53 protein-coding genes, 1 tRNA gene and 1 other annotated feature (1 of these 55 only partly in view) are annotated in these 57,671 nt (G+C 51.3%); of the genes, 43 read left to right on the top strand and 11 right to left on the bottom strand.

Annotated elements, in window-relative coordinates; genetic code table 11:
* The 12 genes from moeB to arr all read left to right on the top strand — a co-directional run.
* Positions 1–551, top strand: the 3' portion of a protein-coding gene (gene moeB, locus HMPREF1141_RS16525; protein ID WP_009066528.1) for a molybdopterin-synthase adenylyltransferase MoeB. The gene continues 253 nt to the left of window position 1, outside the view; the window shows 551 of its 804 coding nt (coding positions 254–804); the start codon falls outside the window, past its left edge; it ends in the stop codon at positions 549–551.
* The gene (locus HMPREF1141_RS16520; RefSeq protein ID WP_009066753.1) at positions 548–961 is read left to right on the top strand and encodes a M67 family metallopeptidase; all 414 of its coding nucleotides are present in this window, start codon (positions 548–550) and stop codon (positions 959–961) included. Before moeB ends, HMPREF1141_RS16520 begins: the two co-directional genes overlap by 4 nt.
* A 350-nt stretch (positions 962–1,311) precedes the next feature.
* Positions 1,312–2,190: a MurR/RpiR family transcriptional regulator gene (locus tag HMPREF1141_RS16515; protein WP_009066547.1), complete on the top strand. Its 879-nt coding sequence runs from the start codon at positions 1,312–1,314 to the stop codon at positions 2,188–2,190.
* Between the two features lie 21 nt (positions 2,191–2,211).
* On the top strand, positions 2,212–3,747 hold the full coding sequence (locus tag HMPREF1141_RS16510) for an ABC transporter substrate-binding protein (protein ID WP_009066655.1): 1,536 nt from the start codon (positions 2,212–2,214) through the stop codon (positions 3,745–3,747).
* Between the two features lie 115 nt (positions 3,748–3,862).
* A complete protein-coding gene (locus HMPREF1141_RS16505; protein ID WP_009066512.1) occupies positions 3,863–4,780 on the top strand; it encodes an ABC transporter permease in 918 nt (305 codons plus the stop codon).
* Positions 4,781–4,808: 28 nt separating this feature from the next.
* Complete coding sequence (locus tag HMPREF1141_RS16500) at positions 4,809–5,633, top strand: ABC transporter permease (protein ID WP_009066685.1); 825 nt, start codon at positions 4,809–4,811, stop codon at positions 5,631–5,633.
* Between the two features lie 15 nt (positions 5,634–5,648).
* Positions 5,649–6,620 (top strand): ABC transporter ATP-binding protein, encoded by a 972-nt coding sequence (locus HMPREF1141_RS16495; protein WP_009066525.1) that lies wholly within the window; start codon positions 5,649–5,651, stop codon positions 6,618–6,620.
* A gap of 14 nt (positions 6,621–6,634) precedes the next feature.
* Positions 6,635–7,651 (top strand): oligopeptide/dipeptide ABC transporter ATP-binding protein, encoded by a 1,017-nt coding sequence (locus HMPREF1141_RS16490; protein ID WP_009066744.1) that lies wholly within the window; start codon positions 6,635–6,637, stop codon positions 7,649–7,651.
* Between the two features lie 29 nt (positions 7,652–7,680).
* Positions 7,681–8,676, top strand: coding sequence for a uroporphyrinogen decarboxylase family protein (locus HMPREF1141_RS16485; protein ID WP_009066536.1), 996 nt, complete (start codon positions 7,681–7,683; stop codon positions 8,674–8,676).
* Between the two features lie 45 nt (positions 8,677–8,721).
* On the top strand, positions 8,722–9,783 hold the full coding sequence (locus HMPREF1141_RS16480; protein WP_009066728.1) for a C45 family peptidase: 1,062 nt from the start codon (positions 8,722–8,724) through the stop codon (positions 9,781–9,783).
* A gap of 22 nt (positions 9,784–9,805) precedes the next feature.
* Complete coding sequence (locus tag HMPREF1141_RS16475; protein WP_009066550.1) at positions 9,806–10,987, top strand: Xaa-Pro peptidase family protein; 1,182 nt, start codon at positions 9,806–9,808, stop codon at positions 10,985–10,987.
* 339 nt (positions 10,988–11,326) lie between these two features.
* Positions 11,327–11,779 carry an NAD(+)--rifampin ADP-ribosyltransferase gene (arr, locus tag HMPREF1141_RS16470; protein WP_035317388.1) on the top strand — a complete coding sequence of 151 codons (453 nt, stop codon included), beginning with the start codon at positions 11,327–11,329 and terminating at the stop codon, positions 11,777–11,779.
* Between the two features lie 377 nt (positions 11,780–12,156).
* On the opposite strand, the gene HMPREF1141_RS16465 is transcribed toward arr, so the two are convergent.
* Positions 12,157–12,957 carry a class I SAM-dependent methyltransferase gene (locus HMPREF1141_RS16465; protein WP_009066560.1) on the bottom strand — a complete coding sequence of 267 codons (801 nt, stop codon included), beginning with the start codon at positions 12,955–12,957 and terminating at the stop codon, positions 12,157–12,159.
* Positions 12,958–13,588: 631 nt separating this feature from the next.
* On the opposite strand from HMPREF1141_RS16465, the gene HMPREF1141_RS16460 reads away from it, so the two are divergent.
* Both HMPREF1141_RS16460 and HMPREF1141_RS16455 read left to right on the top strand, forming a co-directional pair.
* Positions 13,589–13,921, top strand: a complete 333-nt coding sequence (locus HMPREF1141_RS16460) for a helix-turn-helix transcriptional regulator (RefSeq protein WP_035317386.1) — start codon at positions 13,589–13,591, stop codon at positions 13,919–13,921.
* Positions 13,918–14,547 (top strand): DUF2812 domain-containing protein, encoded by a 630-nt coding sequence (locus HMPREF1141_RS16455; RefSeq protein WP_009066714.1) that lies wholly within the window; start codon positions 13,918–13,920, stop codon positions 14,545–14,547. The genes HMPREF1141_RS16460 and HMPREF1141_RS16455 overlap by 4 nt, the downstream gene beginning before the upstream one ends.
* 316 nt (positions 14,548–14,863) lie before the next feature.
* Here HMPREF1141_RS16455 and hcp read toward each other — a convergent pair whose 3' ends face one another.
* Entirely contained in the window at positions 14,864–16,423 is a 1,560-nt protein-coding gene (gene hcp, locus HMPREF1141_RS16450) for a hydroxylamine reductase (RefSeq protein WP_009066506.1), read from the bottom strand.
* A gap of 523 nt (positions 16,424–16,946) precedes the next feature.
* On the opposite strand from hcp, the gene HMPREF1141_RS16445 reads away from it, so the two are divergent.
* The 4 genes from HMPREF1141_RS16445 to HMPREF1141_RS16430 all read left to right on the top strand — a co-directional run bounded on the left by HMPREF1141_RS16445 (position 16,947) and on the right by HMPREF1141_RS16430 (position 21,816).
* Positions 16,947–18,095, top strand: a complete 1,149-nt coding sequence (locus HMPREF1141_RS16445; protein WP_009066520.1) for a GGDEF domain-containing protein — start codon at positions 16,947–16,949, stop codon at positions 18,093–18,095.
* A gap of 501 nt (positions 18,096–18,596) precedes the next feature.
* Complete coding sequence (locus tag HMPREF1141_RS16440; RefSeq protein WP_009066698.1) at positions 18,597–19,943, top strand: extracellular solute-binding protein; 1,347 nt, start codon at positions 18,597–18,599, stop codon at positions 19,941–19,943.
* Between the two features lie 206 nt (positions 19,944–20,149).
* A complete protein-coding gene (locus HMPREF1141_RS16435; protein WP_242824624.1) occupies positions 20,150–20,980 on the top strand; it encodes a sugar ABC transporter permease in 831 nt (276 codons plus the stop codon).
* On the top strand, positions 20,977–21,816 hold the full coding sequence (locus tag HMPREF1141_RS16430; protein ID WP_009066757.1) for a carbohydrate ABC transporter permease: 840 nt from the start codon (positions 20,977–20,979) through the stop codon (positions 21,814–21,816). Before HMPREF1141_RS16435 ends, HMPREF1141_RS16430 begins: the two co-directional genes overlap by 4 nt.
* Positions 21,817–21,953: 137 nt before the next feature.
* Here HMPREF1141_RS16430 and HMPREF1141_RS16425 read toward each other — a convergent pair whose 3' ends face one another.
* On the bottom strand, positions 21,954–23,048 hold the full coding sequence (locus HMPREF1141_RS16425) for a LacI family DNA-binding transcriptional regulator (protein WP_009066572.1): 1,095 nt from the start codon (positions 23,046–23,048) through the stop codon (positions 21,954–21,956).
* 319 nt (positions 23,049–23,367) lie between these two features.
* On the opposite strand from HMPREF1141_RS16425, the gene HMPREF1141_RS16420 reads away from it, so the two are divergent.
* From HMPREF1141_RS16420 to HMPREF1141_RS16370, 10 genes are all read left to right on the top strand, one after another.
* Positions 23,368–24,486, top strand: a complete 1,119-nt coding sequence (locus HMPREF1141_RS16420) for an enolase C-terminal domain-like protein (RefSeq protein WP_009066742.1) — start codon at positions 23,368–23,370, stop codon at positions 24,484–24,486.
* Between the two features lie 154 nt (positions 24,487–24,640).
* Positions 24,641–25,411 (top strand): glucose 1-dehydrogenase, encoded by a 771-nt coding sequence (locus tag HMPREF1141_RS16415; protein WP_009066639.1) that lies wholly within the window; start codon positions 24,641–24,643, stop codon positions 25,409–25,411.
* Between the two features lie 131 nt (positions 25,412–25,542).
* Positions 25,543–26,208 (top strand): RraA family protein, encoded by a 666-nt coding sequence (locus HMPREF1141_RS16410; RefSeq protein ID WP_035317359.1) that lies wholly within the window; start codon positions 25,543–25,545, stop codon positions 26,206–26,208.
* A 14-nt stretch (positions 26,209–26,222) separates the two neighbouring features.
* Positions 26,223–26,555: a UxaA family hydrolase gene (locus HMPREF1141_RS16405; protein WP_009066713.1), complete on the top strand. Its 333-nt coding sequence runs from the start codon at positions 26,223–26,225 to the stop codon at positions 26,553–26,555.
* A gap of 121 nt (positions 26,556–26,676) precedes the next feature.
* Positions 26,677–27,894, top strand: coding sequence for a UxaA family hydrolase (locus HMPREF1141_RS16400; protein WP_009066558.1), 1,218 nt, complete (start codon positions 26,677–26,679; stop codon positions 27,892–27,894).
* Positions 27,895–28,289: 395 nt separating this feature from the next.
* Complete coding sequence (locus HMPREF1141_RS16390) at positions 28,290–29,633, top strand: sugar ABC transporter substrate-binding protein (protein ID WP_009066653.1); 1,344 nt, start codon at positions 28,290–28,292, stop codon at positions 29,631–29,633.
* A gap of 36 nt (positions 29,634–29,669) precedes the next feature.
* Positions 29,670–31,451 (top strand): sensor histidine kinase, encoded by a 1,782-nt coding sequence (locus tag HMPREF1141_RS16385; RefSeq protein ID WP_009066511.1) that lies wholly within the window; start codon positions 29,670–29,672, stop codon positions 31,449–31,451.
* Between the two features lie 6 nt (positions 31,452–31,457).
* The gene (locus HMPREF1141_RS16380; RefSeq protein ID WP_009066774.1) at positions 31,458–32,735 is read left to right on the top strand and encodes a response regulator; all 1,278 of its coding nucleotides are present in this window, start codon (positions 31,458–31,460) and stop codon (positions 32,733–32,735) included.
* Positions 32,736–32,858: 123 nt separating this feature from the next.
* Positions 32,859–33,215: a helix-turn-helix domain-containing protein gene (locus tag HMPREF1141_RS16375; RefSeq protein ID WP_035317354.1), complete on the top strand. Its 357-nt coding sequence runs from the start codon at positions 32,859–32,861 to the stop codon at positions 33,213–33,215.
* A gap of 78 nt (positions 33,216–33,293) precedes the next feature.
* A complete protein-coding gene (locus HMPREF1141_RS16370) occupies positions 33,294–33,716 on the top strand; it encodes a pyridoxamine 5'-phosphate oxidase family protein (protein ID WP_009066689.1) in 423 nt (140 codons plus the stop codon).
* Between the two features lie 24 nt (positions 33,717–33,740).
* Here the strand turns inward: HMPREF1141_RS16370 and HMPREF1141_RS16365 are convergent, their stop codons facing one another.
* Entirely contained in the window at positions 33,741–35,228 is a 1,488-nt protein-coding gene (locus tag HMPREF1141_RS16365; protein ID WP_009066570.1) for an MDR family MFS transporter, read from the bottom strand.
* 180 nt (positions 35,229–35,408) lie between these two features.
* On the opposite strand from HMPREF1141_RS16365, the gene HMPREF1141_RS16360 reads away from it, so the two are divergent.
* From HMPREF1141_RS16360 to HMPREF1141_RS17820, 4 genes are all read left to right on the top strand, one after another.
* A complete protein-coding gene (locus HMPREF1141_RS16360; RefSeq protein WP_009066568.1) occupies positions 35,409–36,020 on the top strand; it encodes a TetR/AcrR family transcriptional regulator in 612 nt (203 codons plus the stop codon).
* Between the two features lie 570 nt (positions 36,021–36,590).
* On the top strand, positions 36,591–37,946 hold the full coding sequence (locus HMPREF1141_RS16355; protein WP_009066749.1) for an ammonium transporter: 1,356 nt from the start codon (positions 36,591–36,593) through the stop codon (positions 37,944–37,946).
* Positions 37,947–38,510: 564 nt separating this feature from the next.
* Positions 38,511–38,720: a heavy metal-associated domain-containing protein gene (locus tag HMPREF1141_RS16350; protein ID WP_009066735.1), complete on the top strand. Its 210-nt coding sequence runs from the start codon at positions 38,511–38,513 to the stop codon at positions 38,718–38,720.
* A 9-nt stretch (positions 38,721–38,729) separates the two neighbouring features.
* Positions 38,730–38,888: a CPC_1213 family protein gene (locus HMPREF1141_RS17820; RefSeq protein WP_009066625.1), complete on the top strand. Its 159-nt coding sequence runs from the start codon at positions 38,730–38,732 to the stop codon at positions 38,886–38,888.
* Positions 38,889–38,938: 50 nt separating this feature from the next.
* Here the strand turns inward: HMPREF1141_RS17820 and HMPREF1141_RS16345 are convergent, their stop codons facing one another.
* The 3 genes from HMPREF1141_RS16345 to pheS form a co-directional block, all read right to left on the bottom strand.
* Entirely contained in the window at positions 38,939–39,184 is a 246-nt protein-coding gene (locus HMPREF1141_RS16345; protein WP_009066768.1) for an IreB family regulatory phosphoprotein, read from the bottom strand.
* A 97-nt stretch (positions 39,185–39,281) separates the two neighbouring features.
* Positions 39,282–41,660 (bottom strand): phenylalanine--tRNA ligase subunit beta, encoded by a 2,379-nt coding sequence (gene pheT, locus HMPREF1141_RS16340; RefSeq protein WP_009066739.1) that lies wholly within the window; start codon positions 41,658–41,660, stop codon positions 39,282–39,284.
* A 14-nt stretch (positions 41,661–41,674) separates the two neighbouring features.
* A complete protein-coding gene (pheS, locus tag HMPREF1141_RS16335) occupies positions 41,675–42,694 on the bottom strand; it encodes a phenylalanine--tRNA ligase subunit alpha (protein WP_009066587.1) in 1,020 nt (339 codons plus the stop codon).
* Positions 42,695–42,865: 171 nt separating this feature from the next.
* Positions 42,866–43,093 (bottom strand) — a binding site (T-box leader).
* Positions 43,094–43,391: 298 nt separating this feature from the next.
* On the opposite strand from pheS, the gene HMPREF1141_RS16330 reads away from it, so the two are divergent.
* The 8 genes from HMPREF1141_RS16330 (at position 43,392) to HMPREF1141_RS16295 (ending at position 49,069) form a co-directional block, all read left to right on the top strand.
* Positions 43,392–43,865, top strand: a complete 474-nt coding sequence (locus HMPREF1141_RS16330; protein ID WP_035317383.1) for a MarR family transcriptional regulator — start codon at positions 43,392–43,394, stop codon at positions 43,863–43,865.
* A gap of 48 nt (positions 43,866–43,913) precedes the next feature.
* A complete protein-coding gene (locus tag HMPREF1141_RS16325) occupies positions 43,914–44,180 on the top strand; it encodes a hypothetical protein (RefSeq protein WP_009066504.1) in 267 nt (88 codons plus the stop codon).
* 63 nt (positions 44,181–44,243) lie between these two features.
* The gene (locus HMPREF1141_RS16320; RefSeq protein WP_051044328.1) at positions 44,244–44,678 is read left to right on the top strand and encodes a metal-dependent transcriptional regulator; all 435 of its coding nucleotides are present in this window, start codon (positions 44,244–44,246) and stop codon (positions 44,676–44,678) included.
* Positions 44,679–44,964: 286 nt separating this feature from the next.
* A complete protein-coding gene (locus tag HMPREF1141_RS16315; RefSeq protein ID WP_009066643.1) occupies positions 44,965–46,563 on the top strand; it encodes an ABC-F family ATP-binding cassette domain-containing protein in 1,599 nt (532 codons plus the stop codon).
* Between the two features lie 26 nt (positions 46,564–46,589).
* Positions 46,590–47,078 carry a YbaK/EbsC family protein gene (locus HMPREF1141_RS16310; protein ID WP_009066733.1) on the top strand — a complete coding sequence of 163 codons (489 nt, stop codon included), beginning with the start codon at positions 46,590–46,592 and terminating at the stop codon, positions 47,076–47,078.
* 6 nt (positions 47,079–47,084) lie between these two features.
* A complete protein-coding gene (locus tag HMPREF1141_RS16305; protein WP_009066612.1) occupies positions 47,085–47,612 on the top strand; it encodes a CDP-alcohol phosphatidyltransferase family protein in 528 nt (175 codons plus the stop codon).
* Between the two features lie 271 nt (positions 47,613–47,883).
* The gene (locus tag HMPREF1141_RS16300; protein WP_009066603.1) at positions 47,884–48,468 is read left to right on the top strand and encodes a TetR/AcrR family transcriptional regulator; all 585 of its coding nucleotides are present in this window, start codon (positions 47,884–47,886) and stop codon (positions 48,466–48,468) included.
* A gap of 46 nt (positions 48,469–48,514) precedes the next feature.
* Positions 48,515–49,069, top strand: coding sequence for a CDP-alcohol phosphatidyltransferase family protein (locus tag HMPREF1141_RS16295; RefSeq protein WP_051044327.1), 555 nt, complete (start codon positions 48,515–48,517; stop codon positions 49,067–49,069).
* Between the two features lie 93 nt (positions 49,070–49,162).
* Here HMPREF1141_RS16295 and uxaC read toward each other — a convergent pair whose 3' ends face one another.
* Together uxaC and HMPREF1141_RS16285 are read right to left on the bottom strand one after the other, a co-directional pair.
* Positions 49,163–50,572 (bottom strand): glucuronate isomerase, encoded by a 1,410-nt coding sequence (uxaC, locus tag HMPREF1141_RS16290; RefSeq protein WP_009066704.1) that lies wholly within the window; start codon positions 50,570–50,572, stop codon positions 49,163–49,165.
* 121 nt (positions 50,573–50,693) lie between these two features.
* Entirely contained in the window at positions 50,694–51,686 is a 993-nt protein-coding gene (locus tag HMPREF1141_RS16285) for a LacI family DNA-binding transcriptional regulator (RefSeq protein ID WP_035317351.1), read from the bottom strand.
* A 280-nt stretch (positions 51,687–51,966) separates the two neighbouring features.
* Between HMPREF1141_RS16285 and HMPREF1141_RS16280 the strand changes: the two genes are divergently transcribed.
* The 3 genes from HMPREF1141_RS16280 to HMPREF1141_RS16270 all read left to right on the top strand — a co-directional run bounded on the left by HMPREF1141_RS16280 (position 51,967) and on the right by HMPREF1141_RS16270 (position 56,025).
* Positions 51,967–53,442 (top strand): tagaturonate reductase, encoded by a 1,476-nt coding sequence (locus HMPREF1141_RS16280; protein ID WP_009066715.1) that lies wholly within the window; start codon positions 51,967–51,969, stop codon positions 53,440–53,442.
* Positions 53,443–53,457: 15 nt separating this feature from the next.
* Positions 53,458–54,942, top strand: a complete 1,485-nt coding sequence (locus HMPREF1141_RS16275) for an altronate dehydratase family protein (RefSeq protein ID WP_009066544.1) — start codon at positions 53,458–53,460, stop codon at positions 54,940–54,942.
* 174 nt (positions 54,943–55,116) lie between these two features.
* Positions 55,117–56,025 (top strand): SDR family oxidoreductase, encoded by a 909-nt coding sequence (locus tag HMPREF1141_RS16270; protein WP_009066566.1) that lies wholly within the window; start codon positions 55,117–55,119, stop codon positions 56,023–56,025.
* Positions 56,026–56,106: 81 nt separating this feature from the next.
* Here the strand turns inward: HMPREF1141_RS16270 and msrB are convergent, their stop codons facing one another.
* The gene (gene msrB, locus HMPREF1141_RS16265) at positions 56,107–57,057 is read right to left on the bottom strand and encodes a peptide-methionine (R)-S-oxide reductase MsrB (RefSeq protein WP_009066779.1); all 951 of its coding nucleotides are present in this window, start codon (positions 57,055–57,057) and stop codon (positions 56,107–56,109) included.
* A 482-nt stretch (positions 57,058–57,539) separates the two neighbouring features.
* Positions 57,540–57,626: transfer RNA gene (locus tag HMPREF1141_RS16260), tRNA-Leu, on the bottom strand.
* Positions 57,627–57,671: the final 45 nt, after the last annotated feature.

The raw sequence follows: 57,671 nt of genomic DNA, 5'->3' as shown, positions 1-57,671 counted from the left end.
AGGTGCAGTCGGCAAAAGAGACGATGCAGGCCATCAATCCCGACATCACGGTCAATCCATACCGTACCTTTGTCGCGGCGGACAATGTCATGGAGCTGATCGCGGACTATGATTTCATCCTAGACGGCACCGATAATTTCCCGGCGAAATTCCTCATCAACGATGCCTGTGTGCTGGCAAAGAAGCCCTTTTCCCACGCGGGGATCATCCGGTTCCGGGGCCAGCTGATGACCTATGTGCCGGGGCAGGGCCCGTGTTATCGCTGCGTGTTCAAGGAGCCCCCGCCGAAGGATGCGGTGCCCACCTGCAGCCAGGCCGGCATCATCGGGGCGGTCGCGGGTGTGATCGGCTCTTTGCAGGCCGTGGAGGCGGTAAAGTATCTCGTTGGCGCGGGGGATCTTCTCACAGGGCAGCTGCTGACATATGACGCCCTCAAAATGGAGTTCCGCAAGATCAAGCTGCCGCGGGCACACAACTGTGCCGTTTGCGGGGAGCATCCCACCATCTTGGAACCGTTTGATTATGAACAGGCGGAGTGTGATTTGAAATGACGGTCAGGCTGAAAAAATCAGATTATGACGCAATTGTCGGCCACGCAAAAGCGGGATTGCCCAATGAAGCCTGCGGCCTGATCGCCGGGATCGTACAGGGCGATCTGAAAATGGTGGAGAAGGTATATCTTTTGTCGAACCCCGACCAAAGCCCGGAGCATTTTTCGATTGACCCCCGGGAACAGCTGGCTGCCGTTAAGGATATGCGCGCACGGGGCCTTTCTCCGCTTGGGAATTTTCATTCTCATCCCTCCACTCCTTCGCGGCCTTCTCAGGAAGACATTCGGCTGGCTTATGACCCGAAAGCCAGCTATCTGATTCTTTCTCTGGCGGAGGAGACGCCGGTGCTCAGAGCATTTGAGATTGCAGGCGGAGCGGTAACCTTGCAGACGCTGGAGATAATACCTTGATTTCGTTACGGTAGTCCCCAAAAGCTGCCCGGGATTAATACAGGTAAAAGTCCTTACCCGCCGGGCGGGAATGAAACAGAGAAAACAGGAGCCGAAAGCGTTAAGACTGGTCTGTCTTAACGCTTTCGGCTCCTGTGATTTATGGAGGAAAAGGTGCAAAATCCATTTTTGTATCGGTTTCTATAAAGAAAAAAGTTGACAGTATCTTGTTTTATTAAAATATCGAATGTTCGATATTTTTTGAAAAATAATATTGACTTATCGTTCCCGGCGCTGTATAGTATAAAGCAAATCAATAATCATATAAAACATATAAATTTTATATGAAATAACGTTCCGGGAGAATGAAAATGGACTTTTTTCGTGAGAAGGTAGCGCAGGTTCAATTGACAAAAAAAGAAGCGCTTGTTGCGGATTATATTCTGAACAACAGTAACAAGGTGTGTTTCATGTCGGCTACGGAGCTTGCCGCGGCGCTTGATATCAGTGACAATACCGTCAACCGGCTGGCGAAATCCATTGGATATCCCTCTTATCTGGAATTGCAAAAGCAGATTCGGGAGCATGTTTCCCATCGCATCGAAAATGCGCAGCGTTTTCTTTTAAACCCCTTGGAGCGAATGTTTTTGGCCGGCCGCAGCGCCAATACACCGGATTCCTCCTTTGAGGCTCAGTTTCTGGAAAAATCGTTTCAGTCCCTGCAGGACTGCTTTCGCAACAATGCCCCGGATAAGCTGGAAAAGGTTTTGTCGCTTTTCCTGAACAGCCAGGTGAAATACATCGGCGGCCAGAGGCCCACGGCCGCCCTGGCGGAAAAATTCGGGTTTATCCTGCGCATGATCCTCAACAATGTGCTCGTTTTGAAGGATGAATATTCCTTTGAAAAAATAATCGATATCGGCCCCAAGGATCTTTTCTTTCTCATAGACTTCAATCCATACAGCCGTTCTGCAAAGAGGCTGCTGCAATACGCACAAGAACGAAAAGCGCAAATCGTGCTGCTGACCGATCAGTTCACTTCCCCTCTTGCGCATTATGCCACAGAGGTATTGGTGGTCGATGTGAACGGTTTCAGCTTTTTCAACTCCAATATTTCCGCACAGGCGCTTTTGGAGTACCTCTGTACCAGGCTGGCCGAACGTGCCAGCCAAACCGCAGAACAAAGGCTCAACTTGCTGAACCCGTATTTTGACAGCCATAAGCTGTCTTCCGGGAAAGCAAATGAATAGAACAAGCAAAGGAGAATACCTATGAAAAAATTCACAGCTCTTATTTTGGCGCTGCTGGTTGGGGCCAGCCTGCTTACTGCTTGCTCCCCCAATGCAGCCCCATCCTCTTCCGCAGCCTCAAAGCAGCAAGGCGCGAAAGAGATCGTGTACGCCAACGCCACCGACATCAGCTCAATGGACCCCAGAAATGCGACCGGCACGCAAACGGCTTCTATTCTGAACCACGTGTTCAGCGGACTCGTTACCACGGATGAGAAGGGTCAGGTAGTCAACGACCTGGCGGAGTCTTACAAGAATATCGACGACAAAACCTGGGAGTTCAAGCTCAAAGACGGCGTAACGTTTCAGGATGGCTCAAAGCTGACCTCCGAGGATGTCAAATATACGCTCGATACCATTCGGGATACCTCCAAAAAATACAAACTCGCCTCGGACTTCTCTTTTATGCAGGTCGAGATCATCGATGAATTGAACTTCCGGATCATTACGGAGGAACCGTTCTCCGGCTTTCTGCTTCGCCTGAACTATGTGAAAATTATCCCCAAAGCCTATGTGGAAAAGGTGGGCGATGAAGAGTTCGCCGCCAAGCCCATCGGCTCCGGCCCTTACAAATTTGTCAGTTGGAGTAAGGATGAAAAGGTGGTGCTGGAAGCCAACGATACGTATTTCGGCGGCAAGCCCGCAATCGATAAAATTACTTATAAGGTCATTCCGGAAGCGGCTTCCCGCATTGCGGCGCTGGAGTCGGGAGAGGCCGACATCATTGCTAACGTGCCCACCTCGCAGATCGAAAGACTGTCTTCCCTCGAGAACGTGAAGGTTCTCAGCAACCCGACAACCCGTGTGATGTTCGTGGGAATGAACCTGATCAAGGATGGACCGCTCCAGAATGAAAAGGTCAGGCAGGCGCTCAACTACGCGGTCAACAAGCAGGCTTTGATTGAAGGCGTGCTGGATGGAAACGCCACGCAGATCGCCACCATTTCCACCCCGGAATATGAGGGCTACGACGCGTCTGTGGAAGCGTATTCCTATGATCCGGAAAAAGCGAAACAGCTTTTGGCCGAGGCCGGCTATGCCAACGGTTTTTCTCTCCAGTTTTCAGTGACCTCCGGGTATCTGAATGGGCAGGATGTGGCACAGGCCATTGCTTCCCAGCTGGGTGAGGTCGGGATCACCTGCACCGTGCAGGAAGAAGACAGCAACCAGCAGCGCGAAAAAATGTCCAGTGGAACCGTGGCGGACCTTTACCTGAACGGCATCGGCGGCCCGTACTCCAATATCGATCTGGTTGCGAAGCTGGCCTTTGGCACCGGCGAGCGCTATTCCACCTACAGCAATGCGGAATTTGACGCCCTTCGCAAAGAGGCGGCGGCCACAGTCGATGAAGAAAAAGCCAAGGTGAAAAACTCTGAAATCCAGAAAGTGATCAAAGAGCAGGCTCCCGCGATTTTCCTATATCAGCAGCATGGGATTTACGCTTACAATACGCGTGTTTCCAATTGGCTTCCCCGCGTAGATGAAATGATTCTGGTATCCAATGCCGACGTGAATTAAACCGGCGGGTTTCCCGCATTTTCCGTTCCGAACAGGAAGCAGCAAAAGCAAACCGCACCGTGCTTTGAAAAAACATGCGCGGTTTGCTTCCGTTTGATGGGTGGTGAGCTAGGCGATGCTGAACTATATACTGAAACGAATTCTTCAGGCCTGTGTTGTTCTATGGGGGATCACCTTAGCGGTGTTCCTGATTTTGCACCTTTCCGGCGACCCGGTGCAACTGATGGTGCCTGCCAGCGCGTCGCAGGCCGAGATCGAGCGGCTTCGGGAAGAGCTGGGGTACAACGATCCGCTTTTTGTGCAGTATGTGCGCTTTCTGGGCGATGCGCTTCGGGGAGATTTCGGGCAGTCCTACAATTATAATCTTCCTGCGCTTGAGGTCGTGCTTCAGCGCCTTCCCGCCACCCTTCATCTGGCGGCGCTTGCGTTTGCCATCTCCCTGGCGCTGGGGATCACCGCCGGTATCGTTTCTGCGGTCAAACAGAATTCTCCGGTGGACTATCTCATTCGGGGCTTCGCTCTTCTCGGGCAGTGTATCCCGACCTTCTGGCTGGGGATCATGATGATCCTGATTTTCTCGGTCCATTTGAAATGGCTTCCCAGCTCCGGCAGTGAGGGCTGGAAATCCATTCTGATGCCGGCCGTGGCCCTGGGCGTTTTCTCCGCGGCCTCTATTACACGGCTGCTGCGTTCCAATATGCTGGAGGTGCTCAGCAAGGAATATATTGACGTAGCCAAGGCCAAGGGTCTGCCAAAGCGCCTGATCATCCTGAAGCATGCGTTTAAAAATGCGCTGAGCTCACTGCTGACCGTGCTGGCCCTCCAGCTGGTTTCCCTGATGGGCGGCTCGGTGATTACAGAAACTGTGTTTGGCTGGCCGGGAATTGGCCGTCTGGCCGTTCAATCCATTCAAAATAATGATTTTATGGTTGTGCTCACGATTGTTGTTCTGATGGCCGCCGGATTTGTACTGATCAACCTGATTGTGGATATCCTCTACGCCGTAATCAATCCCCGCGTGCAATTACAATAAGGAAAGGAACTTACCTGTGTGGAGTCGTTTGAACAAAAGTAAAACAGGAATGCTCGGCGCGGCAATTATTGCCGTCGTGATTGTCATTGCGCTGACGGCCCCGCTGCTCAGCCCGGCGGACAGCAATGAGCAGAATATCATGGAAAAGCTGCAGAATCCGGTTTGGGCAGGCGGCACCTGGGAGCATCTGTTTGGAACGGATAAGCTGGGGCGCGATGTTTTCTCCCGCATTCTTTACGGCAGCCGTGTCACCCTGTTGGTTTCGTTCGCCGGAACAGTGGTAGCCGGTGTTGTCGGTGTGCTGCTTGGCCTGGTGAGCGGCTATAAAGGCGGGTGGGCCGACGTTGTCATTATGCGCCTGGTCGATATCCAGCTTGCGTTTCCCTTTATTCTGCTGGCCCTGTTTATCGCGGCTGTACTCGGCCCCGGACTGAATAATGTGATTTTGATCGCCGGACTGAGCGGATGGGTCAGCTATGCGCGGCTGGTACGCGGAGAGGTTCTCTCGATCAAGGAAAGCGAGTATGTGGAGGCGTTGCGCTCCATGGGTGCGGGGGATATGCGGATTGTGTTGAAGCATATCCTTCCCAATGTCATCAGCCCTGTGATTGTGATCGCAACCCTGGGCATGGCGCGAAACATCCTGATCGAGGCTTCCCTGAGTTATCTCGGCCTCGGGGTGCCCATTGAAATCCCCACATGGGGACGCATGCTCTCCGAAAGCCGGGTGGATATGCTGACTTCGCCCTGGCTGGCCATTCTGCCCGGATTATTCATCAGTCTGACGGTGCTGGGGATCAACCTGTTCGGCGATTGGCTGCGGGACTATCTGGACCCCAGGCTCAGTGACTGAGGGGAGGAGGAAGGCATGAATCAGCATTTGTTGTCCATCAAAAATCTGTCGGTTACCTTTCATACCAAAGGGCGCGCCACCTATGCGCTGAGAAATCTGAACCTTACGCTGGACAAAGGGAAAAAACTGGGGCTTGTGGGCGAATCGGGCTCGGGTAAAAGCGTCATGTCGCGCAGTATCCTCCGTTTACTGGCTGCGCCTCCCGCCCGGATCAGCGGAGAGATCTTTCTGGAGGACGAGGAACTCCTGTCCAAAAAGGAAGAAGAGATGCGTCATATCCGGGGGAATCGAATTTCCATGGTGTTTCAGGAGCCCATGGTCAGCCTGAACCCCTTGTTTACCATTCAAAGCCAGCTGGCCGAGGTGGTTCGCACGCATCGGAAGCTCCCGAACGGGCAGCTTCATGAGCTGCTCGTGCAGAGCCTGGCCGAGGTGGGGATCGCCCAGCCGGAGCGCTGTTTAAAGCAGTATCCCCACGCTCTTTCGGGCGGTATGCGCCAGCGCGTGATGATTGCCATGGCTTTGCTGTGCAAGCCGGAAATCCTGATTGCAGATGAACCGACGACCGCGCTGGACGTGACGATACAGGCACAGATTCTGGATCTTCTCAACGAAGTGAACCAAAAATACGGCACCTCGATCATACTGATTACCCATGACCTGGGTGTGGTAGCGGAGACAGCAGACACCGTGGCCGTGATGTACGCAGGGGAAATCGTGGAGCTTTCCGATGTGCGGGATATTTTCAGACATCCGCTGCATCCGTATACACAGGGGCTGTTACAGTCGATTCCCTCTTTGGAAGACGAAAAAGAAGAGCTGCAGGCAATTGAAGGAACGGCGCCCAGCCTGCATGAGCTGCCAAAGGGCTGCGCGTTTTGTGGCCGCTGTCCTTATGCGCGCCCGCTTTGCAATGCCGACCCGCCGCCGGAGGTGCGTCTGGGCGACCGGCTGGTGCGCTGCTTTCAATATTCCGGCCAATGGTAAGGGGGGATCAGGCTGTGAGTGTAATCAAAACACAAGATGCTTTTCAGGCGCAGCCGCTGATCGAGGCGCACAATCTGGAAAAAACCTTTTCCACAGGCGGTCTGTTCGGCGGGCGCTCCGCCGGGCGGGTCAAGGCGGTCAACGATGTAAGTCTGTCCGTTTTCGCCGGACAAACGCTGGGGATCGTGGGGGAATCCGGCTGCGGAAAGTCCACGCTGATCCGTCTGCTGTTGTATTTGATCCGGCCCAGCGCCGGCCGCGTTCTTTTTCTGGGGAAAGACCTGAGTGCGCTCCCCAAAAAGGAGCTGCGAAAGCTGCGCAGGAATATCCAGATCGTTTTTCAGGACCCCTTTGCTTCTCTGAGTCCCCGGCAAAAAATCGGGGACGCGCTGGCGGAGCCTTTTCTCATCCACCGCCTCGGCAGCCGGAAAGAAGCCTTGGAAAGGGCAAAAGAGCTGCTCAGTGAAGTGGGCCTGAATCAGGACAGTCTGGAGAAGTTCCCCCATGAGTTTTCGGGGGGACAGCGGCAGAGGATCTGCATTGCACGCGCACTTGCCGTGAACCCGAAGGTGCTGGTTTGCGATGAGTGCGTATCCGCGCTCGATGTTTCTGTGCAGGCGCAGATTATCAATTTGCTGATGCGGATTCAGCGGGAAACCAATATTGCCATGATTTTCGTTTCCCACGATCTGCGTGTGGTTCGCCATATCAGCATGGATATTGCCGTCATGCACCAGGGGAGAATCGTAGAGGCGGCTGAGAAAAAGGAGCTGTTTCAAAATCCGCTGCACCCTTATACAAAGGCGCTGCTTTCGGCGGTTCCTTCTCCCGACCCGGAGCACCGCAGGCAGCGCACCATTCTGACGGCAGAAAAAAACAGCGATGCTCTTTTGGGCTGTCCCTTTGCGGGAAGCTGCCTCATGGCCAGAGCGGAGTGCGCGCTTACCCCGCCGATTCTGGAGGACGGAGGAACGGGGCATTTTGTCCGCTGCCCCGTTGCTTTGGCAGAAATCAGTAAAAGCAGGCTGTAATCAGGCCGGAAAGGATATGGCATAACACTATGACGAAGGAAGAACGAATCAGGGCCGCCATCGCAGGAGAAAAGCCGGATACCATCCCGTTTTCCTTCTGGTCTCATTTCCCCGAAACGGATCTGGACCCGGAAGCCATTGCGGAGGAAACCCACCGTTTTGCCCTGGAATATGATATTGACCTCGTAAAGACCATGAACAACGGAATGTACAGTGTGGAAGACTTCGGAGCGGTCGTTGATTACTCCGGGATTGCCGGGGGCGGCGTAGCCAAACTCCGCGAAATCCCTGTGAAAACCACTCGGGATTGGGAGGTGCTGGAGCCGGCCTCGATTGAAACGGGCGCTTTGAAGCGGGAGTTGGTTTATCTTGAAAAGCTGTTGGAAAAAATGAAGGGCCTTCATACCCCGGTGGTGTTTACGGTTTTCAGCCCCCTGACCACAGCACATAAGCTTTGCGGCGGCAGCCTGAACCGCTATATTCGGGAAGAGGGCGGGGAAGCTTTGAAAAAGGCCCTGTCCGCCATTGCCCAAACCACGGCGCAGCTGGCCGCGCGGGCCATTGAACTGGGTGCCTCGGGAATCTTTTTGGCCTCTCAAATGTCTAACAGCTCTATGATGAGCGACGAGGAATATGCGGAATATGGAAAGCCCTACGATCTGTCGGTGCTCAAGGCGGCGGAGCAGGGCTGGTGCAACATTCTGCACGCGCACGGAAATGACATTCTGTTCGATGTACTCAAGGATTATCCCGTACAGATTTTCAATTGGCACGTATGGGAATCCCTTCCCGATATTGAAGAAGGGAGCGCCGCTTTAGATAAGTGCATTCTTGGCGGCATGGAACGGATGGACATTACCAAAGGTGACAAAAACAGGGTGCGCAGCCAGATTTTCCATACCATCAGGGCCACAGGCGGGAAAAACCTGATTTTGGCCCCCGGCTGTGTGGTGCGGCATCCGTTAAATAAAAGCATGCTGTCTTATATCCAAAGCGCCAAGCGGGAAATCGAACAAAGACTGTGATAACCGGAGCTTCTTTCCGGCCTGACAACAAAGGAGAGAAATCATTTGAGCTGTATTGTTTCTGTGAGCGGAAGCCCTTATGAGCAGGGTCTTACGCAAGGCAAGGAATTAAAAGAAGTTATTTTGCGCAACCTTCAGCGCGTGGATCAGAAGCTGAAAGAAAGCCGCTGCGATCAAAAGCGATACGAAGCTTTTGTCAGCCGCAATCTTGAGATGATGAGAAAATTCGAACCGGCTCTTTATGAGGAGATGGAAGGAATCGCCCAGGGTTCCGGCCTGCCTTTTGCGGATATTGTGCGGCTGAATATTCCTGCATACTTTATGACGGAGTATTTTAACCAGGAATGCAGTATGATTGTGGCCAGAAAAAACGCCACCGCGGACGGCTGTACTTATGTGGTCAAAAACCGAGATATGGGTACCTGGATCGAGCAGTGCGTTTTAAAGCGCAGCTACCCTGACGGCAGTCAGATCGTGGAGGTCAACGGGGCCGGCATCGTCACCTACCCGGCCGGGGGAATCAACGGGCATGGCCTGTGCGTCACCACAACCGGCTTTTGGTCGGCGGATCTGCCGCCGGAGATCGACCGGGTAGATTCCTCCCATATTTTTCTGAATATCCACCTTTTGCTTGCAAACTGCAAAACTGTGGACGAGGTCGTCGCTTACGCAAAGCAATCTCCCCGCATGAACGGGCTGAACGTGCTGGCTGCCGATGCAAATGCGGCCTGTGTAATTGAAATGACATCGAATGCCGTCTCTGTGGAATATGATCAGGGAAAGGGCGTTCTGTTCCGCACCAACCATTACCGCTCTGATGATTTTTCCCACTTTAATCCGGAGCCGGCGCTTCGCCCCTCCACTTTTCACAGAAGTAAGCGGATCGAAACGCTGTTAGAACAGCAATACGGGAAGATTCGTTTTCAGGATTTGCTCCGGATCATGTCCGATCACGAAAACGGCATCAACAGCATTTGCCGCCACCCGCAGGGGGAGATTCAGAGCCGGACGGTTTCCTGCTGCCTGTTTGTCGTGGAAGACCTGGAAGTGTGGACTGCTCTCGGCAATCCCTGCGAGCAGCTTCCGTCCGTACGGCTTTCAAAATAAAAATGGAGAGCGGAGGGAGACAATGAAGACACAGATAGAGTCTTTTCTCAGAACCCGGCAGGAGCGGTTTCAATCCTTGATGAAAGAGAAAGGGATTGATGCCGCGATTCTTGTTAAGCCGGAAAATGTGTTTTATTTCAGCAATTTTAACCCAGTCCTCAACAGCCACCCCGTTTTTATGCTGATTCCTCTCGAGGGGGAGCCCTGCCTGCTGGTACACAGCATTCGCTATCTGCACGCGCAGGAGGAGGGCGGCATCCGCAGCATTTACTGCTACGGGAAATGGGGGAATACCCCCTCCCTTGCTCCGGAAGCGAACGAAGCGATCCACGAGCTGCTGGGAGAAGTAGAGGGCACGATCGGCTTTGAGATGGAGAGCATTTCTGTTGAGCTTTATTCCGGGCTGCTGAATACGCTCCATGCACGCAGCAGCGTCTCTGTTTCAAGAGATATTTCTCTGTTGAAAATGGTAAAGGATGAATACGAAATCGGGTGTATCCGGCGAGCGGCCCGCCTGGTAGACTGCGGGGTGGAAACAGCCATCCGGTTTTTGCGCGAGGGGATGAGTGAAGCGCAGGCCAGCACCGAGGCGCAGTACAGTATGCGGAAGCTTTGGCACAAAGAATACCCCGAATTCGAGGTTTGCGGGTTTGGCAATTCAGAGGGCGGAATGATCGACAGCCTGAATGTATGGTCGCTTTCTAACGAGCATATCGCCTATGGGTGCGATTGCCCCAGACACTACATTCCGGCAGACGGAGATATTTCCTTGCCGATGGCGTGGGCCAAGCTGGGCGGCTACCATGCCGAAAACGAGCGCACGGTGTTGGTCGGCAGCGTGAGCGGAATCCGCCGAAAGGCTTATGACGCCATGCTGGAGGCCCGGGCTGCCGTTTTCGATATTCTGCGCCCCGGTATCCTCTTTGAAGAGCTTTATTTTGCGGCCGCAAATGTATTTTCTTCATATGGGTTTGAAGATATTCTCCCGGGCAGAGTGGGGCATGGGATCGGGAATTCGGCCCACGAATTTCCGTCTCTGGCGCGCGGCAACAAGCTGGAGCTTGCCCCCGGTATGGCGATTACGGTAGAACCGGGACTGATGGATAAGAACTGGGGCGGCGCGCGGCATTCGGACAGCGTCCTGATTACAGAAACCGGTTATGAAATCCTGACGCAGCTGGATGCAGGATATCTTCAAATATAGAATGAAAATATATAAAAGGAGGGCTGAAATCAGCCCTCCTTTTATATTGAAATTTTTACTGTACCATAATGTAAAATAAAGTGACCTTCTTTAGTTGCTAGAAAAGTATTTGATCGTTTTGTTTTATACCGATCTTTCCTTTTGCTTTCCGATCACCTATAATGTTACTATAAAAACAAGCTGACAATATGCCAGCTTGTTTTTGTCTGCGAATTCTCCTCTCGTGGATATGTTTCTATTTCCATTTTGTATACGCTGCAATGTAGTTGATCGGATAAGTGGATAAACAGGAATTTGTGTGGAGGGCTCAGCATGGATAAAACAAGAAAGTTGATGGAAATGAACAAAGAGAAAGCGGTAGAATCGAGTGCCCCGTTGCAAGGCGGCGTAGCCTTAGATGCAGGGCCGTTCTACCACGGTACAAAAGCCGACTTGAAGCTGGGGGACCTGCTGGAGCCCGGTTACAGCTCTAACTATGGTGATCGGCAGAAGGCAAACTATGTCTATCTGACAGCGACCCTGGATGCAGCTGTGTGGGGAGCAGAACTTGCGATGGGGGATGGGCCCGGTCGAATCTATCTTGTGGAGCCCACCGGCGCCTTTGAGAATGATCCCAATCTGACAGATAAGAAATTTCCGGGAAACCCGACCAGATCCTATCGCACCCGGCAGCCCCTGCGTGTACTAGGCGAAGTCCTAGAGTGGGAGGGACACTCCCCGGAGGTGCTCCAGAAAATGCTGGATCATCTCGATGCACTCAAACGCCTCGGCATTGAGGCGATAAATGACTGACCGCGTGATAGTCAATCAATCCAGTCTGCTGGTTTGCTTTGAACCTGTATTGCATTGCTATAATGTTCACCCATTTGTGCCGTCAAACTTTATTTGGTGCGGATATGTGCGGAGTTTGTTTTTCCGAATATTCGTACCACCAGCTTGAAGCTAGAAACAAAACGCACTTTCCTTTGTTGAGTGCGTTTTGTTTTGTGTCCGCGTTGCAGCCTGCATCTGTTTTGTACTAAGCGGTACAAATGTAAAAGGCACAAAGTATGGAAGCGTTTTATTGAACTGTCCAGAAATTCGTACCTTTTTCCACGTTCTAAAGCTTACCTTCATTTATTTGCACTTTGCCAGAAAATGAATCTAAGGCAAATGCCACTTCTCAATCCTCATGCGTTCTTCTGATAAGTATAGATGCCCAGACGATTATTCGTGAGGTACATGATCGGAATCAGCAGCTTTTTGGCTCCCGGCAACAGCCGCCGCATCTCATCGGTAAAGTTAATCAACCCGGTCTGCCTGAGTCCGGGGCATAGGCGCACGACCTCACTGCCATCCTTAACTCCCCAGTTGAACTGTGCGCCGGTCTTTTTCACCGTGTCATGCATGCTTCCCTTGTTCACAAGACCCTTATAGAGCAGATCAAAATGTGCTTCAAAGCGGTCAAAACCGTCGGTTAAAATCTCAAGAAGCTGTGCGACCTCGTTTTCATGGAGATACATCAGCATGCCTTCAGAAATGATCAGCAGCGGCTGGCCATTTGTTTTGACAGCCTGTGTCCAGCTGGGGTCCAGCGCGGATTTCGGAATGTTTTGCACGCGGGGATGCTCTTCGAAAAATCGCTTGCGCTGTTCAATCACCTCGGGAAAATCCAGATTATACCACTGGATTCTGCCGTTGTCCACCCGGGAAAAACGGGTGTCCAGTCCACATCCTACCGACACAACAGCGCATTCAGGATTTTTGCGGATGAATAACCGCGCCTGATCGTCCATCATTTTGGCGCGCGCAAGAACACCGTAATAGGACATGACACCGCTGTCAAACTTGGAAAAATCGTAGTCTATTCTTTTGACCATCTCGGCGGCCTTTTGGTCGTTCAAGACAGGGGCAGTACTGGCCGCATCTTTCGCCCGGACGGAAAGAGTGATCATTAGTGTTTCCATGACACCATCGAGCTTTACAGGCATAATTGATTCCTCCCGCAGTTTCTTTTTGCCGTCATCACAAAGTTAGCTATAACTAACTGATTATATTGATAACATACGCTTCCATATTCTTTTTGTCAAGTGCCAGTTCGACCTTTGGTTATCGACAATTATGATAGATAAATCACAGCTGTTGAAGAGGGCCTGAAAGCGACGTGAAGTTATGGCGCTATGGTATTGTTGTGATGTCTGCGGAGTAGCCGCTTTATTTTGGTAAATTGGTATTGCCTATGGGAAAAGAGAAGAAATCTTTTTTTCACTATTGTTCCAAGACAAATGGCCCTCGAGTAGCCATAAAGACAAAAAGACAAACTGACGGATGGCAGTCCTGAATAGGACAGTATAAAACGGAAACTGTTTATGGGCACTGCCAAGTAAGACGCCTGAAAAATAAGCGTATCATTAAAGCCGGGCATACACTTGTTTTTGTTTTTTTACAAACATCCCTTCAAACCAATGGGCAGGAAATATAAAGAAACAGACACCAAATGGTAAAACAATGGTACAGACCGCTAGCGGATCAGTAAATATATTTTAAAATCCGTTGACATCTATTACGTTTAGTGATATATTTATATTACAGTAAACGTAATGATTAAATGGAGTGATAGATATCAGAGATAATAGAAAGGGTGGGGCATTAACAGAGACAACTTTCCTTGTCCTGTTAGCCGTATATCAGCCGAATCATGGCTATGGGATTATGCAGTTTATTGAAAGGGAGACCAATGGACGAGTCGTTTTAGGTGCCGGCACTTTGTATGGGGCCATCAATACCCTTGTAAAGAAAAAATGGATTGCCCTTTTTGGTGATGAAGCGGATAGCAAGAAAAAAGAATACCTTATAACCGATATTGGAAAGCAGAAAGCGGAAGAAGAGTTACAACGTATAGAGGAGGTTTGGAAACTGGCTTCGACAATGATTAAGGGGGATAGAAGCAAATGAGCAAAACAGTAGTTCGATACTTTTTTGATTTTCTGGAGGGACAGGAAAAATGGCTGAACAACATGGCTGGGCGTGGTTATCGACTAAAGAAATGTGGAAAGATGACCTATACTTTTGATGAGTGCGAGCCAAACGAATATGAATATGCCGTAGAATTTGTTGGAGATCAGGCCTATTCCAAAGCAAAGGATTATCGCAAGTATTTTGAAAGCATGGGTTTTCGTGCTTTTACAAAAAATATAAATCTCAATTTTTCTTATGGAAAGATACGATGGCGGCCATACGCAAAGGGTATGGGGCAGATTGCCGCCTTGCCCGGCGGGTTTAACAAAGAGCTTTTGATTTTGGAGAAAAAGAGAGACGGAAAACCATTTGAATTGCATACAGATATACACGATAAACGAAACCTTTATAAGGCGGTCAGACGAGCTTATGCCTGGGCTGTTCTTATGGTTGCCCTATTAGGTGTTATGACATTCATTCCCAATGCAGTGTCAATTTCTGCGCCTATGGTATGGGCGCTTAGAGTTGTCCTGCTGATCTTTGGCGGCCTGTTTGCTGTCCCAACAGTGAAATATTCATCATTGATTCAATATTTGAAAGAAGAAAGTAAAACTTTTGAATAGCAGGGTACACATACTATCCATACAACGCTGAATTATGGCATATCAAAAAGCCGTCATTTAGCAAACGATATTTTGTGGGGACATGATGACTGTGCCCAGCTTTGAGAACACGACGGCTGCTCTGACGGAAGCAGAATCACAAGTGTACAATGATTCTAAACGCGAAAATCTCTCAGCTTTACTGCTGAGGGATTTTTATAATCTAGGCGTTTTCTCCTTATTACGAGAGATCAGCCTCTCGTTTTTGCGCTCTTTGGCCCGATACAGCAAAGAAAAAGGACTTGACTGCGCAACGGTGCAGTCAAGTCCTTTTTTATCAGCCAAGGATTTTTTTCAAATCCTCTTCGGCAGTGGTGATCGGCCCAATATGATAGTTTTCAACCAGTATATTCAGCACGCTCGGGGAGAGAAAGGCCGGCAGTGTGGGGCCAAGCAAAATGTTTTTGATGCCAAGCGAAAGCAGAGTAAGAAGAATGCACACAGCCTTTTGCTCGTACCAGGAAAGCACCAGGGAGAGTGGCAGGTCGTTCACGCTGCATTCGAACGCGTCCGCAAGGGCAAGGGCCACCTGAATGGCACTGTAAGCATCGTTGCACTGTCCCATATCCAGAATTCTGGGCAGCCCTTCAATTTGCCCCAGGTCAAGGTCGTTGATCCGGTACTTTCCGCAGGCAAGCGTAAGGATGATCGTATCCATCGGGGTCTTCTTGGCGAATTCGGTATAATAGCTTCTGCCGGGAGCGGCTCCGTCACAGCCGCCAATGAGAAAGAAATGACGGATTTTCCCCTTTTTGATCAGATCGATGATCGCTCCCGCCGATGCCAGCACAGTGCCGTGCCCAAATCCTGTCGTCACCGTTGCGCCGTCGTTGATTCCTGTCATAGGCTGGTCTTCGGAGTAACCGCCGCATTCCAAGGCCTTTTCAATGACAGGTGAAAAATCCTTGTCCTCTTCGATATGGACAAGCTCCGGATAAGAAACAATCGACGTGGTAAATACCCGGTCGCTGTAGCTTTGTCGGACCGGCATCAAACAGTTGGTTGTAAAAAGAATGGGGGCGGGGATATTGTGAAACTCTGATTGCTGGCTTTGCCAAGCGGTCCCATAGTTTCCTTTTAAATGCGGATACTTTTTTAACCTGGGGTATCCGTGTGCGGGCAGCATTTCACTGTGCGTGTAAATGTTGATGCCCTTGCCCTCCGTCTGTTGCAGAAGAAGCTCTAAATCGCGCAGATCATGCCCGCTCACCACGATAAAAGGCCCTTTTTCGATGGTCAAAGGCACCGTTGTGGGAACGGGTGTGCCATAGCTTTCCGTATTGGCCTGGTCAAGCAGCTTCATACATTTAAAATTGACTTCGCCGGTTTTCAAAACGAGCGGCAGAAGCCGATCCATACCATAATCTTCTCCGATGGCGTGCAGGCCCTCATAGAAAAAGGAGGTCACTTCGTCGTCTGTAAATCCCAGCACAAATGCGTGATAGGCATAAGCGGCCATCCCGCGAAGACCGAACAGAATGAGCGACTTTAACGAACGGATATCCTCGTCAGCTTCCCAGATCTGACGCACATCATAATTTTCTGTTCCCGCCAGAATTTTTTCTTTTTCAGAATCGACCTGATCGATCAGCCGAAGGATTGTATCATTGTAAAAATTCACATTGGTAATTGTGGTGAACAATCCCTTCAGCATCAGCTCGTCCGATCGCTCGGTGGCCTTTTTCGCCATTACCGCTCTTGAAAGACCAATCAGAGCGCCCGTTAAATCATCCTGGAAATTTGCGGTATCCGATTCTTTTCCGCAGACTCCAACTTTCCCTTCACAGCCGGTGTTGTGTGCTGTTTGCTGGCATTGAAAACAAAACATTTCGTCCATTCTGTTTGGCCACCTTTCTATATTGCCTGTTGTGTTAAAATTTGGCCTAATTAATGTTCCCGGCATACTCGGCCCTTATTCCGTTTTATTCGATGCGTGCCGATTCTCCTGCGGATATTGCGCTTGTTTTCAAAACTCCTCTAAGGTGAAATTTTCCGGTTCAGAGGAACACTTTCCATAAATATTCAGAATTGAGTCCGAACACAAATGATGTCCGGACTCTGTTGTGGATCGCGGTCGGGATATCAAAACAGACCGGTCTATGGTCGGACGAATTTTTATTTATTATAAAGAAATCAGAGCATTTGGGACTCTTGGAAAATACTGTATTTATACATTCACTTCGGAAAAATGATTGATTTATTCATTTAACGGTGCTATCCTTAAAATAAGAATAAATTCTCTTATCGGTATATTGTTTTGATGCGAATCATGCTGAAAAATGCAATTCCCTTCTGTTTTTCGATTGTTTCGGTGTGCCGTTGGAAGTTTAATAATGAATCGGTTTAAAGGGTGCGTATTGGTGAAGTTTCGAAAATCTCCTCCCAATATAGTAAAGCTGCGGTTTGAAAAAGAGCTGGAATATCAGGTGTGGGGCAATCACATGCTGCGCCTTACATGGACTTTTGTCGCAATGGTGATTATTGTCGAGCTGGCGATTTTTGTGTTCAAAAAATTAAACGGCGGCGCCGAAAACACGGAAGAATACCTTTTGATTTATATCGTCACCCCAACGCTGATCAATGTATCTATTCTTGCGGTCACCCATGCAGTTTCCCGCAGACTTCTGGCCAACGGCAGATACAGCATACAGGCGTATCTGTATCTTTTTTGCTTGTCTCTGCTTTGCCTGATGCTGGCGCTGGCGCATAACGCCGTACCGGTGATTTATGTCATTTTTACGTTTCCCGTGCTGCTGGCCTTGATTTATATCGATGACAACCTGCTGCTGGGTGTTTTTTGTCTGAATTTTTTTCTCTATCTATTCTATATTGGGCTTCTGTATTTCGCATATGACCATACCGCATGGATACGCAAGCCCGATTTTATGAATGTTCTTACCGCGGCGGCGATCATTGTGGCGGGCTATATGTCTGCTAAAATGAGCCTGCGTAGGCAGAACAGTCTGGTGTACAGCATTATCTGTGCGCATGAACGCACTAAGATGGATTCGCTCACCGGTCTGTATAATCATGCGACTTTTTATGAAAGACTGAGCGCGCGGATTCAGGAGCATCATCAGAGCTTTCAGCCGTTTTCACTGATCATTATGGATATTGATGACTTTAAGCAGGTGAACGACCAGAACGGCCACGACGCTGGGGACAAGATTATTATGACTCTGGTAGGCTGTATCAAAGCGAATCTCAGGGAAGATGAAGTTGCTTACCGATACGGTGGCGAGGAGTTCACCATTATCACCAACCGGGTCCCCGATGAGGACGTTGTACTGGCCGAATCGATTCGCCAAAGCTTTGAGGAGGCTGCCCGGAAGACCGGCAATCAAACCCCCGCTACAGTCAGTATCGGAATTGCGCGTTTCGACGCAAAGCGGTTTGGAGCCCGGCGGGAATTTTTTTCTGCAGCCGATGAAGCGCTGTATGCCGCAAAGCGCAGCGGCAAAAATCATACCCTGGTGTGGCATGAGGATATTTCGGTATTTCATATTTAGCAGAAGAAAATTCAGTGAGTTTTGTGTTTGAGCGGCAAACATAGACTTGCCTTTTTCAGTTTCTTTGCACGTTTCCCACAAATAAAAAAATTTTTGAAAAAGCTGTACGAATTTTAAATTCGTACAGCTTTTTTTGCAGGTTTCTCCGTCGTGTTTGCTGCAAAGATTGAGAGGCCCGGCTATCTGTTTTTCAGAAAATCTCAGCCTGAGAATCAGAGCGATAAAAGAAACAGATTTCCAATCAAAAGGTATTTCATGGGTTCGTTTCTATAAAACTTTCAAAGATATCAAACAAAATCACTAAAAATATTTTATTTTCATTCGCCTTTATTCCGATATAATGAGATCATAGGGTAAGTTGTATACAAATATTCAATACATAATTACGATTTTGGATGACTTGCCTGTGCGAAAACCAACCATTGCTCAGCAATAACTTGCAGGTTTTATCTGGGAAAACCTGCAGGTTATCATATGTTTTTTTGAGGAAGGAGATTTGTTATGAAAAAAGGGTTCAAAAAAGGCTTGGCTTTGACACTGGCCTCAGTGATGCTGCTTTCCACAACGGCATGCGGGGGTTCTTCCACACCCAGCAGCTCTGCTGCACAGGGAGGTTCCACATCTTCGGGGGCGGCCAGTGAAGAGCTGACAGGCGAGCTCCGCGTTACGACACAGGCATGGATGATGGGCAAATATGATTTTGAGGGGATCAAGGCTGATTTTGAAAAGAAGCACCCCGGCGTAACCGTTGTTTACAACAAGGTCGATAACGCCGACGTGACGACCAACATGCTGCAATGGTCTCAGGGCAAAACGAACTGCGATATTGCGATCGGCGGCAGCCGTGAGCATGCGGTTCAGTATGCCGCAAAGGATTACATCATCGATTTCGGTGACGATTTCTTTACCGGCGACATCGCGAAGGATAAATTCTTCCCCGCGTTCCTTGAGCTGGGCAATGTAGAAGGCAAGCAGTACATGATCCCGATCACCGGCGAAGTCATGTTCATCGTTGCCAACAAAGAACTGATGAAAAAAGCCGGCCTGACAGACGCCAACGGGAAGGTAGAGACTCCCAAAACCTGGGATGAGCTTTACGAGTATGCAAAGAAAGCGACCGTCGTAGAGAATGGCAAAACCGTGCAGACGGGCCTGTCCATCGACTGGGGCACCAATTTTATGACCTACTCTTATCTTTCTGCTCTGCAGGGAATCAAGGGCAATTTCTATGAGTCCGACGGCAAAACCATCGACTTTACCAGCCCCGAATCCAAGGGCCTGCTCACAAGCTGGACCAAGCTGGTAAAAGACGGCTACACCCCGACCGATACCTTTGCGGACATGGATGCAGGCCGCACCAACTTTAAAGCCGGAAAGGTCGCCATGCTGATGACCGCGGCTTCCCGCTGGATCGAATGCCAGGAGAACGTCGGAAAAGACAACACCACCGTTATTCCGGTTCCCGGCACCGATACGCACGGCTCTCTGGTTTACATCCACGGCGCGGTGATTCCGAAGGCTTCCCCGAAGATCGAGCTTGCAAAGCTGTTCATCAAAGAAGAACTGCTCAAAACGGAATTCCACGTTCAGGCGCTGAACAAATACGGCAAAATGTCCCCGCTGCTCGCTCACTATCAGGGCCTTGAGAACGCAGATTGGCCAACCGTTGTAGAAGCGACCAAATCCGCGGTTACCACTCCCTTGTATAAGGATTTCTCCAAACTGGATACCGGCATTCAGGTCGAGCTGCAGAAATGCATCAAGGGCGACCAGAGCGTAGAGGATACACAGAGCAACCTTAAGAAGCTGATTGGCACGTTGGATTTGACAACCGGCCTCAATCATTAAGCAGCAAACGGATTTCGTTCAGGAAATTCATACAGGGAAACGCTCCCTGTATGAATTCCCGGGACGCGGGAATGGCTGATCGTGCTTAGGCTTCTGATGAAATCGGCGGAGGAATGAAAATGAAAAATAAGCTTTCACTCAGCCTCAAAAAACAAGTTCCAGGCTATGCATTTATGCTTCCGGGTTTTCTTTTTGTGGCATTGTACATGGGGTATCCGTTATTCCGGTCCCTGTATCTCAGTTTTACGCAGTATAATTTCAGCTTTGATCCACAGCCGATCTTCATCGGCTTCAACAACTACATCAAAATGTTTTCCGATTCTTATTTTATGGATGCACTCCGGAATACAGTTGTGTTTACCATCGCGTTTTTGCCGGGCGTTATGATCATCTCCCTGATTCTGGCGATGATGCTGGATAAAGGGGTGAGAGGATCGGGCTTTTTCAGAACCTGTATTTTTCTGCCGGTCGTCGTGCCGCTTTCCCTGACAGGTATCATCTTTCAGTGGATTTTGAATGAGCAGTACGGCCTCTTAAACTGGTTCCTAGTAGATGTGCTGCACCAGAGTGCGTGGGCTCAGAACTGGCTGGGCGACGGCAACTGGGCGATGGTCAGTATCATCGTAGTCAGCCTGTGGAAAAACATCGGTATGCTGGTCATCCTGTTTATGGCGGGGCTTCAGGCCATTTCAAACGATATTATGGAGGCCGCCCGGGTAGACGGCGCCAACGCGTACCAGCGCATCGTACATATTACGCTCCCGAATTTGAAAGAAAGCTATGTGATCTGTGGCATCTGGGCAATCATCCAGGCGGTTAAGGTCTTTGAGCAGCCCTTCATCATGACGCAGGGCGGCCCCGGAACCGCTACTCTGGTGCTGTACCAGTACACGTGGATCAATGCATTTAAATATTTCGAAATGGGGTATGCCTCTTCCATCGCCTATTTCATGGGCGTCGTCATTCTGCTGCTCTCTGTGTTCAATATGTTCCTCAACAGAGGGGACGACGCAAAGATTAAGAAGGTGAAGGTATGAAAGAAAAGAATCTGGCGCTCAATTTCATCCTTTTTGTTCTTTTGCTGGTCACTGCTTTTGTCTTCATCGTTCCGTTTTTGTGGACGTTTCTCACCTCGCTGAAAACCAACGATGAAATTTACGCGTCCGTGCTGACGATCCTCCCCACAAAAATCACCTTCGAGCATTACGTCAAGGTGATCACCCAGATGGGCGATTTCCTCAAGTATTTCAGAAACTCGGTGGTCGTTTCTCTGTGGAGCGTGCTGGCTACGGTCGTTTTCAGCGCTTCCATGGGTTACGCGTTCTCGAAGATGGACTTTAAGTTCAAAAATATTTATCTGGGCTTTGTCCTGTTTATCCTGACGCTGCCTTATGTGATTTATCTGATCCCGATTTATATTATGGAATCCAAAATGGATTTGATCGATACCGCATGGGGCCTGATTCTGCCTTACATCGCGACCAATCTGCCCATGTCCGTGTTTATCATGCGCGGCCAGTTCAACAATGTTCCGAATACGCTGGGCGAGGCGGCCACGATCGACGGCTGCAACAACTGGCAGGTTTTCTCCAAGATCATGCTCCCGGTCGTAAAGCCCGGCATCGCCACCGTGATCATTTTCACCTTTATCAATGTATGGGGTGAATTTACCTACGGCAGAACCCTGACCGCTACCGCAAAGGCGCAGACGCTGCCGGTCGGCATTACCTTCCTGCGCGACGAGGCGGCCTCCTGGCAGTACGGCACGCTGACGGCGACCATCATTCTGTCTCTGATCCCGCTGCTAATCATCTTCCTCAGCATGCAGAAATATTTTATCAGCGGAATTATGGAAGGCGCTCTCAAGGGCTGATGCCTGATTTCCCGCAGCAATCCGGTTCTTTTGGACCTGTGACAACAGAAAAACGGTGATTGACGGAACAGATCCGCAGTCACCGTTTTCGGTTTGTGAATTGCCGCAAAAGCGGAGCGGCGATAAAAGAGAACTCTTCAAATGGTTTCATAAGCGTTGTCGGCGGTAATATCGCGCTCGTAAAAGGGCAGGTTGCTTTTTAACACAATGATCGGCTCGATAAAGATGCTGTCGCTTCTCGGGAACTCGTTTTTCACCAGAAAGTTAAACAGTGTCCGGCAGCCGAGATAGCCAAGCTTGAAAGGCTTTTTGTAAATAATCGCCTGCAGCACGTCCGAGAGGAGCATCTCGCGGCTTTCCTGAAACAGATCGCTTCCGATCACCTTTATCGTTCCAGCGCGGCCTGCATCCAGCACCGCTTTGCAGACCGGCGGCGTGTTGGTGGCCGTGCAGGAATAGATTGCGCTGATTTCCGGGTCGGATCTCAGCAGCTCCACAAGCTCATAGTATAAATGCTCTGGGTCCCTGCGGTTGTAGATTTTGATGATGTCCATCCGGTTCTGCGCTTTTGCAAAATACTGCTCAAAGCCGGTAACGTTCATATAGTGGGTCGAAACCATGATATCGCCCGATACCACCAGAGCCTTGCCTTTGTTCGCGGTAAAGCCCGAGATCAGCTCGGCGGCCAGGCTGCCGGCCATCAAATCCTGCGCTCGCACACAGCAAAGGCGTTTTGCCTGCGGCAGGTCGGAAACGATGAAGACGGCCGGAACGCTTCTCTTGCTGAACTGATCGATAAAGTAAGTAAACGCCGGGTCTTCTACCGCGAGCGTTACCAGACCGGAAATTTCATCGCAGTGGTTCTGGTATACCTCCTCCAGGTGCTTCGGCAGGTTGCTCAGCGGGCCCGAGAAACCGAAATCCAGAATCTCAATGTTGAACTCGGCCGCCTCGGCCTGAAAGGCGCGCATGCCCTTCCAGATATCCCGGTAGTAATAGCGGTTTGTGCCGGAGTTCGGCAGCGGCACCACAAAGGCAATTTTCAGCAGCTTGCGTTTCAGGGAAGAGGCAACATAGTTGGTTTTATAACCCATGCCGTCGGCAATGGCCAAAATCTCTTTTCTCACTCTTTCGCTGATACCGGGTTTGTTGTAAAGTGCCTTGTGTACGGTGGAAAGGGAAACCTCTGCCTCAGCCGCAATATCTTTTAAGGTTGCTTTTTTATCTTTCATACCGATCCTTTCCCAATCCTTGATTTTACTTACCTATCTTGTAATACCGCCCAAAGAAAGAAACGACGTTCTCTTGTGGAAGCGTTTTAAAGTATATTTAATATAACATAAATACCAAAAGAAAGAAAGGGAGTTCTCTAAAATGTAAAAAACGTTTTTCTAAATTTAATTCCAATATAAGCTTTGTTTTAGAAAGTGGAATTGTGTATATTGAGAATTTGATTGTAATATCGTTGACTTTGGTTAGCTATAATGCTAGAATGATGATAGAAATAGAGAAAACGTTTCTCTATTTCCCGAAGAGAAAGGCGGAACAAAAATGAAAATCGTAAAGTTCGAATCGTGGTGGGTGAAACGGGATCAATGCCTGTTTGACGAAAAGCGAAGAGGCGGCGGAAAAATGCCCTGGGACGTCGTTGTCATCAAGCTGACGACCGATACCGGGATTGAGGGAATCGCCACCGCTATGGCGGCTCGTTCCGGGCAGGTGACGGAGTCGTATCTCTGCGATACAGTTGCCCCGATGGTGGTGGGACGTTCCCCGTATGACAGGGAGAAAATCTTTTACGATTTCTGGAACCTGGACCGTCACGAGGCGTTTTTTCCTGTTTTTCTTCCGGGCTCTGTGGACGTTGCGCTGTGGGACATCTGCGCCAAGGCCGCCGGCCTCCCTCTGTATCAGTACATAGGCGCTTACCGCGAAAGCCTGCCGGTTTATGCGAGCAGCCTTTTCTATGATACCGTGGATGCCTATGTGAACGAAGCGCTGTACTATCGTGACAAAGGCATTCCGTTCTATAAGGCGCATCCGCCCGGCCCGTATGAGTTTGATATGGAGATCCACCAGAAGCTTCGCGAGGCCGTCGGCCCCGACATGGGCTTGATGACAGACCCCGTCGGCGAATACAGTCTGGACGAGGCGATTACGGTGGGCCGCCATCTGGAGAAGCTCAACTACCTGTGGTTTGAAGAGCCGTTCCGCGATTTCGAGCTCTACAAATATCAGGAGCTCTGCAAAACGCTGGATATCCCGATCGCCGCAACGGAAACCACGCGCGGCGCGCATTGGGGCGTGGCGCAGGTCATCAGCCAGCGGGCCGCGGATATTGTGCGCGCCGATGTTTCCTGGAAATGCGGCATCACCGGCACCCTGAAAATCGCCCATCTGGCAGACAGCTTTGGCCTGCGCTGTGAAATTCACACCACGACCATGACCTATATGGATATCGTCAATCTTCATGTTTCCTGCGCGATCCGCAATTGCCGCTTCTTTGAATATTTTGTGCCGGAAGAGAGCTTCCAGTTTCCGATGAAAGGGAAGCTTCCCATTGACGATCACGGGATCATTACCGTGCCCAAAACACCGGGCATCGGCGCGGAGCTTGACTGGGAGCTGATCGAAAGGAATTGTGTCTCTTATAAAGTGCTGACTCTGTAAATAGCGGCAGGGAAGCAACGAACGGCAGGAAAGATACCGGCATTCTTTCCGTCATGGATGGGAAGAATAAACTACCAAAAAGATACAAGCATTTCCCTCGCCGACAGCGTGGGGCAAACGGATGCTATTTCATAGGGAGAAGGAGATCGAGCAAATGAGCGAAGAATTCAAAAACATGTTTTCTCTGAAGGGGGAGCGTGCCGTCATTACCGGCGGCGCGACCGGCCTTGGGTTTGCGATGGCGAAATGTATGGTAGCCGCGGGGGCTGAGGTCGTCCTTCTGGCCAGAGATGCCGATAAGCTGCAAAAGGCGTGCGAAGAGCTGGGCAGCAGCGCGAGTTATTATGCCTACGATGTGACCGATACCGGCCGTGCGCAGGAAATCGCCGACCAAATCATAAGGGAGCACGGCGATGTGACTATCCTGTGCAATAACGCGGGCAATCACTGCAAAAAGCCGATTGAAGAAATGTCCGTCAAGGATTTTACCGATGTGCTTGACGTTCACGTGGTCGGTTCCTACGCCTTCACCCGCGCGTTTGTCCCTCATATGAGGAAGAACCAAAAGGGCAGCATCGTCTTTACCGCGTCGATGACCTCTTTTATCGGCATGCCCTATGTGATGGGCTACGCCGCCGCCAAATCCGCGTACCTTGGAATGGTGCGTTCGCTGGCCGCCGAGGTCTCCGCAGACGGCATCCGCGTCAACGCGGTCGCGCCCGGCTGGATCGACACGCCCATGTTCCACAAGGCCGTCGATAACGATCCGCCCCGCCAGCAGAAGATTCTCGGCAGAACGCCGATGAACCGGTTCGGTGATCCGGAGGATATCGGCTGGGCGGTTGTGTACCTTTGCTCTCCCGCCGCGAAATTTGTCAACGGCGTTGCGCTCCCGGTGGACGGCGGCGCTCTGATCGGCTTTTAAGGCGAAATCACCTGAAAAGTATTGTTGTGTAAAAACAGCGCCACCTTCCCTTGCCGCAGGCCTGGGAAGGTGCGAACAGCTTTTTAAAAATGGAATGCAATATGCCAAAAGAACAGTGGGAGGGTTTCACCATGGCACAATGGAATAACGACAAAGAACTGTTTGCGCTCGTGAAAGAGCGCCTGTACACCCCCGTTGTAGGGGATATTCTGGACGGCCTCGGCTGCTACCATCAGTTTCTTCCGCAGGACGTCCGCCCTCTGCGCGGCGACATGAAGCTGGTGGGCCGCGCGATGCCGGTTCTGATGATCGACGTGTACGGGCCGCAGAAAAAACCGTTCGGCCTTCTCACAGAGGCGCTCGATCAGCTCGAAGAGGATGAGATTTACCTCGCCACCGGCGGCACGAAGCGCTGCGCCTATTGGGGTGAGCTGCTCACGGCCACCGCCAGAACCAGAAAAGCGGCGGGCGCCGTCGTGAATGGCTGGCACCGCGACACGCCGCAGGTGCTCGAGCAGAACTGGCCGGTGTTCAGCTGCGGCTGCTACGCGCAGGATTCCTCCGTGCGCACGCAGGTGGTGGATTTTCGCTGCCCGATCGAATTCGGCGACGTGTGGGTCAATCCCGGCGACATCGTGTTCGGCGATATCGACGGCGTGCTGATCATTCCGCAGAAATACGAAACGGAAGTGTTTGAAAAGGCGTTGGAAAAAGCGGCGGGCGAAAAAGTGGTCCGAAAAGCGATCGAGGGCGGCATGACCGCGACCGCAGCCTTTGCCAAATTCGGCATCTTGTAAAGGGGGCCGGGAATATGACCGAGCAGGCCGTTTTCCAGATCGATCAGGCAGATAATGTGGCTACCGCGCTTCAGGCCCTTGTGCCGGGCGCCGCCGCGGCGCACGGCGACCCATCCCAGCCGAGCGTCGCCGTTGCCGAAGAGATACCGGCAGGGCACAAGCTCGCGCTCCGCGACATTGCGCCGGGTGAAAACATCGTGAAATACGGTGTGGTGATCGGGTGCGCCACCAAAGAGATCAAAACGGGGCAATGGGTCCATCTGCACAATATGAAAAGCCTCTACGACGCAAGATCGTCGAGCCTGGATGTTGTGACCGGTGCGCCGACGGATACGCACTATGAGTAACCATCATTTGCAGTAAAAAATGATGGGCTGCGGTCATGCTTCCTCCGCCGAAGTCGGTGGAGACATGACCGCTACAGTTCCATCGTTTGATGAAAAATGAGTTCAACATGGAGAAGCAGAGATGAAAGAGTATCAGAATGTACGCTGGAAAGGGTATCTCCGCCAGGATGGCAGGAAGGGGATCCGCAATAAGCTGCTGGTTGTGTATACGGTGGAGTGTTCCTCGCATGTTGCGAAAGAGATTGCACGCCGTATCGACAGCAGCGATGTGGACGTGGTCGGCTTCGATGGCTGCTGCGACAATGAGTACGCGGTGCGGCTTTTGCTGGCTTTGATCCGTCACCCGAATGTGGGGGGCGTGCTGGCTGTGGGTCTTGGCTGCGAGTATGTGCAGCCGAAGCACCTGGCGGAAAAAGCGCTGGAGGCCGAGAAACCGGCGCAGTGGTTCTTTGTGCAGGAGCACGGCGGAACCGAGCCTTCCATCGAATACGGCCTGCAGCAGGCCCATCTGCTGCTCGAAGAGCTCAGGCAGACGCCCGTGGTGCCGATGGGCTTTTCCGATCTGGTTGTCGGCGCGGAATGCGGCGGCTCGGACTATACCTCCGGCCTGGCAGGGAATGTGGTGGTCGGCCGCTTTTACGATAAGCTGGTCGATCTGGGCGGCACCGCTGTGTTTGAAGAAATTGTGGAAGCGGTGGGCCTGAAAGACCTGCTGGTGCAGCGGGCTGCAGACGACTGCGCGCGGGAACAGCTTGCCTATACCTATAATAAAGCGCTGGAGTACTGCAAGTCGGTGCGCCAGTATTCCGTTTCTCCCGGGAATTTTGCGGGCGGGCTTTCCTCTATTGAAGAAAAGAGCATGGGCGCCGTGATCAAAAGCGGCAGCCGCCCCATCAGCGGTGTGATCAAGGTCTCTCAGCAACCGCCCAAAAACGGGCTCTGGCTGCTCGACAGCACACCCGACCCGTACTGGATGGGCTTTGGCTATACCAATCCCAACGACAACGAGGGGCTGATGGATTTGATCTCGTGCGGCTGTCAGCTGGTATTTCTGGTGACCGGCCGCGGGAACATTGTGGGCAGCGCGGTGGCTCCGGTGTATAAAATCACCGGGAACAGCGGCACCTTCCACCGAATGAGTGGAGATATGGATTTTAACGCCGGGCCGGTCTTAAGCGGCGAGGTCACTCTGGAACAGCTGTGCCAGAATCTTTGCGATGAGGTGATCCGCGTGTGTTCCGGCGAGCCGACCAATGCGGAAAAACTCGGCCATAAAGAGTATTTTGTTCCCTATAAATATCAGGAAAAAGAGGTCGTGGTCAAAAGAAAATGTGAATAATGTTTCCGAGACCATCGAAAATTGTTCGGCCGTAAAATTGCTTTGCTATTTGCGCCTGCATTGGCAAATGCCGCAAAATTCAGACACATACCGCAAGTCTGCTCGTTCCTCTGCGGTATCTGCCATTTTTACCTATGCGATTTTCAGCATTCTGCCTGTTTTCAATCGGATGATATAACCGGTTCACAATCGCCTTATGAAAGTACAGCGATTTCTTCCCCCGTCGCAGGCGGGGGAAGAAAATCAATCTCTCTTTCAAGTGGAACAACTGTAAATCTAAATGGCATTTTCTCTGATTGTTATAAACAAAAATAGGAAAATCTATATTATTTGACAAATAACCAAAAGTTTTTTATAATAAGTTGTACAAAGTTTTGAATCAGGGGGATGTCGTCGTGAAAAAAACGGCACGAAAAGCGGCGGGGTTGCTTCTTACGGCAGTTTTGCTGCTGCCTGTAGGCTGCGCTGACCATACTGCCGCGCCGCCGGACGAGAGTGCGGTGAGCAGTCTCCCTGAAACGACCGTAAAATTCTGGACCTACTGCACCACTCCGGAGCGCGAGCAGGATTTCGTCCGCTTTCAGCAGATTTTAAAGGAGCGGCATCCCGAAATCACCCTGGATTACCTGGGCATTCCGGGGGACATCCCGACCTTTATGCAAAAGCTCGATGTTGCGATCGCGTCGGATACCGCGCCGGATTTTACGGATTTTTATGATTCCAAATACATAAAGAGCGGTTTTTATGAACCGCTCGATGCTTTTTATGATCACTGGAGCGAAAAGGAGTCGCTGAGTGCCGACGCCATTCTTCAAGCGCGCTCTTATGACCCAAAGCAGCAGCGCCTGTATACGCTTCCGTTTTCGATGCAGCCGTGGGGCATGTGGGTTCGCACCGATCTTCTGCAGTCGGCGGGCATGGGTGTTCCGCAGACATGGGACGACTTTTTTACCGCAGTGCAGAAGCTGACCAACCGCGAAAACGATCAATATGGCATTGCGCTGCGCGGCGGCCCGGGCAGCAGTAATACGCTCGAAGCCCTGATGTACGCTTACTCGGGGCTTACCGATTATTTTGACAAAAACGGCAGGTGTACCATCAACTCCCCCAAGCATGTGGAGTTTGTCGAGCGGTACCTGGGCCTTTATAACCGCTATTCCGCGCAGGATGATCTGGTCAAGGGCTGGACGCAGCTGACGGCTTCCTTTCAGGCGGGCAAAGCGGGCATCATCTTTCATAATTTCGGTTCAGGCACATCGATCGCCACCGCCTTTTACGGGGATCAGTCGCGGTATCAGGCGGCGGAGCTTCCCCGAACAGCCGACGGCAGCGCCCAGATGCGGTTTGTAATGATGCGCTCTGTCAGCATGAATTCCAAATCCGATGTCAAAGAGGCTGCCTTTCAGGCTATGACGGTCTACTGCAGCACGGCAGTGCAGATTCCGCGCTGCAAAACACAGGGGGAGGTCCCCGTGGTGGCCGGCGCGGCGTCAAGCCCCGATTATCTCGACGATAATCACCTGTACCTGCGGCTGGCCGAGCAGATGGTATCGGGCAAGGATGGCTCCGTGCAGATTCAGGTGCCGGTCTATCTGCCGCAGTATACCGAGATTCAGTCTGAGGTGGAACCGATGATTCAAAAGGTGATGGCGGGCAGCATGTCGGCGAAAGACCTGCTCGATCAATGGGCCAAATTGCTGGAAGCCGCCAAAAAGCAATTTGACAGCACACAGGGGTAACAACGCTTTCCGATTTTCGTGAAGGAGCGCGGGGTCTTGAAAAAAGTATTTCAAAAGCCGATCAAAAAGCAGATCATGCTCCTTTTTCTTCCGGTGGTGATTGCCGCGGTGCTGATCATCGGATTATTCGCGTATTTCTTTGAAACGAACAATATCAAAAAGAATGCCTCTTTTCTCACGCAGAGCATGGTGAGTCAGATCTCGATTCTGCTCAATGATAAAATGATGACTGCCTTTACGCAGATGATCAATCTGTCGGGCAGTCCGGCGGTCAACACTCTTTTGCTCAGCGAGAGCTCTTCAGAAGAGGATTTCAGCAGTCTGATGACCTGCTACAGCAGCATGGAAGAGATTTACCGCAACTATGACCAGATGATCGATTCACTGTATTTCTGCAACAACCGCGGGATCGAGGTCAAATATTTTGTCAGCGATGTGCCAAAGCACATCGGTCTTTCGCTGACCCAGTGGATGAAAAAATACAACACTTCACCGCATGGGGTGTACTGGCTGAATGACCATCGGGACGATGTGTTCCAGACAACGACGCCGCACAAGGTGATTTCCGTGTTTCGGATCATCGGTTCGCCGCAGTCCGCCTCCAGCGGGATCATCCTCTTTAATTTAAACAGCAGCTATTTTTCCGGGATTCTCGATAACGTCCATGTGTCTGAAAACGGATACATGATGCTGATCAGCAGGGACGGTACGCTGCAGTCCGCCGCGATGCAGAACCGGTATTGCCTGACGCTTTCCGCCGTGGAGAAGCTTAAAGAGCATTTCGGCTCCAGCGGCAGCACCGTGCTGCGCAGCGTGACAAATCAGCGGATGATCGTCACTTACCAGAGCATTGAGGCCAACGGCTGGATCGTCGCGGCCGTTATGCCGGAAAGCGATCTTTTAAGCAGCGCGGGGGAATTCAAATACATATTGCTGGTGCTGATGCTGGCGCTGACGCTGCTCGTCATCTTTCTTTCGAACCTGCTGGCCAAGAGCATTTCCAAACCGATCGAGTACCTTTCCGATCAGGTGATCAAGTTCGATAATGGGGATATGAACGTCAGCTTTCAGGTGGATGCCGGCAACGAGATCGGCGTTCTGGCGCATGGCCTCTCGTATTTAAAGATCGCCGTCACAGAGCTTCTGGCGCAGGTGCGCCGTGAGCAGGAGCAGAAAACAAAGATGCAGCTTCTGGCGCTCCAGGAGCAGATCAAACCCCATTTTCTGTACAATACCATCGGCTCTATTCGCCAGCTGGTCAATATGAGAAACAATCATATGGCAAGCGATATGTGCGTAGAGCTGGCCCGTTTTTACCGGCTGGGCATCAGCGGCGGCAAAGAGATCGTCACGGTCAGAGAAGAGCTGGAGCATGTGGCAAGCTATCTGGAAATTCAGAAAATGCGCTACGGTGACGACTTTGAATATGTCATCGATGTCAAGGAAGAGCTTTTGTCCATCCAGATTCTCAAGCTGAGCCTGCAGCCGCTTGTGGAGAACGCCATTTACCACGGGATCAAAACAAAAGACGGCATTGGGATGATTCTGGTCAGTGGGGAGAAGCAGGAGGACCGTGTGATTCTGACCGTGTACGACGACGGCGTGGGCATGGACAGCGAAAAGCTCGAAGACCTGCGCGGCACGCTGAAGCTGCCGCCCGAAGTAAACCATACCAAATATTTTGGCCTGCGGAATGTCAATACCCGTTTAAGGCTGTATTTTGGGGAACAATCCGGAATCGTATTCGAAAGTGTTCAGGGAGTTTATACCCAGGCGAGCATTGTGATTCCGCTTGCCGGCTCGGGGGAGGGGGAATGAGTTTTCGTGCATAAGCTGTTGATTGTTGACGACGACCAGATCATCCGGGCCGGGATGAAGCAGAATATCAACTGGGAGGAAAACGGCATCGAGGTGGTGGGAACCGCCAGCAACGGGAGGGAATGCCTCGAGATGATCCCGAGCAGCCTGCCGGATATCATCCTCACCGATATCAAAATGCCCTTTATGGATGGTATAGAGCTGATGGAGGCGGTGTACCGGCTGTACCCGCACATCAAGGTCGTTCTGCTGACGGCGTACGGCGATTTTAAATACGCGCAGATGGCGCTGAATTATAAGGTATGCCAGTACGTGATGAAATACGAGCATAACTCTGAGGTTTTGGGCGCTGTGCTGAAAGCCGCCAAGGAATCCGACGACCAGAAGGATAACGTCGAGATTGTAAAGCGCGGACGAAAGCTGCTGGAGAATAAATTCTTTTACGATCTGGTGGTCAATTTTCAAAATGATGACGAACTGAGGGAGCGCGCAAAGCGCCTGAATATCCGGTTTATCAGCCCTGTTTTCTGCGTCGTGTGCATTGATGTCGGAAAACGGAGCGAGCGAGAGGCGGAGATTCTGCTGTGGCAGAAAAAGCAGCTCTGTGAAAAGATCGGGGAACTGCTGCAAAGCCGCCTGAGCCTGCCGAATGTGCAGGTATATTATTTTGTGGGCGATATTTACCTCAATCTGGTCGTCAACTTTGCGGAGCGGCTGTCTGAAAGCGAGCAGGAGGCATTCTTCGTTCAGCTCGAGCAGGCGTTTTCTCTGGTGAGAGAAACCCAGAGCGTAACGCTGTCCGCCGGGGCCGGTTCGCTGTACAAGGGGTATCCTAATATTTTAAAATCCTATACGGAAGCGACGCAGGCCCTGGAAATGAAAAGCATGCTGGAATCCCGCCTGCAGGAGGGGAAGAATCTCATCCGGTTCGAGGAGCTGAGAAACAGCAGCGTTTCGCATGCCGCTGTTCTGCGGCAGGTGTTGTCGTTTATGGATTCCAATTATCATCAGGAGGACCTTTCGCTGAACCGGATCGCCGAGGAGGTCCATCTGACGCCGAGCTATATCAGCACTCTGTTCAAAAAGTACCAGGGGGTCAATCTCAGTGATTACCTGATGGAGCTTCGCGTGAAAAAGGCGATGAGCCTGCTGGCGGAAACAGACCTGAAAACGTACGAAATATCCGAAAAGGTGGGGTACAGCAACCCGCAGTATTTCAGCGTGGTTTTTAAACGAATCACCGGCTCTGCCCCGGGGGAATACCGCAAAATAAGCCGTGCCTGATGGGCGGGGTAATAGGGAAGCAACTTCGGAATCCCAAAACCACGAGATAGACAGTCAATAGAAGGGTATGTTAAAATGATCCAGAAGTCAAAATGATTCGTTTTTATTGATTGAGGTGGTCTTGTGAAGTTACGAGAGGAATATACTTGCCCTTTGGAATTGACCCATGACATAACCAAAGGAAAATGGAAACCCATAATTCTGTGGCAGCTGGGGAAGGGCAAAATGTCATTATCGCGGCTTGAGCGCGATATCAAGGGAGTCAATCAGAAAATGCTGTTGGAGCAGCTAAAAGAGCTGCTGGATTTTGGAGTGATTGAAAAAGAATCTTTCGCGGGCTATCCATTAAAAGTAGAATATTCATTGACGGAACGTGGGCACAAATTGTTAGAAGCGATTGTCATCATGCAGTCGATCGGGATCGACCTGATGAAAGAGAACGGTATGTTTGACGTTCTCAAAGAACAGGGGTTTATTTGATGAAAAGGATACCCACAAAAAAGTGGGTCATTTACTTCGTCGTTGCATCATGCTATGCTTGCAGCAGGAGGCGATAAAGTGTTAAGAGATGCGGAGAAAACAATAGGAAATCTGATTGATAAACAGAGTGTTTCTTTCATTAGTTCAGTGGATGAAAATGGATTCCCGAATACAAAGGCCATGCTTCCCCCGAGAAAAAGAGAGGGAATCCAAGCCTTTTACTTTACAACAAACACTTCTTCGATGCGGGTGTCTCAGTATTGCTCTAATCCAAAAGCGTGCATCTATTTCTGCGATAAAAGGTTTTTTCGAGGGGTAATGCTGATCGGCACAGTTGAAGTGCTGGAGGACGCCGCAAGTAAAGAAATGATTTGGCAGGAAGGCGACACGCAGTATTACTCTAAAGGTGTTACAGACCCGGACTATTGCGTCTTGAAATTCACAGCAAGTGCAGGTCGATATTATGCGAATTTTAAGTCTGAAAATTTCTCAATCAAATAAGAGTCACAAGATACTGAATACGCTTTATTCATGGCACGATTGGGGTTCTGATTGCGGTTCCGGTTCCAGTTCGAGTTCCGGTTCCGGATCTGGCCCCGATTTTTGATTCATTGCCAAAAATAGTGTGGGAATCACTGCGGCCATGGTAAAGCCGATTGCCCACCAGAAAGAGACGTTGAACGCCCCGGCAATCGCCTGAAGATCGGAGCCGGCGCGGCCCGTCGTCTGCGGCTGGGCGACGGTCGCGAGAATGGCCGACCCGAAAGCCCCGCCGATGGTCTGAAAAATCCTTGTAGAGATGCTCGCGTGGGGAACCTGTTCTTTTGGGAGCCCAATATAAGCGGACATCATAATTGCAATAAACAAACCGCCAAGCCCGGCCCCCCTGATCAACAGGGCGACAGCCAGAAGAATCAGATTCGTATCTGCACTGGCAAAGGCAAACGGCAGCGTTCCGATTGCGACAGTGGCGAGGCTGAAAAGCACAATATTACGAGAGCCGTCGCGGTCGGCCGCTTTTCCGGCCCAGCTTCTGGTGAGCAGCATCCCGATTCCCTGCGGCAGCAGCCACAATCCGGCGGACAGGGCGCTTGCTCCGCGCACCTCCTGGTAATAGAGCGGCAGCATCAGCATGGCCCCATTCGTGATGATTCCGCTGAAAATCAGCAGGATATTGGAAGCCGTAAAATTCACGGATTGGAACAGCCGCACATTCAGGGCCGGTTCCCGTTTTGTATTCAGAGCATAGATGATATACGAGGCCATCAAAACCACGCCGAGCATCAGCGGAACATAGACGGCGCTGCTGCCGAAACCTCCATGCTTGGCGACCTGAGCAATGCCGTAGATCAAAAGGGCAAACGCGGGGGAGAGCAAAAGCATACCGAATACATCGAGGGATGCTTTCTTTTCCGAGAGCTTGTCGGCCGGGATTCCCCACAAGGCCAACACAATCGCTACGATGCAGATCGGAATATTGATCCAGAAGATGGCGCGCCAGCTCAGGCTGCTGACAATGATTCCCCCCAGCACCGGGCCAAGGATCGGCCCCAGAAGAGCGGGTATGCTGACAATCGCCATAATCCGCCCAAGATTGCGTCCTCCGGAAACCTGTACGAGCTCCGTTTGCAGGGTCGGCATCATCAGCCCGGCGCCGAGCCCCTGAATGACCCGGAAACCGATCATGCTTTCTATGTTCCAAGACAGCATAGAGCACACGGAGCCGACTAAAAAAAGCGCCAGCGAGAAGAGGTAGGATCGTTTGCCGCCAAATCGTTCGGTGGCCCATCCGGAAACCGGAACAGCCAGCCCCATCGCCAAAACGTATCCTGTCGTGATCCACTGTACGGTGGAAAGGGCTGTCTTCATATCGGCTGCAATGGTATGCAGGGCTACATTGACCATCGTTGAATCAAACAGCGGCGCAAGCGCGCCGACAACAAGAATAATCGCAACCCGAAGCACCACTGGGTCGAGTTTTTCTTTTGCCGGCTTCACATTTGTTGTGTTCATGAGAAATCTCCTTTTCCTTCAACTAGGAAACAATTGCGTTTCTTATGTGAATATGATAGGATAAATTCAAATCGAATTCAATGGGAATTCTCCATATAGAAATAAGAAACTTTTTAGTTTCTTATGGATGTTCCTACAACAAAGATACATTGATTGCCGGGGCTCGGAGGGATATAAAAGATGGAAGAACGAAAGAAAGAGACGCGCCGCCGCGGAGAAGTTCTGGAAGAGGCGATCCTGCGTGCCGCGTGGGAAGAACTCGCGGAAAAAGACTATGTGCATCTGACAATGGAAAGCGTCGCGACGAGGGCGGGGACCAATAAGGCCGTCCTTTACCGCCGATGGGACAACAAGTCGGAGCTCGTGATAGCCGCCCTGCGCAAGCATTTGCCAAAAATTACGAATGAGGTTCCCAATACGGGCAGTCTGCGCGGCGATGTATATGCCTTTCTTCATGCGCGTGTGGAACCGATGAGAACAATCAACGTGCAGGCGATCCGGGGGCTTATGATGGATCCACGGGTTTGGCGTACCATAGCCTCCTTTATGCCGCATATTTTCCAGAAGAGATCGGAAAACAAGCTGACGGCGGCGATGATGACAATTATGAAAAACGCGGAACTCCGCGGAGAAATCAGCCTTGAAAAGCTGTCGCCCCGGATCATCACATTGCCGCTGGATCTGCTGCAGTGTGAGCTGATCACAAAGCAGGAGCCTGTTTCGGACACAGCAATAATGGAGATCGTGGACGATATTTTTATGCCGCTGATCCATGCGTCACAACAGCAATAAGGTACTAACCGGGGCTGATACGGTCAGCTCTTTTCGGGTGAGTTTGCTTGAAATTTCATCGTGACAAGAAAAACGGATGCCGGTCTCGGCATCCGTTTTTCTGTGATAGAGTTCCGCCTGTTGATGGTCAATCTCGTTTTATGCCATCGGGTCACTTCCTCATAGGCCCTGCGCATTTGGGCAAAGCCTGTTCGGTTTGCCGCCAAAGTTCGGCTGATTTTGAGAGGGAATGATTCTTCTGTGCCAAAACAGGCAGAAAGATTTCTGTTCTGAACAAATTTTAAGCGTTTCGTGAAAAAAGGATAGTAAAATATTTCGGATTGATTTTGGTAAATATGTATGGTATGATTTTTTTAATTCAATCAGTGATTCGGCAATGAGGCCTCGTTCACGGTGCAGCCAGCACCGCGAATGAGGCCTTTCTTAGGTGGTTGGCCGGCGATCATCCAAAATAGAATTGCTGTGATATAGTTCGGTGCACTTTCAAATCGGAGGATTCAAAATGGAATCTTCGCAGGTTTGGAGCGGCACGCCTACAACACAGTCCAATCATATTGAGGAGGAAAACGAATGAATGCTGTCAACTCAGGGGACATCTCTTGGATGCTGACCTCTTCCGCTCTTGTTTTAATTATGACCCCCGGTCTTGCCCTGTTTTACGGGGGAATGGCCGGTCGAAAAAACACAGTCAATACCGTTATGTCGTCCGCTTTTATCATGGGCCTTGCTTCTATTCTTTGGGTTCTGTTCGGATTTTCCCTGTCCTTCAGCGGCGGAGCCGGGGGAATCATCGGTGATTTCAGCTGGTTCGGCATGAATTTTACAGAGGATTCGGCGGCTGCCGCTTATGCGCCGACAACCGTGTGTTTTGCAGTATTTCAGATGATGTTTGCCATCATCACTCCCGCTTTGATCACCGGCGCGCTGATCGGCAGAATGCGCTTTTCCGCTCTGTTTGTTTTCATCGCCCTGTGGTCGGTTCTGGTCTATTATCCGCTGGCGCACATGGTGTGGGGCGGCGGCTACCTGATGGAGCTGGGCGCGATCGACTTTGCGGGCGGCACGGTGGTTCACATCAGCTCCGGCGTCAGCGCTCTCATGGCCGCTATCTGGCTGGGCGCCCGCAAGAAGACCGAAAAAGAGGCGGCTCGCCCGCACAATATGCCATTGGTATTTCTCGGCGCGGCGCTTCTGTGGTTCGGCTGGTTCGGCTTTAACGCAGGCAGTGCGGGCGCGGCCAATACTCTGGCGGTACACGCGTTCATGACCACCAACACCGCCTGCGCGGCGGCAATGCTCTCCTGGATGCTGATCGAGAAACTCCGCACAGGGAAGACAACGCTTGCGGGTGTTTCCACCGGAATCGTCGTCGGTCTGGTCGCCATTACTCCCGGCGCGGGCTTTGTACCGATCTGGGCTTCTCTGGTGATCGGCGCTTTGGTCAGCCCCATCTGCTATTTCTTCATTACCGTTGTCAAACCCAAGTTCGGCTACGATGATTCTCTGGATGCGTTCGGATGCCACGGCATCGGCGGAGTCTGGGGCGCAATTGCAACCGGTATCTTCGCGGTAAAGGGCTTCAACCCCGATCCCAGTGCAGATGTGGTACAGTGGAACGGTTTGTTCTTTGGTCAGAGCGAGCTGTTTGTGCGCCAGCTGATCGCGATCGGCATTACGCTGGTGATTTCTCTGGTCGGCACGGGAATTGCTTTGGGTGTTACTCAGCTGGTCTTGAGAAGAATCCGTGTCACCCCCGAAGAGGAAGCGCTTGGCCTGGATATTTCCGAGCATGGGGAGCCTGCCTACCCGGCCTTTGACGGGGTGGATTCTGCGAATGCAGGCTTTGCTTTTACTGGAACCGAGGAGGTTTACTCTGAAAAAGCATCCCATGCGGTAAAAGCGAAAAGTGCCGAACTCCCCGGCTGACCAATCGCTTTAAGGATGTATACAGTGTGCAAGTCCATCTAACAATTGCTTATAAGACCTTTTTATAGAAACTACTCCTCTTCCGCCGAAAGGCGGGGAAAAGCCCGCGGCCTCCCCAAAGCCGCGGGCTTTTTCTGTGTACCGGTACAAAGAAATCCGATATGCTTTTTTATTGATTCAAAATTTTGATATTTTGGAACAAAGTCCCAGTATGCTTTTTTCTGTGCGGCTCATGGAATCATCCGCTGAAATCTTTTGAAAAATCATGATGCTTATTCAGACTAAGATTTTACATTGCGATTGCCATGCAAATAATTGCCTCGAAAAACGCTGTGTTTCAGACCATGCGGCAGGAAATAATAGAATTGGGCCAATCGGCGGGTTGAAAATGAAAAGGGAAAGGCAAATTATGGATAATAATAAGAACAGAATGAAGGACAGACCGAAAAGCAATCCGGAGCTCAGAAAAATGAAGCCCCGGGAAAATTCAGACGTTGGGATCATCAATGGCAAAAAAATAGGACCGCATGACGCCGGATTTGAAAAAACGAAGGAGGACATGAGATGAACACCATGCTTTGCAGCGTGTCAGGTCTTCAGAATAAGGAAGGCAAAACCCAGATCAAAAACGCGCTCAACAAGATCAAGGGGGTCAATCAGGTTGGGGTCAACCTCGTTACAGGCAGCATACAAGTCAAATACAATGAGCCCGCAACGGAAATGGAGCTGAAAAACTGCATTGAAAACACGGGCTTCCGGATTGAATACGAATAGGAGATTATTATGGCTGATAATAAAAAGAAAAGTACAAAGAACGGAAAAAAACAAGATGGAAAATTCCGTTCCAAAAATGTGAAGCATGATCCCAGTGCGGAAAGCGCAAGGGCGGTTTTCGGCCTGAGGGAGCCGGAGCAAACGGATAACAGGCATTTATCGATCTAAAAAAACCGGTGAACCATATCCTGGTTCACCGGTTTTTTACATATCGATATTTATTCCCCTAAATAGGATTTCAGCAGCACCTGCAATAATTCGTCACGGTCAATGCGGCGAATCAGGCTGCGGGCGTTGTTATGCGCCGTGATATACGTAGGATCCTCAGAGAGGATGTACCCTACAATCTGATTGATCGGGTTATATCCTTTTTCTTTCAAAGCATCGTAGACAGTGGTCAGGATATTTTTAATATCCTCCTCACGGTCGCCGGGAAAGGAAAAAGTCATCGTTTTATCGAACATGGATACACCTCCAGTATGATAATCATACAATATTTCACGGTGGAAAACAAGGGGATTTCGTGACAAAAATCGAAACGGATTTGATTTGTCCTGAAAATCAGGAGCGCAGCAGTGCGCCGATCTTCTCCAGCTCCTGGAACACCTTTTTCATCACAGAGCTGGTGGCTTCTTCGTTGAGCGTGCCTTCGCCGGAACGAAGAACCAGGCTGAACGCCACGCTCTTTTTGCCGGCCTCGATCTGCTCGCCCTTATACACATCGAACAGGCGGACGCTTTCCAGCAGCTTGCCCGCGCCGCGCACAATGGCTTTCTGCAGGTCGCGCACCGGAATCTCGTCGCTGCAGATCAGCGCCAGGTCACGGGTGACCGCCGGGAACTTCGGGAGGGGAGTATAGTGCTTTTCGGTCTGGGCACAGCGGAACATCAGGTCAAGATCGAGCGTAAAGCTGTAAACGCGCTCGCCGATGCCGTAATTCTCCTGCACCTGGGGATGAATTTCGCCCAGAACGCCAAGGCGTTCGCTCTCGATCGTGAGCACCGCGCAGCGGCCGGGATGATAGCTGAATTCATCCGAAGCGGCGGCAATATCCCACCCGGTGACGCCGACGCGTTCCAGCAGGTCTTCAACGATGCCCTTCAGGGTGAAGAAGTCTGCATCGTTTCCGTACAGGCCTGCGATGAGCACCTTGCGTTCCATGGGCAGCTTGTCGGGTTCGGTGGGCAGGTATTCTCTGGCGGGTTCAAACAGAGCGGCAGCCGCGTTGCGGTTGTTGTAGTTTTTCGCCAGAATCTCCATCATGGAGGGCAGCGCCACCGTACGCATCATGCTTGTGTCCTCGCCCAGCGGGTTCGAGATCACAACAGAGCGGCGCAGAGGGGAATCCACAGGCATGCGGATTTTATCGTAATACTTGGGGCTGATGAAGGAATACGTGGTGATCTCGCTCAAGCCCAGCGCCAGCATTGCGCTGCTGACTGCGGAATCAAATCTCTGGCGGGCGCTGAATTTGCCCTGTGCTCCGCCGGGAAGGCTCTGGCTCGGAATGTTATTATACCCATAAAAACGGGCGATTTCCTCGGCAATATCCGCTTTGTGCTGCAGGTCGGGGCGGAACGTCGGCACAACGACGGTGTCGCCGTCCAGACGGCAGCCGATGCGGCCAAGGATTTCCTCCATCTGCGCTGCGGAAAGCTCGCACCCGAGGAAGCGATTGATCCAGTCTGCCTCAAGAGGAATGCGGCGCGGCTGAACCTCGATTGTGCCGTCCATCATTACATCGTCCAGCACGTCGCCGGCATCGAGCAGCTCAACGAGCTCGCAGGCGCGTTCCAGCGCGGGCAGGCAGTTGTTGGGGTCAAGTCCCTTTTCAAAGCGGGAGGAAGCGTCGGTGCGCATGCCAAGCGCTTTTGCGGTCAGGCGGACAGAAACGGCGTCGAAGCACGCGGATTCAAACACAATCGTCGTGGTGTCGTCCATGATGCCGCTGTATTCGCCGCCCATTACGCCCGCCACGGCGACCGGCTTGGCTGCGTCGGCAATCACCAGGTTGCTTTCATTCAGCTTGCGCTCCACGCCGTCCAGTGTCGTGATGCTTTCTCCGGCCTTCGCGCGGCGCACGCGGATGTTTCCCTGCTCTACAAAGCGCAGGTCAAAGGCGTGCATGGGCTGGCCATATTCGAGCATGACATAGTTGGTGATGTCTACAATGTTGTTAATGGGGCGCACGCCCATCACGCGCAGGCGCTCCCGCATCCAGCGGGGAGAGGGCTTCACCCGCACATTTTTGACAATGCGCGCACAGTAGGCAGAGCAAAGGTCAGACGCCTCGATCGCGACGTCCAAAAGCTCCTTTCCGCTGCCGTGGCCGCCCTTTACAACCGGGGTGTGCAGAGTCAGCGGCTTCTGGAAGGTGGCAGCCACTTCGCGCGCCAGACCGATCACAGAAAAGCAGTCGGGGCGGTTCGAGGTGATCTCAAATTCCACCTGCGTGTCGTCAAGGCCAATCGCCTGCTGAATCGGGTCGCCGGGCTTGCAGTCCTCCTGCAGCACGAAAATGCCGTTTTCAATCGCATAGGGGAAGTCGTTCAGCGTCAGGCCCAGCTCGCTCAGGGAGCACAGCATGCCAAAGCTCTCTACACCGCGCAGCTTGCCTTTTTTGATTTTTACGCCGTTCGGCAGGGTAGAGCCGTGCAGCGCCGCAGGAACCAGATCGTTTTCCTTCAGGTTCTGCGCACCGGTCACGATCTGAACCGGCTCGATTTCACCGACATCAACCGAGCAGATCAGCAGGTGATCCGAATCGGGGTGCGGCGTAATCGACAGTACGCGGCCGACGACGACCTTGTCAATGTCGGTTCCCTCTGTGTGGTATTCTTCTACTTTCGAGCCGGAAATCGTAACTGCCTCCGTGAAATCACGCATGGGCATCGGGTCCAGCGCAACAAATTCCTTTAACCATTTCATCGAAAGATTCATTCTGGGCTCACCTCCTAAAACTGCTTCAAGAATCGGATGTCGTTCTCATAGAACAGACGCAGATCGTCAATGTTGTAGCGGCGCATGACGACGCGCTCCAGGCCCATGCCGAGCGCAAAGCCGCTGTACACCTCTGGGTCGATGCCGCAGTTCGAGAGCACCTTCGGGTGTACCATGCCGCAGCCCAGAATTTCGATCCAGCCCTCGCCTTTGCACAGGCGGCAGCCCTCGCCGTGGCAGTTAAAGCACTGCACATCCACCTCGGCGGACGGTTCTGTAAACGGGAAGTGATGCGGGCGGAAACGCACGACGGAATCCTCGCCGTACAGGCGCTTGACAAAGGTTTCGAGCGTATCCTTCAGGTTTGCGAAGGTGATGCCCTTATCCACAACAAGTCCCTCGATCTGGTGGAACAGCGGGGAGTGGGTGGCGTCCACCGCGTCGGAGCGGTACACGCGGCCGGGCGAAATGATGCGGATCGGCGGCTGTGTTTTCTCCATCACGCGTACCTGCACGGGGGAGGTCTGCGTGCGCAGAACGATATTGTCGTTGATATAGAAGGTATCCTGCGTGTCGCGCGCGGGGTGATTTTTGGGGATGTTCAGCGCCTCAAAGTTGTAGTAGTCGTACTCTACCTCGGGGCCGTCTACGATTTCAAAGCCCATGCCGACGAAAATTTCTTTGATTTCGTCCAGTACGATCGAGAGCGGGTGTTTCGCACCCAGCTCGTGGTGCTTGCCGGGCAGGGTCACGTCCAGTTTTTCCTGCTCCAAACGAGCCTGTACAACCTGATCCTTCAGCTCGGAGGCGCGTTTCGTCAGCTCCTCCTCAATCAGGGAGCGAACCTGGTTGGCCAGCTGGCCAATCACCGGACGCTCTTCGGCGGAAAGGCCGCCCATCTGCTTCAAAATAGAGGTCAGCTCGCCCTTTTTGCCCAGGTATTTGACCCGAAGCGTTTCCAGAACCTGCTGTCCCTTTGCCTGGGCCAGCTCTTTTACCGCACTGTCGCGGATGGCTTCCAGCTGCTGCTTCATGAATATTCTTCCTTTCGGTGTGTTTTGTGAGAGTGCCGCATTACGAAATAAGTGCCTCAATTCCTTTTCCGTAAAAGGAGAAAGAAATCGGTGGCCTTTCAGTACTTTGCCGTGCGCGTTTCGCTTGAGAACAAATACGCGGAAATAAAAAAAGCCTTCGTCCCCTTATGAAAAAGGGACGAAGGCAAAACTCCTCCGCGGTACCACCCTGATTTTTGAATCCTCAAACACTTTTGCGGCCTGTAACGGTGCCTTCCGTCGCCGCCTACTTACAATAGGTTCAGCAGCGCCGCTCCAAAGGGAACTTCTCCGAAATCCATCCGCAAGCATGCTTCCAGCCCATGGCACGCTCTCTCTGTCCGGGGAAAAACGGGTACTTTCCTTTTTCTTCGCGTTATTTATATTCAATATATCACGCCCGGAATATTTTTTCAAGGGGCAAAAGTCCGCTGTTTTGCACAAGATCGCAAAAATAGAATGCGATTGGACAATTCAGAAAAAATAAGAATTGGCGCTTCGCTGGTTGGAGGCCAAAATCGTTTCAACAATTTTCCGGTACATCGATTCACTGCCTTGCTCCCCGTGAATTTCTTTGTCATTTCACTGTCCGGTCCCTGTGACAATCCTGCAATTTCGTTTTCACAAAGATGTCATTGCGATACTTGACAAAAGCGTATGGCAACCATATACTATGGACATGGATAAAATGATAAACGACAAACATGAAATTGCGTACAAATCTCTGCATTTAGCGCTTGCCTTAGTTGATCTGGATAAAAAGACCCGTTATTACGGGACAGATGTGCCGATTTTTCACTCTGAAATACATGTCATCATGGCTATCGCCGAGCATCCTGGTATTCATGTGGGCGGTTTGGCAGATATACTGGGAGTAACAAAAGGCGCTGTTTCTGAAATTCTTAAAAAACTGGAGAGAAAGGCTCTGGTAATAAAGGAAATTGATGATCTCAATTTATCCAGGTATTCATTGAACCTGACTGAAAAGGGTAAAAAGGCGCATAACAACCATATGCATTACCATGCTGTTTTAAATAGTATGGTAGAAGATGAGCTAAAAAATGCTTCCGAACAGGAATTGGCGTTTCTAATAAACTTTTTGTCGTCCCTGATAAACAGGGTGAAATTTTTCAATGAAAATTTTGATGAATAAAATTTTTGCATAAGCGTATAGCTGCTATACACATTTTTTAATATCGTTATGTTAGAAGGTGCTAACATCAAAAAGAAAAAATCTTCAAAGTTCTCTATGGCTTCTGGTAATAGTGAAATGAGTGAGCAGGGGCACAGGGAGAAAGGGATTGAAGCGGAGGAAAAGAATGTATGCGCCGTTTACAATTCTTTCATTTCATGTATTTCTTTTCCGCTTTATCTGTATGGTTGCCCAATGCTTCCGCAGGCTCGTTCTTTTGATCATAAGCAGGAAAAAGAAGAAGCTGATAAACTCTTTCAAAAGAAAAACGAATGAATCTATCTGGGCGTATCGCACAGATACGCATTTTATCTTCGATTCACATAAGGGGGATCAGTGGTGGGTAAAAATACATGTTCTCATCCGGGAAAAAAAATGAGCCCTTCCAAGGAGGAATATTTAAAAGCGATCTATCAGTTGTCGGAAAAGGCGCCGTTCGTCCGTTCCATTGATCTTGCTGTTTATTTGGGAGTTTCAAAGCCCAGTGTGAATAGTGCTGTAACTGCATTACAGGAAGAGGGATTCGTTGTAAAGCCTTTGCACGGTGAAATCTGCCTCACGGATAAAGGACAAAAGCAAGGGCAAATCATTACAGCAAAGTTTCAGCTGATCAAACAACTGTTGATTCACTATTGCGATGTGAATGAGCAAACGGCAAGCGAAGATGCGTGTAAAATGGAGCATCTCATCAGCGATGAAACTGCTTTTGCTTTGAAAAATGTTTTAAACAAGTGTGAAAGATCCTTCTCGAACAATAAAGAATTGAAAAAGTAATCCTCCGTTTCAAATTGTCCGGTTTGGGTACTGAAGAAAAGTGCAGGTATTTTCAGGAGGAACTGATTCATGAATCAATGAAGTGGTGCGGCCTGTCTCTGACAAAGCGATACGAAAGTCCGCTGTTTTGCACAAGCCCGGGGCAGAAAAGCGATGCCGCTTCGGCGGCTGTAACGAAGATCGAAATAAAATTTTGAATTTATGTCCGTTTGTGGTAGAATAAAACAGTATTTGTATAGAACGGGCGGGGGATTCCGCCCCTTAGAAGTAACGGAGGAAACAGCACATGATAACAGTATCCGAATTGGGATTGGGCTTTAACGGGCAGAATTTATTTTCAGGCGTTAACCTACTCTTCACCCCGGGCAACTGCTACGGCGTGATCGGCGCGAACGGCGCTGGAAAATCGACCTTTTTGAAAATCCTGTCCGGCGAGCTGGAACCGACCAAGGGCGAGGTCATCATCGACCCCAAGCTGCGCATGTCGGTGCTCAAGCAGGATCACTACGCGTTTGACGCCTTTACGGTGTTTGATACGATTTTGCAGGGCAATCCGCGCCTGTACGAGGTTTCCAAGCAGAAGGACGCCCTGTACGCAAAAGAGGATTTTTCGGAGGAAGACGGCAATCTGGCGGCAGAGCTGGAAGCGGAGTTCGCCGAAATGAACGGCTGGGACGCCGAGACCGAGGCGGGCAAGCTCCTGCAGGGTCTGGGCCTTTCGGTCGACCTGCTGCATTCGCAGATGGGCGCGCTTTCCGAAACGGAAAAGGTAAAGATTCTGCTGGCGCAGGCTCTGTTCGGCCAGCCCGATATTATTCTGCTGGACGAGCCGACGAACGGTCTGGACGTCGATTCCATCCACTGGCTCGAGGATTTTCTGATGGATTACATCGGCACCGTCATCGTGGTGTCGCATGACCGTCATTTCCTGAATGATATCTGCACCCACATTGTAGACATCGACTATACCAAAATCCGCATGTATGTGGGCAACTACGATTTCTGGTATGAGTCCAGCCAGCTGATTCAGCGCGTGATGCGCGATCAGAACCGCAAAAATGAGGACAAGATCAAAGAGCTGCAGGCGTTTATTCAGCGCTTTTCCGCAAACAAATCGAAATCCAAGCAGGCTACCTCGCGTAAAAAGCTGCTGGATAAAATCACCGTGGAGGAAATGCCCGCTTCATCCCGCCGTTACCCCTATGTGGGCTTTACGATGGACCGCGAACCCGGCAAGGAAATCCTGACGGTGGAAAATCTGAGCAAAACGGTAGACGGCGTCAAGGTGCTCGACAATATTTCGTTCCGCGTCAACAAGGGCGACAAGATCGCATTCCTCGCGGAAAACAAGCTGGCCGTTACCACCCTGTTTAAAATCCTGACGGAAGAGCTCACGCCGGACGAGGGAACGTTCAAATGGGGCGTGAGCACCACACAGTCGTATTTTCCCCAGGACAACTCGGAGTATTTTAATGACTGCGACCTGAGCATCCTCAGATGGCTCGAGCAGTATTCAAAGGATACCACAGAAACTTACCTGCGTGGTTTCTTGGGCAAGATGCTCTTCTCCGGCGAGGATGTGTTGAAGCCGGTGAATGTGCTCTCCGGTGGTGAGAAAGTGCGCTGCATGCTTTCGCGCATGATGATGTTCGGCTCGAACGTCCTGCTGCTCGACCAGCCCACCAACCACCTTGATCTGGAGTCCATCACGGCGGTGAACAACGGCATGATCGAGTTCAAGGGCGTGATCCTGTTTGCTTCTCACGACCACCAGTTCGTGCAGACGGTCGCGAACCGCATCATAGAGATTCTGCCCGAGGGTGGCGTGCTTGACCGCATGACAACGTATGAAGAATATCTGGAAATGAAAGCGCAGCGCGCCTAAGGCGCTGAAACGGAGGCGTTACCGATATGAGTACGACAAGAGTTCGGGAATATTTAAAGCAGTTTGAAAAGGATGGCCAGGTGCAGGAGTTCGATGTATCCAGCGCGACAGTGGAGCTTGCCGCCGAGGCGCTGGGAGTGGAGCCCGCCAGAATCGCAAAGACAATCTCTTTAAAGGATGAAAACGGCTGCATTTTAATTGTTGCCGCCGGCGATGGGAAGATCGACAATTCTGCATTCAAGCGTCACTTTGGCATGAAAGCCAGAATGCTTGTGCCGGAGGAGACGGAAGAGCTGACCGGCTACCGTGTAGGGGGGATTTGCCCGTTTGACAATCCCGAAGGGGCGAAGGTGTATCTGGATGAATCCCTGCGCCGATTTCAAACGGTGTTCCCGGCCTGCGGAACCTCGAATTCAGCCATTGAGCTCACGTGCGATGAGCTGCTGGAATGCTCCCGCGCTCAGGGCTGGGTCGATGTCTGCAAGGGCTGGAGGGAACAGTCTGCCGAGGGGTAATTCCATATGAAGTATCTGCCGAATGCGCTGACTCTGCAGCGGATCGTGCTGTGCGTTCCGCTGCTGTTTCTGCGGCCTTTTTCCGTATGGTTCTTTGTGCTGTATACTATCTGCGGGATCAGCGATATGCTCGACGGGTACCTTGCCCGAAGGCTCGGCTGTGCCGGCCCGGCGGGCGCCCGGCTCGACAGCGCGGCGGACTTTACTTTTGCCGCGGTGCTGCTGTTCCGGCTGGTTCCAGCGATGAACCTGCCGGTCTGGCTCTTTTGGTGGATTGCCGGCATTGCGCTCATCAAGTTTTCTTCCCTCGCGGCCGGGTATGTCCGACACAAGCAGGCCGCTTTTCTGCACACCTATGCCAATAAGGCGGCGGGGCTGCTGCTGTTCTGCCTGCCCTACGGGTTTCCCCTTTGGGGGCTTTTGGCCGGGGCGGCGGTTTGCCTGTTTGCCACCCTCGCAGCTGTAGAAGAGCTGATTCTCTGCCTGACCTCTCCAGTGCTGAACCAGGACGTGAAAGGGCTTTTCTTTCGGTGAAGTTAGGCTGAAACATCGTTCGATATATTATTATAAATGAAAAGGGCGCCCATGAACCGCGGTTCATGGGCGCTTTTCTCGTTTCAATTACGGCTGCTTGTCTTTTGTATTCCTGCACAGAGCACATCAAGGAGCAATGCGATAAAAGTTGCGAACGGATCGGCGAGGAAGAAGAAAAACAGCGATCAAACAGCTTGACGAAAACAAAAAAGCCTGATAGAGTATAAATGAATAAAATTTATATTCATTCATATTCTGAGGAGGGAGTATTTTGGGGAAAAAAGAAGATATTTTCTCAGCCGCTTATGAGCTTTTTTCAGAAAACGGGTTTAAGTCTGTGAATGTAGCAGACATCACTCGTTTGGCCGGGATCAGCGTGGGGTCCTTTTACCATTATTATCCATCCAAAGAAGACCTGTTCATAGAAATTTACATGGAAGAAAATAAAAAGGTCAAAGATCATATCATAGAATCTTTGGATCTGTCCGCCTGGCCTGCGGAAATCGCGCAAAAATTCATTTCTCTGAATATGGAAGCAATGAAGAATAACCTGATTTTATGCGAATGGTGCGCAGGAAATGTTGAAAAAGAATTAAAAGCCTATTACCAAAACAATCCGCAGAACTACGCAACCTCTGTTCGTGGGTTCTTAGAAGCATTGCTCAACCAATGGCGTTGTGACCATAAATTGCGCGAAGATATGAGCAATGAAGAAATGATGGCCGTATTTGACGCGCTGGCCTATTTGGATGCCAATTTAGAGGATCATTCTTCTGCCGGGGCCCTTCAAACGGTTCAGTGGCTTGTCAAATTTGCAGCGCTGGGAATCACGAAGCAGCAAGGAACGAATTCGTAAATCCTTCCTTCAGAATCCTGTGTTTGGGGGTGTGATCTGAATTAAGATGAAAAAAGCATTCGTGACGATAATGACCTTGTCCAGAATCCCGCTTGCCTTTTTGTTTGGTTTTTTTTGTATCGAGCTGGAACAGCCGCTGTGGCCTTGCCTGATCGTTTTTTTACTGGTTTCTCTTACGGATTGGCTGGATGGAAAGCTGGCCCGCACCTTGCATGTGGCCTCAGCTTTTGGCGCGTGGTTAGACGTTTCCTGTGATTTGTTTTTTATAATAGTATCCTGTCTGTCGCTTTGGCTCACAGGCAGAATGCCGATGATCCTGCCGATCGTTATTATCATAAAATTTACTGAATTTCTGCTGACATCCCACTGGAGCAGACAGATCGGCGAAAGGCAAAACGCATTCTTTTTTGACCCTTTCGGAAGACTGTCGGCGGCGTTATTATATGGATTGCCTATTTTGACGTTATTAGTGAGCAGTATAGTACCCAAAGCGCGGATCGGCCTGTTTGCAATGACGATCCTGTTCTGTATCCTATCATCGGCCATCCGGATCGTTCACTGTCTGCGGATGGAGCATAAACAAAAGAATCCGGCTTTGTAATCAGGCTGCCAAAAGAAACTCTTCGGCTGCAATGGAAAGGGCCTCCGCAAATTGCGGAGGCCCTTTCCAATTAGGGGGGAAGATGAAAAAGGATTATACGTGAAACCCAAAATAGCGGTTGGTATTGTTGAAGGAAATATCCTGCACCATTTTGCCGAGGTACTCGATATCATCCGGATATTCGCCGTTCTCTACCCATGTGCCGATCAGGTTGCACAGGATGCGGCGGAAATACTCGTGGCGGGTGTAGGACAAAAAGCTTCTGGAGTCGGTCAGCATACCGGCAAAGGTGCCGAGTACCCCAAGATTCGCGAGGCTCGTCATCTGCTCGATCATACCCGTCTTGGTGTCGTTGAACCACCATGCGGAGCCCTGCTGCAGCTTACCCTCGGCTTCGGTTCCCTGGAAGCACCCGATCAAGGCGCCGACCATCGCGTTATCCGTGGGGTTCAGGGGGTAGATGATGGTTTTGGGCAGCTCGCCGGTGTTGTTCAGCTCATTCAGGAATTTTGCCGCGCTGTCCGCGCAGCAGTAGGTGGCGATGCAGTCAAAGCCGCTATCCGGGCCAACGCGGTCAAACATGCGGTCGTTAACGCTGCGCAGCGCGCCATAGTGCAGCTCCATCACCCAGCCGAGCTTCGCGTATTTGCGGCCGACGAACAGAAGAATCGCATACTTGTATTTTTCGATTTCGTCCTGCGTCAAAGCCTGACCGTTCAGGCCCTTTTTCAGGATGGCGTTGAGTTCTTCTTCTGTAGCGGGATTGTACATCATATAATCCACGCCGTGGTCAGAGGCGCGGCAGCCCATGCTGTCGAAGAATTCCATGCGTTTGGCCAGCGCGGTGCGCACATCTTCGACGGTCTGAATGGAAACGCCGCTGACCTTTGCGAGCTTCTGCATATACTCCGCAAAGTCGGGCTTGTTGATATTCATTGCCTTGTCGGGGCGCCAGGCCGGTACCACCTTTACATCGAAAGTGGGGTCGTCCTTCAGCTTCTGGTGCCATTCCAAAGAATCGATCGGATCATCAGTGGTTGCGATTGCCCTCACGTTAGACTGTTTGATCAGCCCGCGAACACTCATGCCGTCTTCCTGCAGCTTTTTGTTGCACAGGTTCCACACTTCCTCGGCGGTATCGGCGTTCAAAACGCCGTCGTAGCCAAAGTAGCGGCGCAGTTCCAGGTGCGTCCAGTGGTAGACCGGGTTGCCGATCGCTTTCGGCAGGCACTCGGCAAATTTCTGGAACTTTTCGCGGTCGCTGCTCTTATTGCCGGTAATCAAATCCTCGTCTACGCCGCAGGAGCGGATGACGCGCCATTTGTAATGGTCGCCGCCCAGCCATACCTGCGTGATGTTGTCAAACTTGCGGTTCTCGGCGATCTCCTGCGGGATGATGTGGCAGTGATAGTCGATGATCGGCATTTTGCTCGCGTAGTCGTGAAACAGCGTTCTCGCCGTTTCGTTGGTCAACAGGAAATCGTCATCCAAAAACTTTTTCATGATTTGATCCTCCAGTTCTTTCTTTCATCACATTGAATACCGATCTTCCATAAAACATGAAATCGCAATGGCTGTTCCTTTCCTGCTGAAAGCGGGAGTGAACAACCGGCTTTCCACATTTTTATTGCAGATCGGTATGAAAGGTGTCCCGCTGCACCAGCGTAGCGGAGATCACCATTTTCTGCGGTACACTTTTTCCCTCCAGAATCCCCGTCAGCATCGAGATGGCCGCGGGGCAGAGCGTGTCGAGCATGTTGTCCACACTCGTGAGGGAAGGGGAGCAGCACTCAGACAAAATCGAGTTGTTAAAGCCGATCACCGGCGCGCTGCGGCCAAATTCCTGCAGCGCTTTCATCGCGCCGATCGCCAGCAGGTCTTCCGATGCCATCACGGCGCTGAAAGACACGCCGGATTCAAGAAGCGAAAGCACGCGGCGTTTGACCTCGTCCACCGATTTGGGCACCTGTACAATGAGGTTTTCATTGACCGGCAGTCCGCACTGCTTCATCCCGGCCCGGTAGCCGCTGAGCTTGGAGCAGCCGCTGTACGTCAGGATATCGTAAAGGTAGAGAATATCGCGGTGCTTTTGGCGGTTCAGCAGGGCTACGTTCTGCGCCACGGCGGACTGCTCGTCACAGGTGACGCAGTAGGTGCCGGGCAGCTCTACCAGCCCGTTGATAATGATAACGGGAACCTGCTTTGCCGCGTTTTCAATATGGCTGTTGTCCACATTCTCTTTAAAAGCGGAGCCAATCAGAATCACCGCGTCCACCCGTTTGGCCAAAAGCAGCTCCAGGTATTTTTTCTTGTCCTCCAGGTCATTCCCGGTGCAGCACAAAAGCGCGTCAAATCCATTTCGGCGCAGCAGTCCCTCCACCAGAGAAACCGCCTTCGCGTAAAAGGTATCGGCAATATCGGTGCACAGAATCCCGATGATTTTCATGGAGTTCAGGTTCAGGCCCCGCGCGAACGCGTTCGGAATGTAGTCTTCCTGCTCGATCACGGCCATCACCTTTTCCCGCGTGGCGGCGCTCACGTTGGGGCTGCCGTTCATCACGCGCGAAACTGTAGCGATCGAAACGCCGCTGCGCTGCGCAATATCATAAATGTTCATAAAACGAAGCATCACCTCTTTTGTAAGGGCTTACAATTGAGTATATCCTTTTCTGTCTAAAAAATCAAGGATATTTTCCTGAAAATTTAGTTTTTATGGATGATGAAAGAATAATACAAAAGCTTTTGAAAAATCTATTGACATTTGTCCCCTAAATGCTAAAATGAAAAATGTAAGCACTTACATCGGCTGTAAATGGAAATCTTCAATGGAAAAGTGGGAAGAGTAATCCCTTGATGCTTTCATTGAAGAACAGTTAGGAAAAGGAGTTATCGTTGTTATGAAACAGATTCAGGAGCTTCATTCGCGCACACCCCGCGAGATAAAGGTCGTACAATTCGGCGAAGGGAATTTTTTGAGAGCCTTTGTGGACTATTTTATTGACGTCGCCAACGAGAAGGGCGCGTTTAACGGCGACGTAGCCGTGGTAAAACCGATCTCGTTCGGAACTCTGGAGCGTTTTCACAAGCAGAACAATCTGTATACGGTTTCTCTGCGCGGCCGCAGAAACGGCGAGCCCTATGTGGAAAACCGCGTGGTCACCTGCATCAATCAGGTGGTGGATGCCTACGGCGAGTACGAGGAATACGCCGCCCTGGCGAAGCTCCCCGGCCTGCGCTTTGTGGTGTCGAACACGACGGAAGCGGGCATCGTATATGACGAAACCGACCGCTTTGAGCTGACTCCCCCCAATACCTACCCCGGCAAGCTGACCAAGTTTCTGCATGAGCGCTATGAGGCGTTTTCCGGTGCGAAGGACAAAGGTCTGATCATACTGCCGGTGGAGCTGATCGAAAATAACGGCGGCAAGCTGCGCGACTGTGTAAACCGCCTGATCGACCTGTGGAAGCTCGGCGATGAATTCAAAAGCTGGGTGGCTGAAAGCTGCGTGTTCTGCAGCACGCTGGTAGACCGCATTGTCAGCGGTTACCCCAGAGGGGAAGCCGATGCGATCTGCGAAAAGGAGCTCGGCTATCAGGATGAGCTGCTGGATGCCGGCGAGCCGTTCGCCCTGTGGGTCATCGAAAGCGACAAGGATATTTCCGGCGAGCTGCCGATCGATCATCTCGGCAAAACCGGGATGGACGTGATCTTTACCGATAACCAGAAGCCGTACCGCGAGAGAAAGGTGCGTATCCTCAACGGTGCGCATACCTCCTGTGTTCTGGCGGCGTATCTGACCGGCAAAAACATTGTGCGCGACGCAATGCAGGACCCCCTGTGCCGTGAGCTGATGGAGCGCACCGTGTTCGACGAGATCGTACCCACCGTCAAGCTGCCCCGCGAGCAGGCGGAGGCCTTTGCCAACTCGGTGCTGGAGCGCTTCGACAACCCGTTTGTCGACCACGAGATTCTCTCCATCGCGCTGAACTCTGTTTCCAAATGGAAATCCCGCATTCTGCCCACCTTTAAGGATCAGTATGCGGCAAGCGGCAAAGCGCCCAAATTCCTTACCTTCTCCTTCGCAGCCCTGCTCGCGTTCTATACCATTGAAAAGCTGGAAGACGGCGTGATGGTCTGCCTGCGCGGCGGCGAGCCTTATCGCTTTAAGGATGACGAGCCGGTGATGGAATTCTTCCTGACGCACTGCAAGCTGCCTGCGGCGGAATATGTGCGCGCGGCCGCGTCGCATGTGGAATTCTGGGGCGAGGACCTGACAAAGTACGGCGATTTTGCGGAAGCAGTAACCGCCGATCTCGAGGATATCCGTGTGAACGGAATGACAGCCGCGATTCGCAAGCTGCTGGGAAAATAAACGGAGGGGGCTTCTATGAACCAGTTTTATCAAATTAACCCGAAAGATACGGTCATCGTCGCACTGCAGCCGATTCCCGCGGGAACGGTGCTCGACGTGGACGGACAAGAGCTGATCACGGTAAACGATGTGCCGCCGGGCCATAAGATTGCACTGAAAGAGATGGAGAAAGGGGAGCCGATCATCAAATACGGCTTTCCCATCGGCACCGCGGCCCGCCCGATTCAGCGCGGGGAGTGGGTGCATACCCATAATGTCAAAACGACGCTCGGCGAGCTGCTGGACTACACCTACACGTCCGATTTTCACGAGCTGGAGGCCATCGCGCCCAAAAGCTTTCAGGGCTACCGCAGAAAAGACGGTAAGGTGGGCGTTCGCAACGAGGTTTGGATCATCCCGACCGTGGGGTGCGTCAACTCCATCGTCAAGCAGATCGAGCTGCAGTCCCAGCAGTTTTTAACCCCCGAGCTGGATGGCATCTTCTGCTATACCCATCCCTATGGCTGTTCGCAGCTTTCCGGCGACCATGTGAACACCCAGCTGGCTCTGGCAGGGATGGCGCATCACCCGAACGCCGGAGCGGTTTTGGTGGTGGGCCTCGGCTGTGAAAACAACACCATGGAGCAGATGAAGAAGGTGCTGGGGGATTACGACCCCGAGCGCATCAAATTCATGATCTGTCAGGAATTTGAAGATGAGGTGGAAGAGGGCGTCCGTCTGATGGAAGAGCTGTGCCGGTATGCGTCGCAGTTCCATCGGGAGGAGTGCAGCGTTTCCGATCTCGTGATCGGCCTGAAATGCGGCGGCTCCGACGGCTTCTCCGGCATCACCGCGAATCCGCTTGTCGGCGCGTTTTCCGATTTGCTGGTCGCGCAGGGCGGCACGAGCATCCTGACCGAGGTGCCGGAAATGTTCGGCGCCGAAACGATCCTGATGAACCGCGGGAAAGACCGCCAGACCTTTGAAAAGACGGTTGACCTGATCAATAACTTTAAAAAATACTTTATGCGCTATGGGGAGGAGATCGACTCCAACCCGTCCCCCGGCAACAAGGCCGGCGGAATCACCACACTGGAGGATAAATCCCTCGGGTGTATCCAGAAGGGCGGCAGCAGCAAGGTCGTAGATGTTCTGAATTACGGCCAGGCGGTCACTCAGAAGGGGCTGAACCTGCTGCAAGGGCCGGGCAACGATCTGGTAGCGTCCACGGCGCTGGCGATTTCCGGGGCGCATATCGTTCTGTTCACCACGGGCCGCGGCACGCCGTTTGCCTGTCCGGTGCCGACCATCAAGATTTCCAGCAACACGGCGCTCAGCCGGAAAAAATCCGGATGGATCGACTTTAACGCCGGTCAGCTTCTGGAGGGCCGTTCCATGCGCGATGTCGCCGAGGAATTTTTCAATTTTGTCGTGGATGTCGCTTCCGGCAGCAAGCACGCAAAATCCGAAAGCCTGGACAAGCGCGACCTGCCGATCTTCAAAGACGGCGTAACACTCTGATTCCGCTTATATCGATTCCCTTTTATGCGGCGCCCTTGCTTTTGCGGGGGCGCTGTTTTTTCTGCCGCCGATCTTCTCCTCCCAAAATATTTTATGGCAGTATTACTTTTTTATCTTGCCAGGAATATATTTGAATAGAAGACAGATCGATGGGGGAAAGGGAGTTATTGCTTTATGTATCCAATCTATCCATACTATGGAAGCAAAGAGGTATGCAGAGAGGAGCCGATCGCATTTCCGTCACAACAGCAGAATGTGCAGCCCGGTATGGAATATCTGATGAAGCCGCCGCCGATCTTTGACAATCCCGAATACAAGGCTGCGGGAAAGCTCAAAGGAAAGACTGCGCTCATCACCGGGGGCGACAGCGGGATCGGCCGGGCGGTGGCGGTGGCTTTTGCCAAAGAGGGAGGCAATACGGCCATTGCCTATCTGAACGAGCGCAGGGATGCTCAGGAGACAAAACGGGTGATCGAGCAGCAGTATGGAGGGCTTTGCCTGCTGCTGGAGGCGGATCTTCGCAATGAGGATGCCTGCCGCCAGGTGGTGGAATATACAGTACGGCAATTTGGCAGCCTGCAGGTAGTGGTCAATAACTGCGGCGTTCAGTATGTACAGCAAAGCCTCGAAGACATTACCGCCGAGCAGCTGCACGACACTTTTTCCACGAATATCTTTTCCTTCTTTTATATCACGAAATTCGCCCTCCCGCATTTGCACGAGGGGGACAGCATTATCAATACCGCTTCCGTCGTCGCTTACCGCGGAGCGGAAAATATGATCGATTATTCCGCCACCAAGGGTGCGATCGTGTCTTTTTCCCGTTCTCTGGCGCTCAATCTGGCGCAAAAGGGCATTCGGGTCAATGCGGTTGCTCCCGGCCCATTCTGGACTCCGCTGCAGCCGGCCGCCGGTTCTCAGCCGCCGGAAGCAATCCAGTCCTTCGGGGTCAACACTCCCATGAAACGGGCCGGGCAGCCCTTTGAAATCGCCCCGGCCTATGTTTATCTTGCCTGCGATGATTCCCGTTATATGACAGGTCAAACTCTGCATGTCAATGGCGGGGAGTGGATCGGGGGATAAGCGGACTTCACCCCAAAAGAGCCTCCGATTGTAAACAATCGGAGGCTCTTTTTTTAGGGGGGAACGAAAGCAGGCGCGCCTTCAGCGGACGAGCGGCAGAAGGTATCCATAGCCTTCGCGCTCCATTTCTTCTTTCGGGATAAACCTTAGCGCAGCGCTGTTGATGCAGTACCGCTGGCCGCCCAGTTCTTTCGGGCCATCCGGGAATACGTGACCCAGATGGGCGTCACCCACGCGGCTTTTGACCTCTGTGCGCAGCATCCCATGAGAGGAGTCGGTTTGTTCCCGTACCACATTGGGGTCAATCGGCTTTGCAAAGCTGGGCCACCCGCAGCCGGAATCAAATTTATCGCTGGAAGAAAAAAGCGGTTCTCCGGTTGTGATGTCCACATAGATGCCGGAGCGGAATTGATGGTCGAACTCATTCTGGAACGGCGGCTCCGTCGCCTGCTGCTGCGTCACTTTGTATTGCAAAGGCGTTAAGCTGGTGCGCAGGGTCTCATCGTCGGGCAATTGATAGTCCGCAGGGTTCACGACCGCCTGTTTGACCTTTTCAAACTGTACCGGAGCAATATGGCAATAGCCGCCCGGGTTCTTGTCCAGGTATTTCTGGTGGTATTCTTCTGCCGGGAAGTAATTGGAAAGCGGCTGTACCTCAATCGCAATGCGGCGGTCGTATCGCTTTTGCAGGCGGGCCAAAGACTGTTCAATGACCGGTAGATCGTCTGCATCGGTGTAATAGATTCCCGTGCGGTACTGACGCCCGACATCGCCGCCCTGCCGGTTGAGCGACAGCGGATTGATCGAACCGTAGTATAGCTCCAGCAAAAATCCCAGAGACAGCTTCTGTGGATCATAAACAACGCGCACCGTTTCGGCATGTCCGGTGTTTTGGTTGCAAACCTCTTCATAGGTCGGGGAATCCGTCGTTCCGTTTGCATAGCCGGTCTGTGTGGATAAGACTCCGGGAATAGCAGAGAGGTATTTTTCAGTACCCCAAAAACATCCGCCCGCTAAATAGATTTCTGACATAACACTGCCTCCGTTCTGTTTTTTATTGGTGAGTAGAACTTGCCCCAAATTCGGATACAAGCTGATGATGACATAACGGTAACCATAAAACCGTATTTTATTATGAAGAGAAGTTCCCTGAGACTATTATAGCACAAGCTCAGAACTATATTGATAAAAGTGTTGCCAGAGAAAACAAAACCGCTAAGCCGGTGGTTCCATGCTCTCTCAGGCGCTTTGCTTTCGCTTACGCCGTGAGGTTATTATAGCACAAGCTCAAAACTATATTGATAAAAGAACTGCTCAAGAAAACAAAATCGCTAAGCCGGTGCTTCAATGTTCTCTCAGGCATCGAAAGCTTTGCTTTCGCTTATGCCGTGAGGTTATTATAGCATAAACAGACAAAAGTCATACGGCGCGGCGAAAATGGAGGGGATTATTCTATTTCAAAATAGAATTTAAGATATAAAAAGACAGAGCAGAAACAAATGTTTCTGCTCTGTTGGTGCGAGGGAGGAGACTTGAACTCCTATGAGCTTGCGCTCACTAGAACCTGAATCTAGCGCGTCTGCCAATTCCGCCACTCTCGCGTTTTTTCGCAATCGCTTGACTGCTTGAGTATTATAGCATGGCGA

This window comes from Clostridium sp. MSTE9, from assembly GCF_000277625.1.
GTDB lineage: Bacteria > Bacillota > Clostridia > Oscillospirales > Acutalibacteraceae > Faecalispora > Faecalispora jeddahensis.
This window is presented reverse-complemented; position numbering and strand designations above follow the sequence as displayed.

Bases quoted from the DNA above. Each gene is read 5' to 3' on its own strand.
- uxaC (WP_009066704.1), bottom strand. From the start codon at position 50,572: ATGAAAAAGTTTTTGGATGACGATTTCCTGTTGACCAACGAAACGGCG.
- HMPREF1141_RS16330 (WP_035317383.1), top strand. From the start codon at position 43,392: ATGGATAAAATGATAAACGACAAACATGAAATTGCGTACAAATCTCTG.
- arr (WP_035317388.1), top strand. From the start codon at position 11,327: ATGAACAAAGAGAAAGCGGTAGAATCGAGTGCCCCGTTGCAAGGCGGC.
- HMPREF1141_RS16345 (WP_009066768.1), bottom strand. From the start codon at position 39,184: ATGTTCGATAAAACGATGACTTTTTCCTTTCCCGGCGACCGTGAGGAG.
- msrB (WP_009066779.1), bottom strand. From the start codon at position 57,057: ATGTCAGAAATCTATTTAGCGGGCGGATGTTTTTGGGGTACTGAAAAA.
- HMPREF1141_RS16400 (WP_009066558.1), top strand. From the start codon at position 26,677: ATGAAAGAGTATCAGAATGTACGCTGGAAAGGGTATCTCCGCCAGGAT.
- HMPREF1141_RS16415 (WP_009066639.1), top strand. From the start codon at position 24,641: ATGAGCGAAGAATTCAAAAACATGTTTTCTCTGAAGGGGGAGCGTGCC.
- hcp (WP_009066506.1), bottom strand. From the start codon at position 16,423: ATGGACGAAATGTTTTGTTTTCAATGCCAGCAAACAGCACACAACACC.
- HMPREF1141_RS16405 (WP_009066713.1), top strand. From the start codon at position 26,223: ATGACCGAGCAGGCCGTTTTCCAGATCGATCAGGCAGATAATGTGGCT.
- HMPREF1141_RS16455 (WP_009066714.1), top strand. From the start codon at position 13,918: ATGAGCAAAACAGTAGTTCGATACTTTTTTGATTTTCTGGAGGGACAG.
- HMPREF1141_RS16520 (WP_009066753.1), top strand. From the start codon at position 548: ATGACGGTCAGGCTGAAAAAATCAGATTATGACGCAATTGTCGGCCAC.
- HMPREF1141_RS16350 (WP_009066735.1), top strand. From the start codon at position 38,511: ATGAACACCATGCTTTGCAGCGTGTCAGGTCTTCAGAATAAGGAAGGC.
- HMPREF1141_RS16510 (WP_009066655.1), top strand. From the start codon at position 2,212: ATGAAAAAATTCACAGCTCTTATTTTGGCGCTGCTGGTTGGGGCCAGC.
- HMPREF1141_RS16485 (WP_009066536.1), top strand. From the start codon at position 7,681: ATGACGAAGGAAGAACGAATCAGGGCCGCCATCGCAGGAGAAAAGCCG.
- HMPREF1141_RS16305 (WP_009066612.1), top strand. From the start codon at position 47,085: ATGAAGTATCTGCCGAATGCGCTGACTCTGCAGCGGATCGTGCTGTGC.
- HMPREF1141_RS16280 (WP_009066715.1), top strand. From the start codon at position 51,967: ATGAAACAGATTCAGGAGCTTCATTCGCGCACACCCCGCGAGATAAAG.
- HMPREF1141_RS16315 (WP_009066643.1), top strand. From the start codon at position 44,965: ATGATAACAGTATCCGAATTGGGATTGGGCTTTAACGGGCAGAATTTA.
- HMPREF1141_RS16495 (WP_009066525.1), top strand. From the start codon at position 5,649: ATGAATCAGCATTTGTTGTCCATCAAAAATCTGTCGGTTACCTTTCAT.
- HMPREF1141_RS16365 (WP_009066570.1), bottom strand. From the start codon at position 35,228: ATGAACACAACAAATGTGAAGCCGGCAAAAGAAAAACTCGACCCAGTG.
- HMPREF1141_RS16515 (WP_009066547.1), top strand. From the start codon at position 1,312: ATGGACTTTTTTCGTGAGAAGGTAGCGCAGGTTCAATTGACAAAAAAA.
- HMPREF1141_RS16275 (WP_009066544.1), top strand. From the start codon at position 53,458: ATGAACCAGTTTTATCAAATTAACCCGAAAGATACGGTCATCGTCGCA.
- HMPREF1141_RS16355 (WP_009066749.1), top strand. From the start codon at position 36,591: ATGAATGCTGTCAACTCAGGGGACATCTCTTGGATGCTGACCTCTTCC.
- HMPREF1141_RS17820 (WP_009066625.1), top strand. From the start codon at position 38,730: ATGGCTGATAATAAAAAGAAAAGTACAAAGAACGGAAAAAAACAAGAT.
- pheT (WP_009066739.1), bottom strand. From the start codon at position 41,660: ATGAATCTTTCGATGAAATGGTTAAAGGAATTTGTTGCGCTGGACCCG.
- HMPREF1141_RS16410 (WP_035317359.1), top strand. From the start codon at position 25,543: ATGGCACAATGGAATAACGACAAAGAACTGTTTGCGCTCGTGAAAGAG.
- HMPREF1141_RS16505 (WP_009066512.1), top strand. From the start codon at position 3,863: ATGCTGAACTATATACTGAAACGAATTCTTCAGGCCTGTGTTGTTCTA.
- HMPREF1141_RS16435 (WP_242824624.1), top strand. From the start codon at position 20,150: ATGGGGTATCCGTTATTCCGGTCCCTGTATCTCAGTTTTACGCAGTAT.
- HMPREF1141_RS16360 (WP_009066568.1), top strand. From the start codon at position 35,409: ATGGAAGAACGAAAGAAAGAGACGCGCCGCCGCGGAGAAGTTCTGGAA.
- HMPREF1141_RS16430 (WP_009066757.1), top strand. From the start codon at position 20,977: ATGAAAGAAAAGAATCTGGCGCTCAATTTCATCCTTTTTGTTCTTTTG.
- HMPREF1141_RS16475 (WP_009066550.1), top strand. From the start codon at position 9,806: ATGAAGACACAGATAGAGTCTTTTCTCAGAACCCGGCAGGAGCGGTTT.
- HMPREF1141_RS16295 (WP_051044327.1), top strand. From the start codon at position 48,515: ATGAAAAAAGCATTCGTGACGATAATGACCTTGTCCAGAATCCCGCTT.
- HMPREF1141_RS16270 (WP_009066566.1), top strand. From the start codon at position 55,117: ATGTATCCAATCTATCCATACTATGGAAGCAAAGAGGTATGCAGAGAG.
- HMPREF1141_RS16285 (WP_035317351.1), bottom strand. From the start codon at position 51,686: ATGAACATTTATGATATTGCGCAGCGCAGCGGCGTTTCGATCGCTACA.
- HMPREF1141_RS16425 (WP_009066572.1), bottom strand. From the start codon at position 23,048: ATGAAAGATAAAAAAGCAACCTTAAAAGATATTGCGGCTGAGGCAGAG.
- HMPREF1141_RS16310 (WP_009066733.1), top strand. From the start codon at position 46,590: ATGAGTACGACAAGAGTTCGGGAATATTTAAAGCAGTTTGAAAAGGAT.
- HMPREF1141_RS16420 (WP_009066742.1), top strand. From the start codon at position 23,368: ATGAAAATCGTAAAGTTCGAATCGTGGTGGGTGAAACGGGATCAATGC.
- HMPREF1141_RS16325 (WP_009066504.1), top strand. From the start codon at position 43,914: ATGTTAGAAGGTGCTAACATCAAAAAGAAAAAATCTTCAAAGTTCTCT.
- HMPREF1141_RS16465 (WP_009066560.1), bottom strand. From the start codon at position 12,957: ATGCCTGTAAAGCTCGATGGTGTCATGGAAACACTAATGATCACTCTT.
- pheS (WP_009066587.1), bottom strand. From the start codon at position 42,694: ATGAAGCAGCAGCTGGAAGCCATCCGCGACAGTGCGGTAAAAGAGCTG.
- HMPREF1141_RS16440 (WP_009066698.1), top strand. From the start codon at position 18,597: ATGAAAAAAGGGTTCAAAAAAGGCTTGGCTTTGACACTGGCCTCAGTG.